53 protein-coding genes and 1 pseudogene (1 of these 54 running past the window's edge) are annotated in these 56324 nt (G+C 64.6%); 30 read left to right on the plus strand and 24 right to left on the minus strand.

From position 1 onward, the window contains the following. Positions 1 to 146, minus strand: a pseudogene (locus K359_RS61360) (IS5/IS1182 family transposase); the annotation flags it as partial. 1 nt (position 147) lies between these two features. Here K359_RS61360 and K359_RS52515 point away from each other — a divergent pair. Further along, on the plus strand, positions 148 to 762 hold the full coding sequence (locus K359_RS52515) for a hypothetical protein (protein ID WP_156928584.1): 615 nt from the start codon (positions 148 to 150) through the stop codon (positions 760 to 762). Between the two features lie 20 nt (positions 763 to 782). Here the strand turns inward: K359_RS52515 and K359_RS0120630 are convergent, their stop codons facing one another. Then, positions 783 to 2108, minus strand: coding sequence for an LLM class flavin-dependent oxidoreductase (locus K359_RS0120630; protein WP_029081042.1), 1326 nt, complete (start codon positions 2106 to 2108; stop codon positions 783 to 785). A 147-nt stretch (positions 2109 to 2255) separates the two neighbouring features. On the opposite strand from K359_RS0120630, the gene K359_RS0120635 reads away from it, so the two are divergent. Then, entirely contained in the window at positions 2256 to 2762 is a 507-nt protein-coding gene (locus K359_RS0120635) for a hypothetical protein (protein ID WP_035976837.1), read from the plus strand. Positions 2763 to 2790: 28 nt separating this feature from the next. On the opposite strand, the gene K359_RS0120640 is transcribed toward K359_RS0120635, so the two are convergent. From K359_RS0120640 to K359_RS0120660, 5 genes are all read right to left on the minus strand, one after another. Continuing rightward, positions 2791 to 3540, minus strand: a complete 750-nt coding sequence (locus tag K359_RS0120640; RefSeq protein WP_029081044.1) for an NUDIX domain-containing protein — start codon at positions 3538 to 3540, stop codon at positions 2791 to 2793. A 36-nt stretch (positions 3541 to 3576) separates the two neighbouring features. Beyond that, a complete protein-coding gene (locus tag K359_RS0120645; RefSeq protein ID WP_029081045.1) occupies positions 3577 to 4014 on the minus strand; it encodes a DUF983 domain-containing protein in 438 nt (145 codons plus the stop codon). After that, positions 4005 to 6380 carry a ribonuclease R gene (rnr, locus tag K359_RS0120650; protein ID WP_029081046.1) on the minus strand — a complete coding sequence of 792 codons (2376 nt, stop codon included), beginning with the start codon at positions 6378 to 6380 and terminating at the stop codon, positions 4005 to 4007. Before rnr ends, K359_RS0120645 begins: the two co-directional genes overlap by 10 nt. After that, positions 6381 to 9140 (minus strand): type I DNA topoisomerase, encoded by a 2760-nt coding sequence (gene topA, locus K359_RS0120655; protein ID WP_029081047.1) that lies wholly within the window; start codon positions 9138 to 9140, stop codon positions 6381 to 6383. It lies immediately after the preceding gene. Positions 9141 to 10070: 930 nt separating this feature from the next. Further along, complete coding sequence (locus K359_RS0120660; RefSeq protein WP_029081048.1) at positions 10071 to 10544, minus strand: helix-turn-helix domain-containing protein; 474 nt, start codon at positions 10542 to 10544, stop codon at positions 10071 to 10073. 109 nt (positions 10545 to 10653) lie between these two features. Here K359_RS0120660 and K359_RS0120665 point away from each other — a divergent pair, with 109 nt between their 5' ends. Further along, a complete protein-coding gene (locus tag K359_RS0120665) occupies positions 10654 to 11427 on the plus strand; it encodes an SDR family NAD(P)-dependent oxidoreductase (protein WP_029081049.1) in 774 nt (257 codons plus the stop codon). Positions 11428 to 11585: 158 nt separating this feature from the next. Then, entirely contained in the window at positions 11586 to 11744 is a 159-nt protein-coding gene (locus K359_RS63340) for a hypothetical protein (RefSeq protein WP_165123978.1), read from the plus strand. 180 nt (positions 11745 to 11924) lie between these two features. On the opposite strand, the gene K359_RS0120675 is transcribed toward K359_RS63340, so the two are convergent. Then, the gene (locus tag K359_RS0120675) at positions 11925 to 12533 is read right to left on the minus strand and encodes an FMN-dependent NADH-azoreductase (RefSeq protein WP_029081050.1); all 609 of its coding nucleotides are present in this window, start codon (positions 12531 to 12533) and stop codon (positions 11925 to 11927) included. Positions 12534 to 12632: 99 nt separating this feature from the next. Between K359_RS0120675 and K359_RS0120680 the strand changes: the two genes are divergently transcribed. Beyond that, positions 12633 to 13031, plus strand: coding sequence for a helix-turn-helix domain-containing protein (locus K359_RS0120680; protein WP_029081051.1), 399 nt, complete (start codon positions 12633 to 12635; stop codon positions 13029 to 13031). A 144-nt stretch (positions 13032 to 13175) separates the two neighbouring features. On the opposite strand, the gene dprA is transcribed toward K359_RS0120680, so the two are convergent. Then, positions 13176 to 14291 carry a DNA-processing protein DprA gene (dprA, locus tag K359_RS0120685; RefSeq protein ID WP_029081052.1) on the minus strand — a complete coding sequence of 372 codons (1116 nt, stop codon included), beginning with the start codon at positions 14289 to 14291 and terminating at the stop codon, positions 13176 to 13178. Positions 14292 to 14393: 102 nt separating this feature from the next. On the opposite strand from dprA, the gene K359_RS0120690 reads away from it, so the two are divergent. Beyond that, positions 14394 to 15632, plus strand: coding sequence for an amidase (locus K359_RS0120690; RefSeq protein WP_029081053.1), 1239 nt, complete (start codon positions 14394 to 14396; stop codon positions 15630 to 15632). 13 nt (positions 15633 to 15645) lie between these two features. Here K359_RS0120690 and plsY read toward each other — a convergent pair whose 3' ends face one another. From plsY to K359_RS0120710, 3 genes are all read right to left on the minus strand, one after another. Beyond that, positions 15646 to 16242, minus strand: coding sequence for a glycerol-3-phosphate 1-O-acyltransferase PlsY (gene plsY / locus K359_RS0120695; RefSeq protein WP_029081054.1), 597 nt, complete (start codon positions 16240 to 16242; stop codon positions 15646 to 15648). 335 nt (positions 16243 to 16577) lie between these two features. Further along, positions 16578 to 17879, minus strand: a complete 1302-nt coding sequence (locus tag K359_RS0120705) for a dihydroorotase (RefSeq protein WP_029081055.1) — start codon at positions 17877 to 17879, stop codon at positions 16578 to 16580. A gap of 4 nt (positions 17880 to 17883) precedes the next feature. Then, on the minus strand, positions 17884 to 18837 hold the full coding sequence (locus K359_RS0120710) for an aspartate carbamoyltransferase catalytic subunit (protein ID WP_029081056.1): 954 nt from the start codon (positions 18835 to 18837) through the stop codon (positions 17884 to 17886). Positions 18838 to 19050: 213 nt separating this feature from the next. Between K359_RS0120710 and K359_RS0120715 the strand changes: the two genes are divergently transcribed. The 11 genes from K359_RS0120715 to K359_RS52540 all read left to right on the plus strand — a co-directional run bounded on the left by K359_RS0120715 (position 19051) and on the right by K359_RS52540 (position 30218). Continuing rightward, positions 19051 to 19803, plus strand: coding sequence for a M15 family metallopeptidase (locus K359_RS0120715; RefSeq protein WP_029081057.1), 753 nt, complete (start codon positions 19051 to 19053; stop codon positions 19801 to 19803). A 117-nt stretch (positions 19804 to 19920) separates the two neighbouring features. Further along, complete coding sequence (locus K359_RS52520) at positions 19921 to 20412, plus strand: cupin domain-containing protein (protein ID WP_198031161.1); 492 nt, start codon at positions 19921 to 19923, stop codon at positions 20410 to 20412. A gap of 207 nt (positions 20413 to 20619) precedes the next feature. Further along, complete coding sequence (locus K359_RS52525) at positions 20620 to 22620, plus strand: serine hydrolase (protein ID WP_035976839.1); 2001 nt, start codon at positions 20620 to 20622, stop codon at positions 22618 to 22620. A 239-nt stretch (positions 22621 to 22859) separates the two neighbouring features. Continuing rightward, positions 22860 to 23177, plus strand: a complete 318-nt coding sequence (locus K359_RS52530; RefSeq protein ID WP_051346237.1) for a hypothetical protein — start codon at positions 22860 to 22862, stop codon at positions 23175 to 23177. A gap of 35 nt (positions 23178 to 23212) precedes the next feature. Then, positions 23213 to 23665 carry a hypothetical protein gene (locus K359_RS0120735; protein ID WP_029081058.1) on the plus strand — a complete coding sequence of 151 codons (453 nt, stop codon included), beginning with the start codon at positions 23213 to 23215 and terminating at the stop codon, positions 23663 to 23665. A 185-nt stretch (positions 23666 to 23850) separates the two neighbouring features. Continuing rightward, entirely contained in the window at positions 23851 to 24813 is a 963-nt protein-coding gene (locus K359_RS58920; RefSeq protein ID WP_198031162.1) for an outer membrane protein, read from the plus strand. 267 nt (positions 24814 to 25080) lie between these two features. After that, the gene (locus K359_RS0120745; RefSeq protein WP_029081060.1) at positions 25081 to 26724 is read left to right on the plus strand and encodes an isovaleryl-CoA dehydrogenase; all 1644 of its coding nucleotides are present in this window, start codon (positions 25081 to 25083) and stop codon (positions 26722 to 26724) included. Between the two features lie 10 nt (positions 26725 to 26734). Beyond that, positions 26735 to 27505 (plus strand): CPBP family intramembrane glutamic endopeptidase, encoded by a 771-nt coding sequence (locus tag K359_RS0120750; RefSeq protein WP_029081061.1) that lies wholly within the window; start codon positions 26735 to 26737, stop codon positions 27503 to 27505. Positions 27506 to 27639: 134 nt separating this feature from the next. Next, entirely contained in the window at positions 27640 to 29049 is a 1410-nt protein-coding gene (locus K359_RS0120755) for a DUF4403 family protein (protein ID WP_084518462.1), read from the plus strand. Positions 29050 to 29052: 3 nt separating this feature from the next. Continuing rightward, positions 29053 to 29523 carry a hypothetical protein gene (locus tag K359_RS63345; RefSeq protein WP_198031163.1) on the plus strand — a complete coding sequence of 157 codons (471 nt, stop codon included), beginning with the start codon at positions 29053 to 29055 and terminating at the stop codon, positions 29521 to 29523. Further along, positions 29520 to 30218: a lipase family protein gene (locus K359_RS52540; RefSeq protein ID WP_198031164.1), complete on the plus strand. Its 699-nt coding sequence runs from the start codon at positions 29520 to 29522 to the stop codon at positions 30216 to 30218. The genes K359_RS63345 and K359_RS52540 overlap by 4 nt, the downstream gene beginning before the upstream one ends. Before the next feature lie 105 nt (positions 30219 to 30323). Here the strand turns inward: K359_RS52540 and K359_RS52545 are convergent, their stop codons facing one another. The 5 genes from K359_RS52545 to ruvX form a co-directional block, all read right to left on the minus strand. Then, positions 30324 to 32255: a TRAP transporter large permease subunit gene (locus K359_RS52545; protein WP_245284675.1), complete on the minus strand. Its 1932-nt coding sequence runs from the start codon at positions 32253 to 32255 to the stop codon at positions 30324 to 30326. Continuing rightward, positions 32248 to 33045, minus strand: coding sequence for a TRAP transporter substrate-binding protein (locus tag K359_RS52550; RefSeq protein ID WP_245284676.1), 798 nt, complete (start codon positions 33043 to 33045; stop codon positions 32248 to 32250). Before K359_RS52550 ends, K359_RS52545 begins: the two co-directional genes overlap by 8 nt. A gap of 6 nt (positions 33046 to 33051) precedes the next feature. Next, positions 33052 to 33261 (minus strand): hypothetical protein, encoded by a 210-nt coding sequence (locus tag K359_RS64490; RefSeq protein ID WP_245284677.1) that lies wholly within the window; start codon positions 33259 to 33261, stop codon positions 33052 to 33054. A 167-nt stretch (positions 33262 to 33428) separates the two neighbouring features. Further along, positions 33429 to 34355, minus strand: a complete 927-nt coding sequence (locus K359_RS0120775) for an AEC family transporter (RefSeq protein WP_029081063.1) — start codon at positions 34353 to 34355, stop codon at positions 33429 to 33431. 2 nt (positions 34356 to 34357) lie between these two features. Continuing rightward, entirely contained in the window at positions 34358 to 34840 is a 483-nt protein-coding gene (gene ruvX / locus K359_RS0120780; protein ID WP_029081064.1) for a Holliday junction resolvase RuvX, read from the minus strand. 229 nt (positions 34841 to 35069) lie between these two features. Between ruvX and K359_RS0120785 the strand changes: the two genes are divergently transcribed. After that, a complete protein-coding gene (locus tag K359_RS0120785; RefSeq protein WP_029081065.1) occupies positions 35070 to 37241 on the plus strand; it encodes a DNA/RNA non-specific endonuclease in 2172 nt (723 codons plus the stop codon). Between the two features lie 49 nt (positions 37242 to 37290). Here the strand turns inward: K359_RS0120785 and K359_RS0120790 are convergent, their stop codons facing one another. Further along, positions 37291 to 38181: a LysR family transcriptional regulator gene (locus K359_RS0120790; protein ID WP_029081066.1), complete on the minus strand. Its 891-nt coding sequence runs from the start codon at positions 38179 to 38181 to the stop codon at positions 37291 to 37293. 118 nt (positions 38182 to 38299) lie between these two features. Here K359_RS0120790 and K359_RS0120795 point away from each other — a divergent pair, with 118 nt between their 5' ends. Further along, positions 38300 to 39280 carry a nitronate monooxygenase family protein gene (locus tag K359_RS0120795; RefSeq protein WP_029081067.1) on the plus strand — a complete coding sequence of 327 codons (981 nt, stop codon included), beginning with the start codon at positions 38300 to 38302 and terminating at the stop codon, positions 39278 to 39280. Between the two features lie 18 nt (positions 39281 to 39298). After that, positions 39299 to 40378 carry a nitronate monooxygenase family protein gene (locus tag K359_RS0120800; RefSeq protein WP_029081068.1) on the plus strand — a complete coding sequence of 360 codons (1080 nt, stop codon included), beginning with the start codon at positions 39299 to 39301 and terminating at the stop codon, positions 40376 to 40378. On the opposite strand, the gene K359_RS61365 is transcribed toward K359_RS0120800, so the two are convergent. Then, positions 40369 to 40539 carry a hypothetical protein gene (locus K359_RS61365; RefSeq protein WP_156928589.1) on the minus strand — a complete coding sequence of 57 codons (171 nt, stop codon included), beginning with the start codon at positions 40537 to 40539 and terminating at the stop codon, positions 40369 to 40371. The genes K359_RS0120800 and K359_RS61365 overlap by 10 nt on opposite strands. Before the next feature lie 367 nt (positions 40540 to 40906). Between K359_RS61365 and gatC the strand changes: the two genes are divergently transcribed. The 7 genes from gatC to K359_RS0120845 all read left to right on the plus strand — a co-directional run bounded on the left by gatC (position 40907) and on the right by K359_RS0120845 (position 48205). Beyond that, a complete protein-coding gene (gene gatC, locus K359_RS0120810; protein ID WP_029081069.1) occupies positions 40907 to 41194 on the plus strand; it encodes an Asp-tRNA(Asn)/Glu-tRNA(Gln) amidotransferase subunit GatC in 288 nt (95 codons plus the stop codon). A gap of 78 nt (positions 41195 to 41272) precedes the next feature. After that, positions 41273 to 41503 (plus strand): hypothetical protein, encoded by a 231-nt coding sequence (locus K359_RS0120815; protein ID WP_029081070.1) that lies wholly within the window; start codon positions 41273 to 41275, stop codon positions 41501 to 41503. Beyond that, positions 41500 to 42975, plus strand: coding sequence for an Asp-tRNA(Asn)/Glu-tRNA(Gln) amidotransferase subunit GatA (gene gatA / locus K359_RS0120820; protein ID WP_029081071.1), 1476 nt, complete (start codon positions 41500 to 41502; stop codon positions 42973 to 42975). The genes K359_RS0120815 and gatA overlap by 4 nt, the downstream gene beginning before the upstream one ends. A 3-nt stretch (positions 42976 to 42978) precedes the next feature. Further along, positions 42979 to 43260: a hypothetical protein gene (locus tag K359_RS0120825; RefSeq protein ID WP_029081072.1), complete on the plus strand. Its 282-nt coding sequence runs from the start codon at positions 42979 to 42981 to the stop codon at positions 43258 to 43260. Between the two features lie 162 nt (positions 43261 to 43422). Continuing rightward, a complete protein-coding gene (locus K359_RS0120830) occupies positions 43423 to 44784 on the plus strand; it encodes a patatin-like phospholipase family protein (RefSeq protein WP_029081073.1) in 1362 nt (453 codons plus the stop codon). A gap of 130 nt (positions 44785 to 44914) precedes the next feature. After that, a complete protein-coding gene (gatB, locus tag K359_RS0120835) occupies positions 44915 to 46402 on the plus strand; it encodes an Asp-tRNA(Asn)/Glu-tRNA(Gln) amidotransferase subunit GatB (protein ID WP_029081074.1) in 1488 nt (495 codons plus the stop codon). A 1536-nt stretch (positions 46403 to 47938) separates the two neighbouring features. After that, positions 47939 to 48205, plus strand: coding sequence for a hypothetical protein (locus K359_RS0120845; protein ID WP_029081075.1), 267 nt, complete (start codon positions 47939 to 47941; stop codon positions 48203 to 48205). A 47-nt stretch (positions 48206 to 48252) separates the two neighbouring features. Here K359_RS0120845 and K359_RS0120850 read toward each other — a convergent pair whose 3' ends face one another. The 4 genes from K359_RS0120850 to K359_RS0120865 form a co-directional block, all read right to left on the minus strand. After that, complete coding sequence (locus tag K359_RS0120850; protein WP_029081076.1) at positions 48253 to 49017, minus strand: sulfite exporter TauE/SafE family protein; 765 nt, start codon at positions 49015 to 49017, stop codon at positions 48253 to 48255. Positions 49018 to 49089: 72 nt separating this feature from the next. Beyond that, complete coding sequence (locus tag K359_RS57315; RefSeq protein ID WP_029081077.1) at positions 49090 to 49845, minus strand: AraC family transcriptional regulator; 756 nt, start codon at positions 49843 to 49845, stop codon at positions 49090 to 49092. Positions 49846 to 49851: 6 nt separating this feature from the next. Further along, entirely contained in the window at positions 49852 to 51099 is a 1248-nt protein-coding gene (locus tag K359_RS0120860) for an MFS transporter (RefSeq protein ID WP_029081078.1), read from the minus strand. Positions 51100 to 51110: 11 nt separating this feature from the next. Beyond that, positions 51111 to 51617, minus strand: a complete 507-nt coding sequence (locus K359_RS0120865; protein ID WP_029081079.1) for a PaaI family thioesterase — start codon at positions 51615 to 51617, stop codon at positions 51111 to 51113. Between the two features lie 189 nt (positions 51618 to 51806). Here K359_RS0120865 and gcvA point away from each other — a divergent pair, with 189 nt between their 5' ends. Then, a complete protein-coding gene (gcvA, locus tag K359_RS52560) occupies positions 51807 to 52709 on the plus strand; it encodes a transcriptional regulator GcvA (protein WP_035976841.1) in 903 nt (300 codons plus the stop codon). A gap of 249 nt (positions 52710 to 52958) precedes the next feature. After that, a complete protein-coding gene (locus K359_RS0120880; protein ID WP_029081080.1) occupies positions 52959 to 53171 on the plus strand; it encodes a hypothetical protein in 213 nt (70 codons plus the stop codon). A 93-nt stretch (positions 53172 to 53264) separates the two neighbouring features. Here the strand turns inward: K359_RS0120880 and K359_RS57320 are convergent, their stop codons facing one another. Beyond that, positions 53265 to 54629 carry a matrixin family metalloprotease gene (locus K359_RS57320; RefSeq protein ID WP_084518463.1) on the minus strand — a complete coding sequence of 455 codons (1365 nt, stop codon included), beginning with the start codon at positions 54627 to 54629 and terminating at the stop codon, positions 53265 to 53267. 461 nt (positions 54630 to 55090) lie between these two features. Here K359_RS57320 and K359_RS0120895 point away from each other — a divergent pair, with 461 nt between their 5' ends. Next, a protein-coding gene (locus K359_RS0120895; protein WP_029081081.1) for a site-specific integrase crosses the window boundary here: on the plus strand, positions 55091 to 56324 show its 5' portion. The gene runs 23 nt beyond the window's last position; the window shows 1234 of its 1257 coding nt (coding positions 1-1234); its start codon is at positions 55091 to 55093; its stop codon lies beyond the right edge, outside the window.

Raw genomic sequence — 56324 nt, forward strand, 5'->3', positions numbered from 1 at the left:
TAGAGCGGCGCGATCTCGCCGTCGATCCAGTCCCAATCGATCTTGCCGGTGAGCCGGACCAGCTCGTGCTTCAGATTGATGATCTGGTCGAGCCGCGCCCGGAAAAAATCGTTCGCTCCCGTCGTTTTGTGCTTCTTCGGCCGCATCGTGCCCTCCGATGCGGACAGGGAATCATGCTTCGCCCGTCGAGGGAATCTCGAAAACGAAATTGCAAGCTTCCGATGCACAAAACACCAAAACCTTGCAATCTCAGAACGTCATTCCAGCCAAATTACGATTCCAGATCAGTCGCCTGGAAGCTTCTTAACGGGCGACTACTTCGCTTACAACATCGGCCTGATCCTCAAGGTCGATCTGACGGGATCGGGCTACTGGAGCGAGGACTGGGTCGGGCTGCTGTTTCTGACCGGCTTTGCGCTGGTGATCGGCGTGCCCGGACTGATCCTGGCGACGCTGCGCTACTTCATCGAGGTCGACCCGATTTCGCGGCGGCTGATCGTCACCAGGCAATTCGGTCCGCTGAAGTTTCGCAGCCTGCGCCAACTCAGCGAGTTCAAGTTCATCAGTATCATCGATCACTCCGATCCCGATTGCAGCTTCACCGCGTATCACGTGAGCCTGTGCGGAGGCCGCGGCACGAGGCCAGTCATAGTGTCCTCCTTCAGCCGCCGCGACGAGGCGAACGAGTTTGCGCAGACGCTCGGTGCCGAGCTGAAGCTGCGGCCGAAGGACTATGTCGGCACCGAGCCCGACGCCGACTAGCATCGATCGTCTGCGCCCGATCAGGCCTCGAAAAACTGGTTCTTCGGCCGCGGCAGGCCCAGATTCTCGCGCAGGGTCTTGCCTTCGTACTCCTTGCGGAAGATCCCGCGCTTCTGCAATTCGGGGACGACCTTGTCGACGAACTCGAACAGGCCCTGCGGCAGATAGGGGAACATGATGTTGAAGCCGTCGCTGCCGTGGCCGGTCAGCCATTCCTCCATCTGATCGGCGATGGTCTGCGGCGTGCCGACGAAGGCGAGCCCGCCATAGCCGCCGACGCGTTGGGCGAGCTGGCGCACGGTGAGCTTGTCGCGCGCGGCGACGTCGACGAGGCGCTGCCGGCCGCTCTTGCTGGCATTGGTTTCCGGGATCGACGGCAACGGCCCGTCGGGATCGAAGCCGGACGCGTCGGTGCCGAGGATCACCGAGAGCGAGGCGATCGCGCTCTCGTAATGCACGCGGCTGTCGAGCAACGCGCGCTTCTCCTTGGCTTCCTCGACGCTGTCGCCGACCACCACGAAGGCGCCGGGCAGGATCCTCAGATGCTCGGGATCGCGGCCGATCTTCTCCATCCGGCCCTTGATGTCGGCATAGAGTTTTTGTCCGTCCGCAAGGCTGCCGCCGCCGGTGAACACGGCTTCCGCGGTCTCGGCCGCAAGCTGCCTGCCGTCGTCGGATGCGCCGGCCTGCACGATGACAGGCCAGCCCTGCACGGGGCGGGCGATGTTCAGCGGACCGCGGACCGAGAGATATTTGCCCTTGTGGTTGAGCACATGCATCTTGTCGGGATCGACGAACAGCCCGGACTCGACGTCACGAACAAACGCATCATCGGCGAAGGAATCCCACAGGCCGGTGACGACGTCGTAGAACTCGCGGGCGCGCTTATAGCGCTCGGCGTGCTCCATGTGATCGTCGAGGCCGAAATTCAGCGCCGCGTCCGGATTGGAGGTGGTGACGATATTCCAGCCGGCGCGGCCGCCGGAGATGTGGTCGAGCGAGGCGAAGCGCCGGGCGACGTGATAGGGCTCGTCGAAGGTGGTCGAGCCGGTCGCGATCAGGCCGATATGCTCGGTGACGGCCGACAGTGCCGAGAGCAGGGTGAACGGCTCGAACGAGGTCACGGTGTGGCTGCGCTTCAGCGCGGTGATCGGCATGTTGAGCACGGCCAGGTGGTCGGCCATGAAAAACGCGTCGAACTTGCCGGCCTCGAGCTTCCGGATCAGCTGCTTGATATGGTCGAAGTTGAAATTGGCGTCAGGCCAGGCCCCGGGATAGCGCCAGGCGCCGGTGTGGATGCTGATCGGCCGCATGAACGCGCCGAGCTTGAGTTGACGCTTCGCCATTGCCCCGTTCCGTTCTTGGTGTCGTTAGCGGAACAGATAGGGAGCGCCGCGGACAACGCCATGAGGGTCCTTAAGAAGAATCTTGCAATCTGGGCGACGAGCAGAGGATATTTTCAACCCGACGCCTTTGTCATCGTGGAGGGGGACATGATCTATCCGGCAAGGCCATGGCTGATCGGGGGCTTCCTGGTCGCGATCGCGCTCTGTCTTGGCAGCCCGGCGCGGGCGCAGATCGTTGCGATCGGCGCAAGCAATGTCGCGGGCCGGGGCGTCAGCAGTTCGGACGCCTGGCCGGCACAACTGGAAGGCATGCTGGCGGCGAAGGGCCGTCACGTTCAAGTCACCAACGCCGGCATCAACGGCGATACCAACGCGGGCATGCTGGCCCGGCTCGATTCCGCGGTCCCCGCAGGAACGAAGATCGTGCTGCTCGACCGGGTCGGGGGCGGCTGGAACGCCAGGCGATTGCATCAAGGGGATCAAGCTGCCGAGCTCGCGGCGCGGCTTCGCAGCCGGGGCATCCGCGTGATCCCGATGTGGTGGAATGCAGTCCTGCGCAATTATCTGCAACCGGACCACATTCACTTCACGCCGGAGGGACACAGGGTGGTCGCCGCGCACATGCTGCCCTCGGTGATGTCAGCCGTGCACTGACCTGACATTGCGTCCGGCGCAGCAGGGGTCATGCCCCCAGCACGTCCTTGTGCATCTTGCCGCCGTAGAAATGGAAGAACGGCACCGGCGCGTCGTGGCGGAGCGGGCCGGTGGCGAGACGGCGGTCGAGTTCGGCGAGCACGTTCTTGGTCATGGCGTGCGCATCGGCGAGCGGCTCGGAGCCGATCTCGACCCAGACCAGTTCGACGAGCTCGGCGTCGGCATGCACGACGCCTTCGACGCGATGCGCGATCGCTGAGGCATCGGCGGTGAAGAAGCGGGTGTCGAAGCGGCGGACGCGGCCGGGCGGGGTGATCGCGCGCGCAATCAGGAACAGGCCGGACGGATCGGGCAGCAGGCCGGCGGCGGCGAACGGCGCCCAGGGACCGTCCACCTTCGGTGTCTTCTCAACCTTGCGGCCGAGGCAGAGCCCGGTCTCTTCGCAGGCTTCGCGGATCGCGGCATTGGCCAGCGCACGCGCGCGGCCGGGCGTGATCTTCGGGCTACCCTTGAGCAGATTGGCTTCGAGCTCCGGCGTGATCGGGGCTGCGACCGGCACGCGGTTGTCGGCCTTGTCGACGCGGCCGCCGGGGAAGACGAATTTGCCCGGCATGAACACCACCTTGTCGTGGCGCTTGCCGACCAGCACCTTTGGCTTGGCACCGGAGCGATCGATCAGGATCAGCGTCGCCGCATCCTTCGGCCGGAAGTACGCATGATGATCGGCTTCTTTTTCGCCCTGGTGGACGACGGCGGCGGGTGCGGCAGCTTGAGTCATTTCATCCCTTTCATTCCTTCTTGGGGTCCGGTTTAGCTAGACCGGTGGGATGTCGCTAGGGGCATTTTCGTCAAAGCCATGCATGCGCAGGGCCCATTGCAATCCGATCACGGCTCCCTTCACCGGCTGCAACAGCGCCAGCGATGCGAACAGCGTGAACGGCAGATAGATCGCAAGTTGCAGCCACACCGGCGGCGAATAATCGGTCTCGATCCACAGCGCGGTCGGTACCACGATATGGCCGACAATGACGATGACGAGATAGGCGGGCAGGTCGTCGGCGCGATGCGGTGAGAAATCGAGGTCGCAGACCGGGCAATGGCCGTCGCATTTGAGAAACTTGCGAAACAGCTTGCCTCTTCCGCAGCGCGGGCAGCGGCTGAGGAACCCGCGCTTCATCGCGGTCCACACGTCGCGCTTCTCGGGCTCGGCTCCGTCGCGAGTCCAGACCACTGTCGGCGGTGTCACTTCCATGACGTGCCTCGCTTCGATTTGCCGGGCTTGGACTTCGCCGGCTTGCGGTCCTTCTTGTTGCGCGCCTTCCGCTCCTTGTGCGCCTTCTTGCCAGTTCCTTTGCCAGTTCCTTTGCCTGGTCCCTTGCCAAATCCCGCAGCGCTGCGCTCGGGCCTTGCGCCGTCGCGTTTTCTGCCGCGCGGAATTGCCTGACCGCCGGATAATAGCTCAAAGCGCAGCGCGCCCGCTACCGGCGCGGCTTCGACCAGCCGCACGTCGACGACATCGCCAAGCCGATACATGGTTCCACTGCGCGAGCCGATCAGCGCGTGGCGGGTTTCGTCGTAGTTGAAATATTCGCTCCCGATGGTGCGGATCGGGATCAGGCCATCGGCGCCGGTGTCATCGAGCTTCACAAACAGGCCGGATCGCGTCACGCCGGAAATCCGGCCCTGGAACGAGGCGCCGACCTTGTCAGCAAGGAAATGCGCGACCAGCCGGTCGGTGGTCTCGCGCTCCGCCTTCATCGCGCGGCGCTCGGTGACGGAAATCTGCGCGGCGATTTCGGCCAGCGTCTCCACGGTCTCATCCGTCGGCAAGGCGCCTTCGCCGAGGCCAAGCGCGCGGATCAGCGCGCGATGCACGATCAGATCGGCATAGCGCCGGATCGGCGAGGTGAAATGCGCGTAGCGGCGCAGGTTCAAGCCGAAATGGCCGTAGTTCTCGGCGGAATATTCGGCCTGCGCCTGCGAGCGCAGCACCACCTCGTTGACCAGCGGCTCGTAGTCCTCGCCCGAGACCTGCGCCAGCACGCGGTTGAATTGCGCGGGCCGTAGCGCGCCCTGCTTGGTGAAGGGCAGGTCGAGCGTCTTCAGGAATTCCTGGAGGTTGTGCACCTTCTCCTGGCTCGGCTCGTCGTGCACACGGTAGATCAGCGGCAGCGCCTTCTTCTCCAGCATCTCCGCCGCGGCGACGTTGGCGAGGATCATGAACTCCTCGATCAGCCGGTGTGCATCAAGCCGCTGCGGCACGATCACCCGGTCGACGGTGCCGTCGGGCTTCAACAGGATCTTGCGCTCGGGCAGATCGAGATCGAGCGGGTCGCGCTCGTTGCGCGCGAGCTTGACCAACTCATAGGCCGACCACAGCGGCTTCAGGATCGGATCGACCAGGGGGCCGGTGATGTCGTCGGGCCTGCCGTCCATCGCGGCCTGCGCCTGCGCGTAGGCAAGCTTCGCGGCCGAGCGCATCAGCACGCGATGGAAGGTGTGCGAGCGCTTGCGGCCGTCGGCGCCGATCACCATCCGCACCGCGACCGCGCCGCGCGGTTCGCCCGGTACCAGCGAGCAGAGATTGTTGGATATCCGCTCGGGCAGCATCGGCACCACGCGATCGGGGAAATACACCGAGTTGCCGCGCTGCAGTGCGTCGCGGTCGAGCGCAGAGCCCGCCCGCACATAGAAGGCGACGTCGGCGATCGCGACATGGACGATGAAGCCGCCCTTGTTGTTCGGATCGGGATCGGCCTCGGCATGAACCGCGTCGTCGTGATCCTTGGCGTCCGGCGGATCGATGGTGACGAGCGGCACGTCGCGCCAGTCCTCGCGGCCCTGCAGCGTCGCGGGCTTTGCGTCTTCGGCTTCGCGCAGTGCAGAAGCCGAAAACACCTGCGGGATGTCGTGGGTGTTGATCGCGATCAGGCTGATGGCCTTCTCGCTTGCGATCGAGCCGAGCCGTTCCTTGACCCGGGCGGAGGCGAGCCCGTAGCCGCGGGTGCGGATCAAATCGACGCTGATGAGGTCGCCGTCCTCGGCGCCGCCACTGTCGGCCTGGGCGATGTTGAGCTCGCGGCCGGCCTGTTTCTTGTCGACCGGGATCAGGCGGCCGCCGCCATCAGGGTTCTTGCGGAAGATGCCGAGGATACGGGTTCGCCCGTGATCGATCACCTTGATGACGCGACCGCGATAGGGCGTGCCGTCGCGCTCGTTGGTCACCTCGACCCGCAACAGCGCGCGGTCGCCGACGCCGGCGACGGTGCCGGGCTTCGGCCGCCGCGGCGTCTCGATGCGGATTTTCGGGGCGGTGCCGTTTTCTTCGGAGTCCCACTCGGCGGGTGTGGCGATCAACTCGCCGTCGCTGTCACGGCCGGTGATGTCGGCGAGCACGGTCGGCGGCAGCGCCGCCGGCTCGTGAATCTTGCGGCCGCGCTTGGCGACCGTGCCGTCGTCGGCGAGCTCGCGGAGGATCCGCTTCAACTCGATGCGGTCGGCGTTCTTCAGGCCGAACGCGCGCGCGATCTCGCGGGTGCCGATCTTGCCTGGATTGGCGCGGATGAAGGCGACGATGGCGTCCCGGCCCGGAAAGCCATGGTCGGGTTTTGGTTTCACTTATCCTCGTGCCTTGCCGGCGCTCTTCTTCGCGGGCGCTTTCGCGGGTGCCGATGACTTTGCAGGCGACGTCTTGGCACTGGAGGCGACCGGCGCGCGCGCCTTGCTGGTCGCATCCGTTTTTGGTTTCGCCGCGGCCTTCTTGGACGCCGCCTTCTTGGCGGGCTTGGCCTCGGCATCGCCGTCGGCCGTTTCGGCCTTGGCTTTTGCGGGCTTTGCCGCCTTCGCCTTCTTGCCCTTTGCCTTGCCGCCGCCCTTGGCCGCGCGCTCGTCGATCAGCGCGATCGCCTCCGCAAGCGTGACCTCATCGGGCGTCTTGTCGCTCGGGATCGTCGCGTTAACGCCGCCGGCCGCGACATAGGCGCCGTAACGGCCGTTCTTGAGCGCGACAGCGCCCAGCGTCGGGTGGTCGCCGAGCGGCTTGCCCGGGTCGGCGCCGAAGCGGCGGCCGCTCGGACCCTTGGCGATCTTCTCCGCGATCAGCGTGACAGCGCGGTTCAATCCGATGTCGAACACCTCGTCGCCGGCCTCGAGGCTGGCATAGGTCTTCTCGTGCTTGACGAACGGCCCGAACCGGCCGAGGCCGGCCGTGATCGGCTGCCCGGTTTCCGGATGCTTGCCGATCTCGCGCGGCAGCGACAGCAGCTTCAGCGCCAGTTCGAGATCGACATCGGCAGGCGAGGTACCTTTCGGAATCCCCGCGCGCTTCGGCTTCTCGCCTTCGGCGTAATCCTTCTGCTCGCCAAGCTGGATGTAGGGGCCGAAACGGCCGGCCTTCACCGTGACATCGAACCCGGTGTCGGGATCGGTGCCGAGCACGCGGTCGGCGCTCTCGGCGCTGTCGGCCGCGAGCGGCCGCGTGTAGCGGCATTCCGGATAGTTCGAGCAGCCGACGAAGGCGCCGAACTTGCCGGCCTTCAGGTTGAGCCGCCCGGTGCCGCAGGTCGGACACTGCCTAACGTCACCGCCATCCGCGCGCGGCGGATAGATGTGCGGGCCCAGCATCTCGTCGAGCGCATCGAGCACCTCGGCGACGCGCAGATCCTTGATGTCGTTCACCGCGCCGATGAAGCCGCTCCAGAAATCCTTCAGCACCTGCTGCCAGGAGATCTCGTTGTTGGAGACGCGATCGAGCTGTTCCTCGAGATCGGCCGTGAAGTCGTATTCGACGTATCGCGAGAAGAAGTTTTCCAGGAACGCGACCACGACGCGGCCCTTGTCCTCGCCGTGCAGCCGCTTCTTCTCGAGCTTGACGTAGCCGCGGTCCTTCAGGACCTGCAGGATCGAGGCGTAGGTCGAGGGCCGGCCGATGCCGAGCTCTTCCATCCGCTTCACCAGCGAGGCTTCCGAGAAGCGCGGCGGCGGCTCGGTGAAATGCTGGGTGACGGCAAGGCTCTGGCGCTTCACCGCTTCGCCCTGGCTCATCGCGGGCAGGCGGCGCGAATCCTCGTCCTCCTCGTCGTCACGGCTTTCCTGATAGAGCGCGAGGAAGCCGTCGAACTTGATGACCTGGCCGGAGGCGCGCAGCTCGAGTGTGCGGGCGCCGGACTTGGCTTCGATGTCGACAGTGGTGCGCTCGAGTTCGGCCGACTCCATCTGGCTCGCAATGGTGCGCTTCCAGATCAGCTCATAGAGCTTGGCCTGGTCGGTATCGAGCCGGCGGCCGATGCTGGCCGGGCGACGCGACAGATCGGTCGGGCGGATCGCTTCGTGCGCTTCCTGGGCGTTCTTGGCCTTGGCCTGGTACTGGCGCGGCGCGTCCGGCACATAGGCGTTGCCATAGTCCTCGCCGATCACCTTGCGGGCCTGGGTGATCGCGGACGGATCGATCTGGACGCCGTCGGTTCGCATATAGGTGATCAGACCGGTGGTCTCGCCGCCGATGTCGATGCCTTCATACAGCCGCTGCGCAATGCGCATGGTGTGCGCCGGCGCGAAGCCGAGCTTGCGGCTCGCTTCCTGCTGCAGGGTCGAGGTGGTGAAGGGGGCCTGCGGATTGCGCCGGGCCGGCTTGGCCTCGACGGCCGCGACCTTGAACAGCGCGGCCTCGATCGCCTTCTTGAAGTCCTCGGCTTCGGCGCCGGAGCCGATGTCGAGCCGCGCGATCTTTTTGCCGTCGGCGCCGACCAGCCGCGCCTCGAAGGCGTCGCCGCGCGGCGTCAGCAGCGTCGCGACCAGCGACCAGTACTCCCTCGGCACGAACTTCTCGATCTCGAGCTCGCGGTCGCAGACCAGCCGCAGCGCGACCGACTGCACGCGGCCGGCGGAGCGGGCGCCGGGCAACTTGCGCCACAGCACCGGCGAGAGCGTGAAGCCGACAAGATAGTCCAGCGCACGGCGCGCCATATAGGCGTCGACCAGCGCGCCGTCGATCTGGCGTGGCGCCTTCATGGCGTCGGTGACGGCCTGCTTGGTGATGGCGTTGAACACCACGCGCTCGACCTTCTGGTCCTTCAGCGCGCGCTTCTCCTTCATCACCTCCAGCACGTGCCAGGAGATCGCCTCGCCCTCGCGATCAGGGTCGGTTGCGAGAATCAGACGGTCGGCGCCCTTCAGCGCCTTGGCGATGTCGTTGAGCCGGCCCGCGGCCTTGGCATCGACCTCCCAGATCATCTGGAAATTGGCGTCCGGATCGACCGAACCATTCTTGGCCGGGAGGTCGCGGACATGGCCAAACGACGCCAGGACCTCATAGGAGGATCCCAGATATTTGTTGATCGTCTTGGCCTTGGCAGGCGACTCAACAATGACGATATTCATGTCATTCCAATAGCTTACGGGAAAACTTGAAGGTGGGTTCCGCTAGACTCGCGGCCCGCCGTGTCGGGGCGAACATGGGTGTTGAGGCGGTCCCTGTCAAATCGCCAGATATTGAAGGGAGGGTCTAGGCTGTGGAGTTCCTATCCCAAGAGTTGAAAAATACGTCCTAGAGTTGCGGCCGGAAACGGCGTATCTCTTTATATATAGGGTGGGAATCGGACTAGGCCTTTTGAGCAGCACAGGGGGCGGCCGGAAGCGCAAGGCATCCGGCGGGCGACGAGACAGGTGGGGACGGCGGTCCGGATGACGCTCTGGTCCCGATCGCAGCCGCCGCGACCGAACTCGCCAAACTCGCCCAGCGCCACAAATTCGAGGTCCTCGACCGGCTGTTCGCGATGGCCCGCCTGGAAGCCGATGAGCAGTTGCGTGTCCGCAGCCGAAGGAAGTTGTCGTGACAACGGGTGTCATCACCCGCGCATGCGGTGATCCAGTATTCCAGAGACGCCGCTGCTTGAGCCGAGAGGCCGCGGCGTACCGGATGCCCACACGCGCGGGCATGACAGCGGAGAGAGCCCACGGCTCCTTCCCTGGCGTCGTCCCGGCGCAGGCCGGGACCCATACGCCGCGGCGGTTGTTGTGACCGGGACTCGTCGTTCCAGCGTTGCGCGACAAGCAGCATCGGTGGTTATGGATCCCGGCTTTCGCCGGGACGACACTGAGCGTGTTGCGCGGTCCCTGAGACAAACATCTATGTTCTCGCGGCATGAATCGTCCGAGCTTTGCATTTCGTTTCGCCCTCACTTGAACAGAGGGCGCAGGGAGTTACATTTCTGATAAAGCGAAATATTTTCACGCGCGAGGATTGACAGCTTTTGCTGAGTTGCCCGTCGTGTCGAATGGGCAACACCGTTGACATCTTGATGAATGGAGTTAGGCCGATACACGCCGCGCGCGCTTCGCAGGAGGCCGCGGCTTCAGCGCCGTGTCGGCGGCATCAAGCACGCGGCCGTCCTGCGAAAACAGCGCGAGCTTCTTCACCGGCTTGCCCTTGTCGCGGTCGACCAGGATGGTCGCGATCTCGTCCGGGTGCTCGTCGAACTCCTCGGTCCATTGCCGGAGCGCGACGAGGATCGGAAAGATGCCGTGGCCCTTCGGCGTCAGCAGATATTCCTGATAGGCGCTGCTGTCGGAGGCGGGGACCATCTTCAGGATGCCGCGCTCGACCAGCGTGCGCAGCCGCGTGGTGAGGATGTTCTTGGCGAGGCCGAGGCTCGCCTGAAATTCGCCGAAGCGGCGCCGGCCGAGGCTGGCGTCGCGGATGATCAGCAACGACCACCAGTCGCCGAACACGTCGAGCGCGCGGGCCACCGGGCAAGAATCGCCTGCGAGGCTGGTTCGTTTCACGGCGCGGTCTCCAGAAGTTGGGCCATCACGGTCTTGTGTGGTTGCAATATTAAACCTGATGCCCTAGGTAGGCAATGAAGTTTAATAATGCAACCAACTGGAGGCGGACATGAGACTGGCAAACAAGACGGCGTTGATCACCGGCGGCAACAGCGGCATCGGGCTTGCGACGGCAAAACTGTTCGTGGCCGAGGGCGCCAAGGTCGTCATCACCGGGCGCAACAAGGAGACGCTTGCGGCGGCGGCCAGGGAACTCGGGCCGAACGCGCTGGCGGTGGTGGCTGACGCCACCGATGTCGCGGCGCTGGAAGCCGCGGTAAAGCAGGGCGCCGAGAAGTTCGGCAAATACGACGTGCTGTTTGCCAATGCCGGCATTCCCGGCCAGACGCCGGTCGGCGGCACCACGCTGGCTGCTTTCGAAAATGTGATCCGCACCAATCTCACCGGCGTGTTCTTCACGGTGCAGGCGGTCGCGCCGTATCTCAACGACGGCGCGTCGATCATCCTCAACGGCTCGGTGATTTCGGTGCTCGGCAATCCCGGCTACTCGGCCTATGCCGCGAGCAAGGCCGGCGTGCGCGCGATGGCGCGGGTGATGGCGTCAGAACTGTCGCCGCGCAACATCCGCGTCAACGTGGTGGCGCCGGGCGCGGTGCGGACACCGATCTGGGGCGCGGCGATCGCAACGCCTGAGGCCGAGAAGGTGTTCGAGGCGCGGATCAGCAAGACCACGCCGCTCGGGCGCATCGGCGAGCCCGATCATATCTCGAAGACCGTGCTGTTCCTGGCGTCCGACGACGCGGCGCATGTGCAAGGGCAGGAACTGTTCATCGATGGCGGCGCAACGGCTTCGCCCGCCGGCGCGCCGATCTATCGCGGCTAAATTGTTTCTCATTGTAACGAACCGGCCGGTGTGAAGCGCTTCATACCGGCCGATTGCGTGCGCGACTATCATTGCGTGAATTGAACCTTTGACGTACTCCCGGGACTCCTGAAAAGGGCGGGGAATTTTTTCACCACGGAATCATTTGGAGTGCCGTCATGCCCAAAGCAGCTCGTATTGCGACTCCGATCAGAGTTTCGTCCGCGTCCGAGAATTCAGACACGGCACAGTTCGTGACGGTCGCGCTGTTTTCCGGCATCGGCTTGTTGATCTCCCTCGTCGCCGTCATCGCCGGCATTCAGGGCGTCTGGTTCTGAGGCATCCGGCGAGTCGCCCGCGCATCACGCTTGCCGCTTGGCCAAGACCTCGTCCCGCCCACAACTGTCATACCCCGCGCATGCGGGGTATCCAGTACGTCGCGGCCTCTCGGTTCAATAACGGCCGTCTCTGGGATACTGGGTCACCTGCTTTCGCAGGTGACGACAGTGGTTCTGGGGTTAAGCGGCGTTCAGGCTGCCGGCGGCCTGCAGCGCGCCTGCAACCGCCTTTTCGCGATGCTCGGGACCGACCTGGATGCCGTCGGCCGGGATGAATTCAAGATTCCTGACACCGATGAAGCCGAACACCCCGCGCAGATAGGTCTCGAGATGCTCAAGGGCTGCCATCGGCGTGTCGGCGCCGTAATAGCCGCCGCGCGAGATCGCGATGATGACCCGCTTGTTGCCAGCCAGTCCCTGAACGCCGGTGGCGTCGTATTTGAAGGTCTTGCCCGCAACCAGGACGCGGTCGATCCAGGCCTTGAGCTGGGAGGGAATGGTGAAATTGTACATCGGCGCGCCGATCACCACGATGTCGGCGGCGAGGAACTCGTCCAGCACAGCCTGGCCGGTCGCGATATCGTCGCGCACCGACGGGTCCGGCGCGGCGCCTTGGCTCGCGGCCAAATGCAGGCCGGAGAGGTGGGCGAGCGGGGTTTTGGTGAGATCGCGGTAGCTCACGACGAGGCCGGGATTGGCCTGGCGCAGCCGCTCGACGGCGGCGGCCGAGACCTGTCGGCTGACGGAGTGGGGGCCGAGGACCGAGGAGTCGATGTGCAGAAGTTTCATGGCAGGGGTCACCTTTGGTATAGGTTTGTAACTGGCGCTATATGAGTGACCGCCCTAAATGTCCGCAAGAACGCACATTTTTGAAACCCGAGCACAGCGATGAGACCTGAGAACATCCATGTGACTGCCCCGCCGCCGCGGCCCAGTCCCGATCACAGCGATTGCCGCGCGGTCGCCTCCGTGCTGGCGCGGGTCGGCGACAAATGGAGCGTGTTCGTGATCATGATGCTGATCGACGGGCCGAAGCGCTTCAACGAATTGAAGCGCATGATCAGCGGCATTTCGCAGCGGATGCTGACACTCACGCTGCGCGGCCTGGAGCGCGACGGCCTGGTGACCCGCACGGTGTTTCCGACCATCCCGCCGCGGGTCGACTACGAGCTGACCGATCTCGGCCGCGGGTTGGCGGAGCCCGTGAAGGCGCTCGGCGAATGGGCGTTCGCGCATCTGCCGGAGATCGAAGGTGCGCGGACGCGGTTTGACGGACGTAACGAGTGATCCGTCACCCTGAGGAGCGCGCTCTTGCGCGCGTCTCGAAGGGTCAACGGCCCGGTTCTCTCAACTCGGCGACATCGGGGCCGTGCATCCTTCGAGACGCCGCTGCGCGGCTCCTCAGGATGACGGTGCGGGCGGCGTAGCAAGCTAAATCATCGACACCAGCCCGCCGCCGTGCCGCTCGAGCCGGCCGGCGAGTTCGAGCTCCAGCAGCACCGCGCGGACGACGGCGGGCGAGACATCGGCCATCCGGATCAGATCGTCGAGGCTGATCGGGCTCGGCCCGAGCAGATTGATGATGCGGGCGCGATCGGACGCATCGGTGGCGAAGTCCAGCGGCTCGTCCTCCTCGCGCGCGCCAAGCATGACGGGGCGTTCCATGATCGGCGTCACCGCGCTGATGACATCGGCGGCTTCGGTGACCAGCGTGGCGCCCTGCTTGATCAAATCGTTGGCGCCGGCGTCGCGCGGATCGATCGGCGAGCCCGGCACCGCGAACACCTCGCGGCCCTGTTCGGCGGCCATCCGCGCCGTGATCAGCGAGCCCGAGCGATGTGCGGCCTCCACCACCACGACGCCGAGCGAGGCGCCCGAGATCAGCCGGTTGCGGCGGGGGAAGTCGCGCGCCCGCGGTACGTGGCCGAGCGGCATCTCCGAGATCGCCGCACCGCGCTCGAGCAGGGCAGCCAGCAGATCCTCATGCTCCGGCGGGTAGATCCTGTCGTGGCCGCCGGCGAGCACGGCGATCGTGCCGCTCGCAACGGTCGCGCGATGCGCCGCCTGATCGATGCCGCGGGCGAGGCCGGAGATCACGACAAAGCCGGCGTCGCCGAGATCGCGCGCGAGAGTGCCTGCAAATTTCAGCCCGGCGCCGGAGGCATTTCGGGAGCCGACGATCGCGATCATCGGGCGCATCAGGGTGTCGCGCGCGCCGCGCACGGCAAGCAGCGGCGGCGCGTCGTCGATGGTGGCAAGCCGCGCCGGATAATGCGCTTCCTCCGGCGCGATGAGGTCGATGCCATGCCTCGCGCAGGCCGCGAGCTCAGCAACCGCGTCGGCCTCGCTCGTGATGCGCCCGGGGCCCGACGCGCCGCCGCGGCGCGCGAGATCGGGCAGGCGCTCCAGCGCGTGTGCCGCATCGCCAAAATGGCGCAGCAGCGATGCAAAGGTGCGCGGGCCGACATTGTCGGAGCGGATCAGCCGCAGGCGGTTGAGCCGCTCGGTGTCGGTGAGTTTTACAGCGCTGGGCGTCCGGTCATGCATGTGGAGCGTAGCTTCGCCCAACCTGGGATTGTGATCAACCACGACATTGGCGCAGTGGGCGTGACGCGCTACAAGCGGTCGCCAATTCCGGGGAAGCCGACCATGATCTCACTTGCCGACGTCAAAGCGCGTATCGAGCAGGGCGCGCTGTCGCCCGAGGCCGCCATCGGCCAGTCGCTGGAGGCGATCGGCGCGTTGGAAAAGACCATTGGCGCCTTCGTCCGCCATGACGACAAGGCGCGGGGGCAGACTGCCGGGCCGCTGCGCGGTATTGCGGTCGGCATCAAGGACATCATCGATACCGCTGACTTCCCGACCGAGATGGGGGCTGCGATCTATCGCGCCCATCAGCCGCGCGCCGATGCGCCTGTCGTGATGGCGCTGAAGCAGGCCGGCGCCACTATCATCGGCAAGACCACGACGACGGCATTCGCGGCGAACGATCCGACCGCAACCCTCAATCCGCACAATCACGCGCACACACCGGGTGGATCGTCGTCGGGCTCGGCCGCCGCGGTTGCCGCCGGGATGATCCCGCTGGCCTTGGGCACGCAGACCGGCGGCTCGGTGATCCGGCCGGCCTCGTTCTGCGGCGTCGCCGCGATCAAGCCGAGCTACCGGCTGCTGCCGACCGTCGGCGTGAAGTGTTTTTCCTGGACGCTCGATACCGTCGGGCTGTTCGGCGCCGGCGTGCGCGATGTCGCGCTGGGGCTGGCTGCGATGACCAAGCGGCCGGAACTGATCGTGCCGTCTTCGGTCGCGGCGCCGCGCATCGTCGTGGTGACGCAGGCTTTTGCCGGCGCACCTGAAACGTCCGGCGCGGAGGCGTTGCAGAAGGCGGCGCGGGCGGCGGAGCAGGCGGGTGCGACCGTTCGCGAACTCGCGATGCCTGAGATCGTCGCCGAGGCGTGGCGGATCCATCCGGTGGTGCAAGAGTTCGAGGCGCATCAATCGTTCGCCTGGGAGTATGGCCAGCACTACGATGCGATGCCGCCGCTGCTGCGCGGCCGGCTCGACGAGAGCAAGGGCGGCACGCCGGCCGAATACGACGCGGCGATGGACATCACGCTGCGCGCGCGGCAGGCGCTGGCCGCGATCTTCGCCGAGGTCGACGTGCTGCTGACACTGTCGGCGCCGGGCGCCGCTCCCGCGGGTTTGGCATCGACCGGCGACCCCCGTTACAACCGGCTCTGGACCTTGATGGGCGTGCCCTGCGTCAACGTCCCGACGCTGATCGCCGAGGGCGGATTGCCGGTCGGCGTGACCGTGATCGCGGGGTTTGGCGGCGATGCCAAGGCGCTGGCGGCGGCGAGCTTTGTCGAGGATGCGCTGAAGCGGTAGCGGTGCGATTGCGCTACTTCTTCTCGCCGATCTTGCCTTCAGTGCCGGCCTGCAGGCGCTGGATGTTTTCGCGGTGCGTGTAGAACAACAGCAGCGTCAGCACGGCGAACAGCGAGGCGAGGGCGTTGTGGCCGAACCACCACAGGAACAGCGGCGTCACGAATGCGGCGATCAGCGCCGAGAGCGACGAGTAGCGCGTGGTGTAGGCGGTGCCGAGCCAGATCACGGCGAAGATCAGCGCCGCCGGCCAGAACAGGCCGAGCAGCACGCCGAGGTAGGTGGCGACGCCCTTGCCGCCGCGAAACCTGAGCCAGACCGGGAAAAGGTGGCCGAGGAACGCGCCGAGCGCCGCCAGCATCGCGGCGTTCGGGCCGTCGATCGTGCCCGCGATGATGACGGCGACAGTGCCCTTCAGCATGTCGCCGATCAGCGTCGCCGCGGCGAGGCCCTTGCGGCCGGTGCGCAGCACGTTGGTGGCGCCGATATTGCCTGAGCCGATGGTTCGCAGATCTTGGGTGCCGGCGAGCCTGGTCAGGACCATGCCGAACGGGATCGAGCCTAGGAGATAGCCGATCAGGAAGGCGGGCAGCAGCATCGCGTCAGCAGACATCGCGGCGGTTCCCTGGACGGCCGGTCCGGTCGATTTCGGCCAATTCCGTCAATGAAATATTAACCATCAACCCGCAACCATGGCGTTGGAAATGAGGGAGCTTATCATGGCTTCTGTTCGCAGGCGGTTGGAGCAGCTGTTCTTTGTCGTTTACGTCGCAGCTATCGTCGTCGGAACGACGATGGAAGCGATGTTGCAGCTCGCGGCGCGTTGAGTTCCACTCAGATTTAGAGCCTTTTCCGTTCCGATTGCATCGGAACGGGGCTCCAATTTTTTGTTTTGACGCGTTTTCTTCACGCGAACCGGTATCCACTTCGCCCGAAAACGCTTTAGCTTTAGACGTGCTCGTACACGGTCCGTCCGCCGACGATCGTCCGCGTCACGCGGCCGGAGAAGCGGGCGTCGTCGAACGGCGTATTCTTGCACAGCGATTTGAGATCGTCGCGGTCGAGCACCCAGGGCGTGTCGGCGTCGATCACGATGATGTCGGCAGGGGCGCCTGCGCGCAGCGTGCCGCCGGGTAGGCCGAGCAGTTCCGCCGGCCGGGTCGACATCGCCCGGATCAGCGTCTTGAAATCCATCTCGCCATTGTGGATCAGCCGCAGCGCTGCCGGCAGCATGGTCTGCAAGCCGACCGCGCCGCTCGCCGCTTCCGCGAACGGCAGCCGCTTGACCTCGACGTCCTGCGGATTGTGATCGCTCATCACGACGTCGATCAACCCGGAGGCCAAAGCTGCGACCAGCGCCCTGCGATCGTCCTCGGTGCGCAGCGGCGGCGCCAGCTTGAGGAAGGTGCGGTAGGGGCCGATGTCGTTCTCGTTCAGCGTGACGTGGTTGATCGAGACCGAGGCCGAAACGTTGTAGCCGGAGTCGCGGGCGCGCTTGAGGATCTCCAGCGACTCGGTCGAGGTCAGCGAGGCCGCGTGATAGCGCCCGCCGGTCAGCCCCGCCAGCCGCATGTCGCGCTCGAGCATGATTGACTCGGCGGCGGTGGGAATTCCGGCAAGCCCGAGCCGGGTCGCGAATTCGCCCTCGTTCATGACGCCTTCGCCCACCAGGTTCGGGTCCTCGGTGTGATGCACGATCAGCGCGTCGAAATCGCGGGCATAGGTCAGCGCGCGCCGCATCACCTGGGCGTTGGTGACGCTGCGGTCGCCGTCGGTGAAGGCGACCGCGCCGGCGGCCTTCAGAAGGCCGATCTCGGTCATCTCCTGGCCCTGCATGCCCTTGGTCAGGGCCGCCATCGGATGGATGTTGACGATCGCGGTGTCGCGGGCGCGCCGCAGCACGAAGTCGACGGTCGCGGAATTGTCGATCACCGGCGAGGTGTCGGGCTGGCAGATGATGGTGGTGATGCCGCCGGCGGCCGCGGCTTGGCTGGCGGAGGCAAAGGTCTCGCGATGGCTCGCGCCGGGTTCGCCGACGAAGGCGCGCATGTCGATCAGGCCGGGGGCCACGATCTTGCCGGCGCAATTGACGATGTCGGTGCCTTCGGGGACGCCGGCGGCGCCGATGCCGCGCTTGGCGTCACGGATCACGCCGTCGGCGATCAGGACGTCGCCCGGACCGTCGAAGTCGCGGGACGGATCGATGACGCGGGCGTTGGCGAGCAGGATGGGGCGGCGGTCAGTCAGCATGGCGTCACGCGTTCGGCAGGTTGCGGGCGAGCGCTTCGAGCACCGCCATGCGCACTGCCACACCCATTTCAACTTGTTCACGGATCAGCGACTGCGCGCCGTCGGCGACGAAAGTGTCGATCTCGACACCACGGTTCATCGGGCCCGGATGCATCACCAGCGCGTCCGGCTTGGCGTAACCGAGCTTCTTCTGGTCGAGGCCGAAATAGTGGAAGTACTCCTGGCTCGACGGCACGAAGGAGCCGTTCATGCGCTCGCGCTGCAGCCGCAGCATCATGACAATGTCGGCGCCGTTCAGCCCCTCGCGCATGTCGCGCGCGACCTCGACACCCATCCGCTCGATGCCGGACGGCAGCAGCGTGGAGGGCGCCACCACGCGGACGCGGGCGCCCATCGTGTTGAGCAGGAAGATATTGGAACGCGCGACGCGCGAATGCAGCACGTCGCCGCAGATCGCGATCGTCAGCCCCTCGAGCCGGCCCTTGTTGCGGCGGATGGTCAGCGCGTCCAGCAGCGCCTGGGTCGGGTGCTCGTGGGCGCCGTCGCCGGCATTGATCACGGAACCGTCAACCTTGCGCGCCAACAGCTCGACCGCGCCGGAGGCGTGGTGGCGCACCACCAGGATGTCGGGGTGCATCGCGTTCAGCGTCACCGCGGTGTCCATTAAGGTCTCGCCCTTGCGGGTCGACATCGATGACACCGACATGTTCATGACGTCGGCGCCCAGGCGTTTTCCGGCGATCTCGAACGAGGACTGGGTCCGGGTCGAGGCCTCGAAGAACAGATTGACCTGGGTGCGGCCGCGCAGGCTGGCGCGCTTCTTGTCGACTTGGCGGTTGAGCTCGACATACTCCTCGGAGAGGTCGAGCAGGCCCGTGATGTCGTCAGCGGAAAGGCCCTCGATGCCCAGCAGATGCCGGTGACCGAGGACAAATGTCGATTTCAATGATGGGGTCATTAAAGCGAGAGCTATAGGCGCGGATGGCCGGTGGGGCAAGCGCGAAGAGGGCTAGGGGGAGTTTTCCCCGAGTAAGATGTGGCCCGGTTTCTCCGCCGTCGTGCCCTGGCTTGTCGCAGGCCATCCACGCCTTGCTTTTGCTGGCTTTTCCGGAACAAGACGTGGATCGCTGGGACGAGCCCGGCGACTGCGCCGGAGCGAGAGCTGGTGAAAATTGTCGTGATCCTCGTCGCTGTTGTGGGCCTGGTCTCACCGGCCCTTGCCCAAGGCGTGGCCCAGGGCCTGCCCGGCGGCTTCGCGTTTCTGCGCGACATCGATCCGACCATCATCCAGGACATCCGCTACGCCAGTTCGAACAATTTCATGGGCCGGCCGCTCGCGGGCTATGGCGCGGCGGAATGCGTGGTGAAGCGCGAGGTCGGGCTGCGGCTCAAGGCCGTGCAGCAGGAACTGGCGCGGCAGAAATTGTCGCTGAAGATGTTCGATTGCTACCGGCCGGCCCGTGCCGTCGCCGACATGGTGGCGTGGTCGAAGAACGGCAGGGAGACCGCCGCCGAGCGGCGCTACAACCCGGCGTTCTCGAAAGCCGATCTGTTCCGCCTCGGCTACATCGCCACCCATTCCGGTCATTCGACCGGAGCTGCACTCGATCTGACGCTGGTCGATCTGACCGCGGACAATTCGCCGACGTTCGATCCAGCGCGCGCTTACGCCGACTGCACCGCGCCGGCCGCGGCGCGGGCGCCCGAAGGCAGCGTCGACATGGGCACCGGCTATGACTGCTCCGACGTGAAGGGTCATACCGCTGCCAGCTCCATCACGCCGGCGCAGCGGAGCTGGCGGACCAGGCTGGTCGCGGCGATGGCCCGCCAGGGTTTTGTGAATTATTCGAAGGAATGGTGGCACTTCTCGCTGCCGGGCGCGGGCGCAGCCGCCTATGATTTCCCGATCACGCGGGCGCGCTAGGACCACAGCTGCCGCTGTAGAAAATGACCCAAAGCCGCCTTGGCCACGGGCGTCGCTCGCGCTGCATTTTGCTATTGTGGCCTTTTCATTGTTGCGTATCGGCCGATGGAGCACGCGATGCCAGACAGCAAGCCAATCGAGGCGAAGTCGCACAGCCCGGTGCCGCAGGGCTATGTGCTTGGCGCCGGAGAGGGTGAACACCTGATCCATTTTCGTGATGGCGGCAACATCTTCATCAAGGCCGATCCCATAACGGGGTCCAATCATCTCGGCCTGGGTATTCAGCAGCTACCCAAGGGCTCGGGCATTCCCCTTCACCGACACTTCGACAGGGACGAAGCCTTCTACGTTCTGGAAGGCAGCGGCACGGTCACACTCAACGATGTGCGCCACCCCTGCGAGAGAGGCGGAACGATTTTCATACCCGGGAACACGTGGCATGGATTCAGTAGCCCAGATCAGGAACTGGTTCTGCTGTGGATCATGGTGCCCCCGGGCCTCGACGGTTTCTTTCGCGAAACCTGCAGCCGACCCGGCGAGCCGCGAAAGCAATTGATGCGGGACCAGATCAACGCGATCGCCCTCAAATACGGGACCGAATTCACCTAGGCGGGCTCAAACATTTGCCCACCCCAACAGCGCAAGGCGGACGTGGCATCGTCACGCCGTCAAATTCAGTCGCCGATTCCGAAGTAAATCTGGCCGTTTACAGAATTCGGCCAATCCCGCGCGGAAATCGGCGCGCCGCGGGGGTCTCATCCGTGCAATCGTCGATGCGGCGAGCAGCGACCCCGCGTTGATGTGGAGATGCCCCGGATGAAACTGATCGCGTCGATACGGACGATCTCGATCGCGCTTTGTTTGTTGGGGCCGGCGTCCGCCGACGAACTGACGACGCCGGGCGACGCCAAGAGCCTGGGCTTCTCCGCCGCGCGGCTGGCGCGGATCGCGCCTTGGTACCAGGGCCGCTTCGATGCCTTCTCGCCGTCGGACGGCCTTTTGCCCGGCGCCGTCGTCGCGATCGCCAAGGGCGGCAAGCTCGCCTATTTGCAGGCGATCGGATTTCAGGACCGCGCCAAAACCGTTCCGATGAAGACGGATTCGATCTTCTGGATCGCGTCGATGTCGAAGCCGGTGACCAGCGTCGCCGCCATGATGCTGGTCGACGAGGGCAAGCTCGACCTCGATGCACCGGTTGCGCGGTATCTGCCCGAGCTTGCGGAGATGCGAGTCGCGTTCCGAAAGACCGACCCGGCCACCGGCAAGACGGAATACGGGCTCGATCCGCCGAAGCGGCCGATGACGGTTCGCGATCTGCTGCGGCATACCTCCGGCCTGATCTATCCGGAACTGGACTTTGCCTATCCGGAACGTGGTCTCTCGGACGCGAACGCCGATGTGGCAATTCAGGCGATTCATATGCTCTACGGCTCGGTGGTCGTATGGCGACGCGACAGGACACTGGCGGACTTCGTGTCCAGCCTGGCCCGCGTGCCGCTCGTCCATCAGCCGGGCGAGGTTCATGAATATGGCTGGAGCGTCGACGTGCTCGGCCGCATTGTCGAGGTCGTGTCCGGCCAGTCTTTCGACCAATTCCTGCAGAGCCGCATCTTTGCGCCGTTGCATATGGTCGACACCGGATTCTATGTGCCGAAAGAGAAGCTCGACCGTCTGGTCGACTCTCCCATGCCGGAACGGCCACCGATCTGGGATGTCACGAAGCCGACGAAGCTGTTTTCCGGCGGCGGCGGACTGGTGTCGACCGCGCCCGACTATCTGCGCTTTTGCCAGATGCTTCTCAACGAGGGGGAGCTCGATGGCGTGCGCCTGCTCAGTCCGCAGGCGGTGAAGCAGATGACGACGAACGCGCTATCCCCGGATGTTCACATCTTTGGCGGTGACGAAGTCGGTGGCCGTGCTGGGACGACCTTTGGACTTGGCTTCGGGATACGCACCAATCCCGTCTACAGCTGGATACCGGGCGCCGTCGGAAGCTATTCCTGGGCCGGACATTGGGGCACCTATTTCTGGATCGATCCGGCGGAGAAACTGATCGGCTTGCAGATGATCCAGGCGACGCCCGGCAGCAAGGGGCGCGCAGCGCTGCGCTACGCCGGGATCAACCATCTCGCCTATGGCGCATTGACGGTTGCCGGGCCGTCCTTGTCTGCCCCGCCGGCGGGATCAGCGATGGCGAGCCCTGAGGCGCTCGCGGATTTTGCCGGGATGTATGATTTCGGCGCCTCGGTGAGTTCGCGCGACCGGCAGGGCCTGGCCGACGGCAAAACTGGTTGGCTCGGCATCGAGGCGTTCGTCACGATGGAGCCGGAGGGCCTGAGGATCAATCGGCCGCTTCCTAACAGCCCCGCAGCCAAGGCCGGCGTCATGGCGGGCGATCTGATCACCGAGCTCGACGGCACGCCGCTCATGGGACGTTCGCTCGGCGACGTGATGGCCCGGCTGCGAGGGCAGGCCGACACGGCAATCAGGATCAAGACCGCCCGCAAGGGGCAGGACGGTGGAAGCGAGCTCAGCGTTGTGCGGGCCGCGCGGAGTGTCGATACGGTTCAGCTTCAGCTTCGCGTCGAGCAGGGCAAGCTCGTCGCGGAAGCTGCGGGGGCCTGGCCGCTCCTCGCGTTTGAGAAAGGCAAGGCGACGCCGCTCGTCGCCACATCGAACAACGAATTCACGCTGGACGACAAGGATCACACCAGGATCGCGTTCGTCCGCGACGCGGCGGGCAAAGTCTCCGGGCTCATCCTCAATCCCGGGCCCTGGGAGCAGAAGGCAGCGATCATCGCGCCGGCGACGAAATAGCCGATGCCAAAAGCCGGATCGGATTTCCTTCAAATCCGAGGCATTTTCGCAAGACAAAGCTTGCCATCGCTGAAGTAGCTGAGCGCGCGTTCAACACTCCTTAATTGCAGTCGCATCATGTGCGGGCATTACGGGAGCACGAAGCATGCGTTTCGGAGCCATTGCAATCATTGTCGTCGGCGCTGCCGGCATCGCGATCTACGACCAGTACGACAAGGGCGCGAACTACCAGCGCGTCGATGCGCATCAGCGGCGTCAACGAGCAGTGCTATCTCGAAAAGGTCGAGCGCGGGGTCATCACCAAGACGACGTTTACGTCCGACCTGACTCGCTGCGAAACTGCCGAGCTGCTGCGCAAGGAGCATCCGAAGTGGCAGGGCTATGACGTGAAGCACAAGATCGAGGTGCGCGTCGTCTATGTCTCACCGGTCGATGGAGCCACGCACCAGTCGAGCCTGCAGATGTCCTACTTCCCTAACGGCAAGCCGCTGCGCGCCGGTGACGTGTTGCCGGTGCTGGCCTCCAAGAGCAAGGCGGAGAAGACGCGTTCGATCTGACCGTCAGGGCGGTCGGGCAGGATGGGAGTTCGACGATGCGTCTGGGGCTCTACGGGATCATCGCTATCGGCGTCGCGGGCTTCTATGCCTATGGCGAGCTCGACAAGCGGGTGAACTTCCGGCCGATCGACGCGCGCGTCAGCAGCGTCAAGGAGCAATGCTACATGGAGAAGACCGAGGGGTCGCGGAGCTCGACCTCCGATCTGTTGCCTTGCGAGCTTGTCGAGCTGCTGTCGCGCCACCATCCCAAATGGCAAGGCGCCGACATCAAGCACAAGATCGAGATCCGGTTTGCCTACATCTCTCCGGTGGATGGCGCCGCGCATGAGTCGAACCTGCAGCTGGTGGCCTATCCCGATAACCGGCAACTGAGCAGCGGCGACATTTTTCCTGTCCAGGCGTCCAGGAAGGAGGCGAGCCGCACTCGCGCGAGCGACTGGGTCGACCGCTGGCTCGGCCGCCATGCGCCCAGGCATGGAAGCATCTAGGGCAGGCACTGATAAATCCGGGATTGTCAGCGTCTAGCGGTAGAGCGGACATGGCTTGACCGGCCGTGAACGTCTGCAAACGACCCATTTCGGACTTCGTCACTGCAAAAATGTTTCATCGTGATGAACGGGTAACAGCCCGGCCCGTAGGAGCGTGTTAGCCTTGACGATTGTTGGAGGCCGTAGTGAACAAGCTGGCAAATGCGGTTGCAGCCATTGCGCTGGTCGGAACGCCCGTTTTCGCGGCAGAAATCCCGGTCAAGGCTCCGCCGCCCGCACCCGCGCCGGTCTATAGCTGGACCGGATTGTATGTGGGCGGCAACGTCGGTTACAGCTGGGGCAATGCCGATGCCGATGTCGTAGGCAACGCGACCACCGTTGTGTTTCCAACCTTCTTAGGTGGCTTTCCAAACAATAGCGTTGCGGTTGCGGGCTCGAATACAGCAAAGCTAAATGGCGCCAGCGGCGGTGGTCAGGTCGGCTACAACTATCAATTCAGCCCGAGATGGGTGTTGGGCTTCGAGGCCGATATTCAAGATTCGGGCGAGCGAGGGGGCAATACGTTTACCGCTCCATTCTCAACGACAGTTTGCACGCTGGCGGCCGCGGGCCCACCGGGAGTGCCTGTAGTATTTCCTCATAACGGCCCTCCGACCTGTCTTCTGACTGGCACGCTCAACGGCACCGCAGCGACCACGTATGATGCCAAGATTAACTGGTTTGGGACAGTTCGTGGGCGTGTTGGAGGTTTGATAACCGATCAGATTTTAGTCTATGGGACCGGCGGCTTGGCTTTTGGCCGCGTCGAAGTGTCGGGCGTTACTGGTGTTAGTGGGTCAATAAACACCAACGCTGCCCTTACACCCAGCGCGAACGCTTTCAGCGACTCCAGGACGAAGGTTGGCTTTGCGGTTGGCGGAGGGGTCGAGGGTAAAATCTCGTATGGGATGGGCTGGACGTGGAAATTGGAATACCTCTACGTCGACTTGGGATCGCTCGACACGATCGGCCCGTTTCCTGGCGCGTCCGTCAACCCGCCCGGTTTCGGGGTTAATCACATCGCCCTTCAGCGGCACTATCACCACGCACACCCATTTCACCGACAACATCTTGCGCGTCGGGCTGAACTATCAATTCCACTGATCTGATTGCGGCGACTTCCGGTTCTGGCCCTTAGCGGACATGCCTTCATCATCTCTCACCGATGCCCGACTTCGGGGCCAGAACGGAAGTCACCTGCCTGCACCGCGCGGGCCCATTTTTGAGTACACGTCCTGGCTGAAGCGCATTTTTTCGCTGCCCGGCGCCGGCGCGCAGGCTTATGATCCATCGATTCCATTGCGCCACGGCTGGCCCGTGATCCACCCCGGCGGAGACCGGTTGTCCGCGCAGTGAGACCGATCTTCGAGGAGACCATGACGCAGGCTCCGTTCGCCACCCACGACGTCTTCAACCAGTCGCCGCCGTTTTGGGATGTCGACCTGTTCACGGCGGACGCGCCGCTGGTCGCGGCCGTCGCCGCCAATGGCGGCGCGGCGGCGAGGGCTGAGCTGTCCGATTTCGGCAAGCATTGGGGATCTGCCGTGATGGCGGAGCGCGGCCGCGTCGCCAATGAGAACACGCCGAAACTGCGGACGTTCGATGCCAGGGGCAACCGCCGCGACGAGGTCGAGTTTCATCCGGCCTATCACGAGTTGATGGCGCACTCCGCGCATGCCGGGGTGCACAACTCGACCTGGACCGCGGACGGCAGGCCGGCCGGCGGGGCGGCCGAAGTGGTGCGCGCCGCAAAATTCTATATCGCGGCGCAGGTCGAGACCGGCCATCTCTGCCCGATCACGATGACGCGCGCCTCGGTCGCGGCGCTGGCCTCACAGCCGGACATTCTGGCGAGGACGATGCCTGTGATCGGCACGCGCGCCTACGACCCGAGCTTTGCGCCGTGGTGGACCAAGCGCGGCATGACGCTCGGCATGGGCATGACCGAAAAGCAGGGCGGCACCGATGTGCGCGCCAACATGACGCGCGCCGAGCGCGACGGCGATGCCTGGCGCATCACCGGGCATAAATGGTTCATGTCGGCGCCGATGTGCGACGCGTTCCTGGTGCTGGCGCAGGCCGAGCAGGGGCTGAGCTGCTTCTTCATGCCGCGCTTTGCGCCCGACGGCACGGTCAATGCGATCCACTTCCAGCGGCTGAAGGACAAGCTCGGCAACCGCTCCAACGCCTCGTCGGAGGTCGAATTCCACGACGCCCATGCCGAATTGATCGGCGAGGAGGGCAAGGGCATCCGCACCATTATCCAGATGGTGCAGCTGACGCGGCAGGATTGCGCGATCGCCTCCGCCGGGCTGATGCGCTCGGGGCTGGCGCATGCGCTCAATCACGCGCGCCATCGCAGCGTGTTCCAGAAACATCTGGCCGACCAGCCGCTGATGCAGGCGGTGCTCTCGGACATGGCGCTGCATGTCGAGGCGCAGGCCGCGCTGGTGATGCGGCTCTGCCGCGCCTTCGATCGTGCGCCCACCGACGCAGGCGAGGCCGCCTATGTGCGGCTGCTGACCCCGGCGATCAAATACTGGATCTGCAAGAGCGCGCCGGCCTTCCTCTATGAGGCGATGGAATGCCTCGGCGGCAACGGCTATGTCGAGGAGGGCATTCTGGCGCGGCATTACCGGGAGTCGCCGGTCAACGCGATCTGGGAAGGCTCCGGCAACGTGATGTGCCTCGACGTGCTGCGTGCGCTCGGCCGCGAGGCCGATGCCGCGCTCGCCGTGCTGCGCGCGCTCGCTGACGAGACCAAGGGCCTGCCGGGTGCCGCGGAGACCGTCGCGTCGATCGGACAATCGTTCCGCCGCCCCGACAGCGAGCGCATCGCACGGCTGGCGGTCGAGAAGCTTGCGCTGCTGGCGGCCGCCGCGGCGCTCAACCAGGTCTCGCCTGAGAATGCCGAGCTGTTTGCGGCGACACGGCTTGCCGAACGCCACGCCGGCATGTACGGCGCGGTGGACCTATCCGATGCCGATCAGCGCGCGCTGCTGGCGCGGGCGCTGCCATGAAGGTTTGCTGATGGACGCACTCAATCCCGATACTCCGCCGGCGGCGGTTACACCGCCACCACGTCCCCCGCGGGTCTGGAAGTTCTGGGGCACCGCGCTGTGGGGCCTCGTCATCTTCGCGGCGATGTTCCTCGGCCAGGTCGCCGTCATCGTCTACCGCATCATGGCACAAGGCGCAGAGCTGTCGGTGGCCGGCATCACCCATGTGGTTGCCGACGGCCTGACGATCTCGCTCTCGGTGCTCGCCGGCCTGCCGATGGTGGTGCTGGCGCTGTGGCTGGCGATCCGCGGGACCCGGATATCGTTCGCCGATTATCTCGGGCTGCGCGGCACGTCGTGGAAGAACGTCATCATCGGAATCGTCGCGCTGGTCGTGCTGGTCGGCGCCTGGGACATGGTGTCCCGTGCCGCCGGCCGCGAGGTGACGCCGGGCTTCATGGGCGATGTGCTGAAATCGGCGCAGGAGCACAGCGCGCTGTGGCTCCTGGTGATCGCCTTCGCTGTCGCCGCGCCGCTCTGGGAGGAGCTGTTCGCGCGCGGCTGGCTGTATCGCGGCTGGTCGGAAAGCTCGCTCGGCCCTTACGGCGCGATCCTGCTGTCGTCGATCGTCTGGACCGTCATGCACCTCCAGTACGACTGGTTCTTCCTCTGCGAGGTGCTCTCGATCGGCCTGCTGTTCGGCTACCTCCGTTATCGCACCGGCTCCACCTGGCTGACCATCCTGCTGCACGGGCTGAACAACCTCGCGGCCACGATCCAGACCTGGTGGCTGGCGGGCTGATCGGTTGATCCGTTCCGCACTCAACGCATGGCTCATAATTGATTTGCAGCCATGCGAGCGAGGTATGCGAACCCCTGCTAGGCTGCGCGCAAAGAACCATGCGCGGATTATCAGTTCGATCAGGGAAAGCGAAAATGGATCGCTACCAGCGCGGGCCGCGGAATTGTCTCGGTCATTTCGTTCTGTTGTGCGGCATATGCCTCGCCGGACGGGCGGTCGCGGCCGAAAAGCCACCTGTCATGCCCGATCAGCCGTCAACCCTGTCGACCACTTCGAGAATTTCAGCGGTTGTTGAGTTCGGATTGCCGTCGATCGCTTCCGCGATCGAACGCGATATTCCAAAACGGCTGGCGACTATTGACGAACGCATCGGCTGCGTTAATCGGCGCGTTCTGGTGTTCAGGGTCAGAGCAAACTGTGACGTAGACGGCTTTGTCGATCGAGGACCTGTTTCTCTGCGTGGCTACGATGATCGCATCGTCGGCTCGGTTCCGATCTTTGGGAGCATCGAAGGTCAGGGTGCCAACCGGTTTACCTCCCGCATTCACGGCGATGCTCAAGGACGGGCCGTGGTAGACATCGAATCCAGACCGACGCTGAACAAGGACTGGTCGATCAACCTGAATTTTGCCGATTCCTTTCATTGGAGTGAACCGCCGGTCCTGCATGTTCTCGGGCGTGATATCGCGCTGACAAAATACGCTGAACCCAGCATCCGAAAACAGCTCGGCCGGATACGGCAGCATGCGAGGGAGGCGGCGCGACGCCTCGACCTGCGCGACAAGGCAGCCAAGGCCTGGGAGCTGGCATTTCAGCCGATTCAGGTTTCGCAGGATCCTCCAGTCTGGCTGCAAATGACGCCGGCAAGTGCCGCCTTCGCTGGCGTGCATGCCAATGCAAGAAGCCTTTCGGGTGTGCTTGAATTGAGTGGCGCGGCACAAACGCTGGTCGGCCAGGCACCATCCGCCTTGACACCGACGCCGCTGCCGCCGCTCGGTAACGGCATCAGCCAACCCGGCAGGTTCGATATCCTGCTTCCCGTGCGTGTCGACTACGGCACGTTGCGTGACAAGATCATGCAGGTTCTGTCCGCCAGCAAGGTCGGCTCAGCCGTGAAGGAAGTGCAGGTCTATCCGTCGTCCGGCAAGCTCGTGATCGGCGCTCGCATCGTCAGACCCGGTGCTAGCGATAGCGCCGCGGGCGAATGGATCTACCTGTCGGGCGCGCTAAACGTCGACTCCGGTCAGCAATCGATGAGGATTTCCAATCTGGCGGCCAGCAGTTCGCCCGATCGGTCCGAGGCGGCCCAATTGCAGAATCAGAATCTCGATCAGCTGAAGGAAATTCCGGGTATCGGCTACGGCCTCGCGTATCAAAACCTCCTCAACGCCGCCAATGAGCGGCTGAATCGGCCGTTGAAGAACGGCTTCCGCATGGAGGGAAAACTCAGCGGTGTTACGCTGGACAGTATCCAGTTCTTGTCTGATGGCGTCAGCATTGCGCTCCGCGTCAGCGGAGAACTCAAGTTCATCTATGGATCATGAGCCATGCCGACGAGTTTCAGGTTCGCGCTTGTACTCTTGTGCATGCTCACCGGTGCCGAGGCAGCAGGCGCACAAACCGCATTCTACCGTGCACCGGCATCCGCGGTTGCGGGAGCGCCCGGCACGCTCGTTCGGCAGGAGGTGATCGACGGCGCTCCCCTCGGCGCCACAGCTTACCGTGTGCTTTATCGCTCGACCGGATTTGACAACAAGCCGATCCTCGTGTCGGGCGTCGTGATTGTGCCGTCGGGTGATCCGCCGCAGGCTGGCAGGCCGATCGTGGCCTGGGCCCATCCAACGTCGGGAATCGTACCGCGCTGTGCGCCGTCGCTGGCTATCTTCTTATTTCAGCAGATCCAGGGGCTGCGGTCGTTCGTACGCGACGGCTACGTGGTTGCCGCAACCGACTATCCTGGACTAGGGACCGAGGGTCCGCTCCCTATCTGGTCGGCATCAGCGAGGCCCGTGCAGTGATCGACTCCGCCCGGGTTGCCGCCCAGTTGCCAGGTGCCGGAGGCGGCCGCAGATTTGTGGTCTGGGGCCATTCGCAGGGTGGCCATGCCGCGCTGTTCACAGGCATCATTGCAAAAGCCTACGCGCCCGAACTGGCGCTGCTCGGTGTCGCGGCGGCGGCCCCCGCCACCGACCTCGTGAAGCTAATGAACGAAGACATCGATTCTGTCGGTGGGAAAAACATTACGGCGATGACGTTGTGGTCCTGGCAAAGAGTCTTTGATGCCAAGATGGATAGGGTGGTTGACCGGAGGGCCATGCCGGCCATCGACGAACTTGCCAAGGAATGCATCGAAGGACCGTTCGACATATGGATCCGTCAACGCACCGAGCGGCCGCTGCAACAGTATTTCCTGACGACCAAGCATCCGTCCGACGTTGAGCCCTGGCACACGCTGTTGACCGAGAATTCGCCCGGCGCCCTGCCTGCCGAGGTTCCGGTCTTTCTGGCCCAAGGATTGGATGACGTGATCATTCGACCTCAGGTGACGGAGAACTATGCCGCGGCGCTGTGTAGCGCTGGCAGCAAAGTGCGCATCCTTTCGATGCCAAATATCGGACACGGAAGGGCAGCTCAGGCCAGCACCGAAGCCGTGCTCGACTGGACGAGTGCACGGTTCGCAGGAAAGGCTGCGCCCGACGACTGTCCCCGATAGGCAGCGAGGACGCGGATGTCGGCCAAGCAGACGGGCATGGCCGGTGCTCCGATCCACCGAGTGATGGATCATTCTGAAAGCCGCTCCCACAGCCGTCTCTCGCGATCAGCGTCCCTGGATCAGGTGCGGCACGGCGAGCGTGAACCAGGGGACGAAAGCCACGATCAGGACGCCCAGGAGCAGGACGGCGAGATAGGGCAGCATGGCGCGTCCGGTCGCCTCCAGCCGGCTGTTCGACACCGAACAGGACACATAGAAACCGATGCCGATCGGGGGGACGAAGATGCCGACGCCCATCGCGAGAATGATGATCATGCTGTAGTGGATGATGTCGATGCCGTAGCCGGTCGCGATCGGCATCAGCAGCGGGCCGAGAATGATCAGCGCCGGAAGACCTTCCAGAAGCGAGCCGACGACGATCAGGAGCACGATCGTTCCGAGGATGAAGACCGTTTGGTTGTCGCCGGCGGAATGCAGCAACATGGCCAGGTTCGCCGGCAGGTTCGCGGCCGTCAAAGTCCATCCAAACGAGAACGCCGCTGCGATGATGAACAGCACCATCCCCGCAAGGAGGCAGGATTCCACGGCAATTTCGTACAGTGCCGCCAGGCCTACGGCGCGGTAGATGCCGAATGCGAGCACCAGGCCATAGAGCACGGCGACGCTCGAAACCTCGGTCGGGGTAGCGACACCGAAGCGAATGCCGATCACCATGATCACGGGCATGACCAGCGGCAGAATGGCCCCGCCTGTCGCGCTCAGCAATTCGGATGCGGTCGCGCGCGGGGCGGATGGCGTGTTGGCGCGTCGCGACAACGCATAGTTCAACAGCATCAGCAACAACGCGATAACCGCTGCGGGCATCAATCCGGCGATGAACAGGGTTCCGATCGAGATCGGAGCGACCGAACCCAGGACCAGCATCGCGAGGCTTGGAGGGATCGTCTCCGACATGGCCGCGGAGGCCGCCAGCACCGCGGCGCCCTGTTCGGGCTTGTAGCCCTGGCGCTGGAGCTCTCGCCGCAGCACGGAGCCGACCGCGACGACGTCGGCGATCTTGGAGCCGGAGATACCCGAAACCATGTAGATGGTCAGAACGACCACCTGGAGCAGGCCGCCGCGCATGTGACCCACGAGCGTCATGGCGAAGCGGACCAGCCGGAGGCTGATGCCTCCCTTCTCCATGATCAGGCCCGCCCAGATGAAGAACGGCAGGGTGAGCAGAATATAGTTGCTGGTGCCGTCAAAGGCGTTCTGGGCGACGGCGATCAGCGGCGCGACGCCGCTGACCATGAGAAAGGTCACCGATCCAAGGAGCATCGCGTAGCTGACCGGGAGGCCGAGCAGAATCGCAAGCAGGAAAGCAACGAGCATGACGGCGAGCGCCGTTCCGTTGGGCAGGTGCAGCGATGGCGGCATCGCGCTCGCCGCGTAGATCAGCCCGACAAGCAGCGCGACAACGACGGCTGCGGGAATCAGATCGCTGGCCCGACTTTCAAACGCCAGACGCTCGAGCGCGAACAGGGCGGTCAGCCCGAGCCCGACAGCGAGCGGGAGCACCAGCCAGGCCTGGTTGATCTGGAGGATGGGCGTATCCGACGTGGCGGAAATCGAGATCAGGTCGAGCGAGACATCGCCCACCACGACCGCGGCGATCAGGACCAGCAGGTCCATGCCGATCGCGAGCGAATTGCGCCAGCGGGGCGAGAACTTCGCCGTCAGGAATTCGACGGTCGTGTGATGGCGGGCCCGGAACGCCAGCGCCCCGCCGACGAATGCCGTCAGCGACAGGAACAGCTTCGCAGCCTCGTCGGCCCACAAGATGGACTCGTCGAACCAGAACCGAGAGACGATGCCGACAAGCACGATCACGAGCTGGATCACCAGCGCGATCACAAGGATCGCCCTGAACGCCATGTCTATCCCGTTGAGCGCTGCGCGGACCCCATTGGCCACCGGCCCGCGCGCTGACTCCTGTCGTTCAGGATGAGGTCTCGCGAGCTCGCCGTCAGCCACCGGCGAGAGCGCTTCATGCATGTCCGACTTCCTTCAGAACCGCATCGTAGAGATCGGCGCCGATGATATCCTTGAACTGCGGATAGACGCTTGCGGTGGCCTTGCGGTAATCGTCGCGGTTCGGTTCCACGATGGTCAGGCCTTTGGCCTTGTAGCCGGCTGCTCGTTGCTCGCTCGCCGTGGCGATCGTCGAACGCCAATCCTTGGTGAGATTTGCGCTGGCGGCGCGGATTGCCTCCTGTGCGTCCTTCGGCAGCGCGTCGAACTTCGACTTGCTCGCCATCATGACACCGACGTTGTAAACCTGATTGGTCAGATTGATCGTTTTGACGATCTCATCGTGCTTGGTGGCAGCGAGCGAGATCATCGGCGTCTCGACGGCATCGATGACGCGCTGCGACAGGGCGAGGTAGACTTCGGTCAGGTCGATGGCGACCGGGCTTGCGCCGAGCGCCTTGAACGTCGCGGCGAAGATAGCGCCGGGCTGGACACGGATCTTCAATCCCTTCATGTCGGAAGGCTCCGGAGCCTTGCGATCGATGGTCGAAACGACGCGCCACCCCCAGTGCCCCCAGCCCAGACCATAGATTCCCTTGGTCGGGAGCATATCCATGAATTTGGAGCCGACGGGCCCGTCGAGCAGCTTTTCTGCCGAAGCCGAATCGGGGAACAGGAACGGAAGGTCGAGCACCTGAAACTTGGGAAAGATGGTGTCGATGAAGCCGGATGTGTGAGCGCAAAAATCGACGATGCCGGTCTGCAGGCCGGTGAGGATGTTGGTCCCGCTGCCAAGCTGACCGATGCTGAACACCTGAATTTAGACCGCACCGGAGGTCCGCTTCGAGACGTCCTCCGAGAAGCGCTTCAGGACCTCGTAGAGAGGATGCGCTTGAGTATCGGCAAACGTCAGCTTCAAGGTATGAGCCGGGGCCGCAGCCCATCCGGGGCGGCCGACAAAGGGCGCACCCAGTGACGCGGCGATTCCGCACGCTCCCGCTTTGAGCAGATTTCGTCGCGCGATCGTCATCAAATTCTCTCCCTGAATATTCTTGGCTCTTTCGGAGCACTTCTTACGGCGAGGCGGAGTAAAGCATGGGGCAGGATCGATGGCGAATGCGCGGGCCGCGTGGCGCCATTCTTCGAGCGACGGGCTACCTGTCAGCAGAAGCGGACGTGATGATCTTATGAGGAGGTCTAAAGCCCGACCGCGGCAATCACGACCGGCATCGTGACCGCCGCCAGAATCGTCTGCAGCGTGATGATCTGGGCGAGCAGCGGGGCGTCGCCGCCCAACTGGCGCGCCAGCACATAGGCTGACGGCGAGGTCGGCACCGCGGCGCAGGCCGCGACGATGGCGAGATTGGCGCCGCTGACGCCGAACCACACGGCGAGTGCGACGGTCAGGACGGGCATTGCGACCAGCTTCAGGACCAGCGCGGCGCTGGCGGCGAGGCCGGGGCGGAAGATGCCTTCCAGATGCAGGCCGGCGCCGGTGACGAGCAGGCCGATCGCGAGCGACGAGCCGCCCAGCGCGTCGGCGACATCGTGCCAGATCTGCGGCAGCGCGATGTGCGCGACGTTGATGGCGAGTCCGATCACGCAGGCCCAGATCAGCGGGTTCTTCACGACCGTCATCACGATCGCGCCCACAGTGCGCTTCTCGGACGAGGCATATTTCGCCAGTACGGCGACGCTGAAGACGTTGACCAGCGGGATGATCGCGACCATCGCGACGGAGGCCAGCGCCAGCCCGACGCTGCCATAGAGATTGCGCGACACCGACAGCGCGACATAGGTCTGCCAGCGGGTCGCGCCCTGGAAGATCGAGCTGAAAGCCGGGCCATCGACCCCGGCGCGGGCGAGCGGGCCACGCAGCGCGAGACACAGCAGGCTCATCACGAGCGCGGCGAGCAGCAGCGCGCCGCCGACGCCTGCGACCGGCACTTTGGTCAGATCGGCCCTCACCAGCGTCTGCACCAAAAGCACCGGGAACAGCACGTAATAGGTCAGCTGTTCCAGCCCGTGCCATTCGGTGTCGAGCCGCATCAGCGTGCGCCTCAGGACGAAGCCGAGCACGATCAGGAGGAACACCGGCAGCAGCGCCGCGATCACCACGGCCATCCTCAGCGGTCCCCGCGCAGCTTCGCGAGCCGGTCGAGTGCACCCTGCAGGATGAAGATCGCGGCGTGCTCGTCGATCACCTCGGCGCGGCGCGCGCGGCTGACGTCCATCCCGATCAGCTCGCGCTCGACCGCCGCGGTCGACAGCCGCTCGTCCCACAGCCCGATCGCCAGCGCGGTGAGGCCCGCGAGATTGCGGGCGAACGCCCGGGTCGATTGCGCGCGCGGGCCCTCGCTGCCGTCCATGTTGATCGGCAGGCCCAGCACGAAGCCGACGGCGTTGCGCTCGGCCGCGATCGCGAGCAGCCGGGCCGCGTCGGCCTTGAATTGCTTGCGCTTGATGGTCTCGACGCCGGTGGCAAGCCGCCGGTCCGGATCGGAGACGGCAACGCCGATGGTCTTGGTGCCGAGGTCGAGGCCGACAAGCGCGCCGCGGTCGGGCCAGTGCGGCGCGGCTTCGATCAAGGGAAGGATGGGGGCGGGCATGGCGCTAGCGCTTACCATGCGCGTGGCCGGTGCGGCAAATTGTCGTTCCGGATGTCGCGCTTCCTTCACGAACATCTGTTCTCCATATACGGGAATGTAAAGTATAGTATCATTTTAGGTTGCGATCCCGGCGACCGCCGATTCGTTTCGATGATGCGACTTTTGCGGATGCGCGCTCCGCCGGTCTCGCGCGCGGAAATTTCCTTTTTCATTTTGAGCGGAGACCATCATGCTGATCAAGCCGAGTCTCATCGCCGCCTCGGAGCAACGCCTCAAGCAAGCCGATTTTTCACCGACCGAGCTCAACCGCAAGCTCGGCGACGGTCCGATCAAGATGTCGGTCGAGCGGAAGCAGCTGCGCCAGCGCCAGCTCCTGGAGCAGACCGACGATCCGACCATGGTCCAGATCGGGCTCGAGCGGATTATCCAGGGCAACGACCTCGACAGCATCAACTACCTGGCCAAGGGGACGCTGGCGTCGCGCTCGATCTGCCGCATTCAGCTGAAGGATGCACGCGCCAACCTGGTCGGCTACGCGACCGGCTTCTTGATCGGTCCAGGTCTTTTGATGACCAACCATCATGTCTTCGGCAAGCCCGCCGACGCCGCCAACTCGATCGCGGATTTCGACTATGAGTTCGACATTGCCGGGATGGAGCGCACGCCGGTCCGGTTCGGCTTTCTGCCCGAGAGATTTTTCTACACCAATGACCGGCTGGATTTTTCGATTGTCGCGGTGGCGCCAACCTCACAGGCGGGGGGACGCGAGCTTGCCGAGTGGGGATGGTTGCCACTCAACGGCGAGCCCGGCAAGGGCGATCCCGGCGAATATCTCACCATCATCCAGCATCCCGGCGGCGAGCTCAAGCAGGTCTGTGTGCGCGAGAACAAGCTGCTCAAATATGTCGGCGACTTCGTCTGGTACATGACCGACACCACTGCCGGATCCTCGGGCTCTCCGGCCTTCAACCGGTTCTGGCAGGTGATCGCGCTGCATCACAGCGGCGTGCCGAGGAAGGATTCGCAAGGGCGTACCCTGACTAAGGACGGCAAGGTCTGGGATGCCTCGATGGACGAGACGCTGATCGACTGGATCGCCAATGAGGGGGGCCGCGTCAGCGCCATCGTCGCCGACCTCAAGGTCGCAGTCGCCGCAAATCCGGTGATCAAGCCGGTGCTCGATCAGCAGGCGCCGCCTCCGCCTCGGCCGCCGTCACAGCCGCCAGGATCCGAGAGCCTCAGCATGCTTCCGCCCATCGCCGGCGCCAATCTGTGGCTGGAGCAGACCGGCGATGCGACCACCCTCGTGGTGCCGATCCGCGTTCCGATGCCTGTCATCAAGCGGCTGGTCATGCCGCTTGCAGCGCCGCCCGCCGCGCCGCCGGCGGTCACAGCGCCGCCGATCGTCCCTGCCGGACCGCAGATCGGACCCGCAACCGGCATGGCGATGGAGGCGGTCCACATCGACCAGACCACGCTCGGCTCGCGGCCGGGATACAAGGCCAACTTCATCGGCAGCGGCAAGCTGTCGGTGCCGCTGCCGAAGATTCCGGCCGGGCTGAAATCGAAGGTGACGACGCTCAAGGGCAGTTCGGGGAAGTCCGAGCTGAAATATTTCAACTACAGCGTGGTGATGAACAAGGAGCGGAAGCTCGCCTTCTTCAGTTGCGTCAACATCGACGGCGGCAAGCAGCAGGATGTCGGCAAGCGCGAGGGCGACTCCTGGCTCAAGGATACCCGCATCGACCCCGAGTTCCAGATCGGCGACGAGTTCTACAAGAAGCAATCGACCTTCGAAGCTGACCGCAGCGCCAATCCGTTCGATCGCGGCCACCTGGTCCGCCGCCTCGACGCCACGTGGGGCGATACGGTCAAGCAGGCCAAGCAGCATGGCGACGATTCCTTCCACTTCACCAACTGCTCGCCGCAGTTCTTCTCGTTCAACCAGGGCAAGCAATTGTGGGCCGGATTGGAGGACTATACGCGCGACGTGCTGCTAAACGACGAGAAGAAGGGCATCGTCATGAACGGGCCGGTGTTCGACGGGCCCGACGCCGACGGCGGAGATCTGCCCAATCCGGCCGGCAAGGCGCACAAGGACCCGAGCTTCGGCGGCGTGCAGATCCCAAAATATTTCTGGAAGATCCTGCTCACCAAGGACGACGACAATGGCGGACTGAAGGCTGCTGCGTTCCTGATGAGCCAGCGCGACCTCATCATGGATATCGACCGGATCGAGGAGAAGCTGTCCGAGGCGGACGTCAAGGTCTTCCAGGTCTCGATCGCGGACCTGACGAAATTGACCAAGCTCGATTTCGGCGAGCTCGATTCCGTCGACACCCACGAGGCGACCGCCGTCGGCCCGCGCCGGATAGAGACGGTCGACGATATCAGGCTCTAGATGCGGACGAGGCGGCGATCGATGCGGTGCTGGGCGGACATGGATTGCCTCAGGCGGCAATCACCCGCTCGTCGCCGCCAAGGCATGCGGCGAGACCCTGCAATGGACTGTACTGGTGCGCGGTGCGGCGCTGGATGAACAACGTCTCGACAAGCGCGTGCTGCGGGTTGAGCTTGTGGATATGGACGTCGCGCTGCACATGATCGCGCTCGACGACGGCGCGCGGCAGCAGGGTGACGCCCATGTCGGCGGCGACGCAGCCGATCATGCCGTCGAGCGTGCCGAACTCGAAGCGGACCGCCGACGGCCAGCCGAATTCGGTGAAGACCTGTTCGAGCCGCTGCCGGTAGGTGCAGCCGGTGCGGAACACCAGCGCGGTAGGGCCCGACTCCGGCGTGCCGGCGCGCAACGCGGCGAGCGACGTCCAGCGCTGCGCGGTGACCAGCACCAGTTCCTCCGCGAATGCGGGCGTTGCGGTGAGTTCGGCGTGCTCGATCGGGCCGGCGACAAAGGCGCCGTCGAGCGAGCCATCGAGCACGGCGGCCACGAGGTCGGCCGTCGGCGCGGTGCGCAAGGTCAGGCGCACCGCCGGATAGCGGCGATGAAATTCGGCAAGCAGCGCCGGCAGCCGCACCGCGGCGGTGGTCTCCATCGAGCCGATCGACAGCGGACCCTTCGGCTCGCCATCGTCACGCGCGGCGAGCACGGCTTCGCGCGACAGCGCCGCCATGCGCTGCGCATATGGCAACAGGCGGCGGCCGGCGCCGGTCAGCGACATGCCCCGGCTGTGACGCTCGAACAGCGCGGTGCCGATCTCGGCCTCCAGCGCCTTGATGCGCTGGGTGACATTGGACTGCACGGTGTTGAGCTCTTCTGCAGCCCGGGTGATGCCGCCGAGCCGGGCAACCGTGGAAAAGGTGAGGAGGTCGGTCAATTCCATGGGAGACCACCGTTCTGAATTAGAGATGGTAGCGTTCTATAGTATTCATTTTCCGAGAATGTTAGGCCCGCTTAGGCTTCGAGTCCAGAAGAGCAAGTCCAGAACAGGGAGCGAGCGCATGCCGATCAGCACCGAATTGACGGCACGTCTGGGCATCACACATCCGATCCTGCTGGCGCCGATGGCCATGATCACGGGGAGCCGGCTGGTCAGGGCGGTGAGCAACGCGGGCGGCTTCGGCATTTTGGGCGGCGGCTACGGGGACCGCGCCTGGCTCGAGGCGGAGGCCGCGACGCTCAGGGGATTTGGCCGTCCGTTCGGCATCGGCTTCATCACCTGGAGCCTCGCCAAGCAGCCCGAGCTGATCGATATCGCGCTCGACGCGAAGCCGCGCGCGGTGATGCTGTCGTTCGGCGATCCCGCTCCGTTCGCACCCAAGATCAAGGCGGCCGGCGCGCTGCTGATCTGCCAGGTGCAGAGCGAGGAGATGGCGCAAGCGGCGCTCGATTGCGGCGCCGACATCCTGATCGCGCAGGGCACCGAGGCGGGCGGTCACGGCGCCTCGCGCACCACGCTCGACATCGTGCCTGCGATCATCGACTTCGCGGCGGGGCGCGTGCCGGTCGTTGCGGCCGGCGGCATCGCGGACGGGCGCGGCCTCGCGGCGATGATGATGCTCGGCGCCTCCGGCGTGCTGATGGGAACGCGGTTCTATGCCAGCGTCGAGGCCGACGCGCCGGAGCAGGCGAAGCAGCTGATCTGCGCGGCGAAGAGCGGTGAGACGGTGCGCGGCGTGGTGTTCGACTGGTCGCGCAAGCTGATGTGGCCGGCGCCGTTCACCGCGCGATCGCTTGCCAACGACCATCTGCAGCGCTGGAGCGGCCGCGAGATCGAGCTGATGCAGCGCGCGGACGAGATCGCGGCGGAATACGCCGCTGCGCGCGCTGCGGGCAATTTCGACATCGCCGCGGTGTTTGCCGGCGAGTCCGTCGGGCTGATCCATGATATCGTTCCGGCGGCCGAGATCGTCGGCCGCATCGTCACCGAAGCCGAGCAAAGCCTGCTCGGCCGGCGCAATTCTCTTTCCTCTCTGACCTGAACACGCGCGAGACACACCATGTGGCCAGACCGTCGATTGATCGATCGTTTCAAGACCGAGTTCCCGATCGTGCTGGCGCCGATGGCCGGCGTGATGGATGCGGAGCTGGTGATCGCGGTGGCACAGGGCGGCGGGCTCGGCTCGCTGCCATGTGCGATGCTGTCGGCCGAGAAGGCGCGTGAGCAGGTCAACATCATCCGCCAGCGCGTGTCAGCGCCGATCAACCTCAACTTCTTCTGCCACAAGGCGGTCGACGCCGATCCGGCGCGCGAGGCGCAATGGCGACAGCGGCTCGCGCCTTACTATCGCGAACACGGCCTCGATCCGGATGCGCCGATCAACGCCGCGAACCGTGCGCCGTTCGATGCGGCATTCTGTGCGGTGGTCGAGGAGCTGAAGCCCGAAATCGTCAGCTTCCATTTCGGCCTGCCGGAGGCAAAACTGCTGCAGCGGGTGAAGGCGGCGGGTGCGACCGTGATGTCATCGGCCACCACCGTGAAGGAGGCGATCTGGCTCGAGGAGAACGGCGTCGACGTGATCATCGCGCAAGGCGCCGATGCCGGCGGCCATCGCGCCATGTTCCTGACCGGGACCATCGCCGAGCAGCCCGGCACGTTCTCGCTGCTGCCGCAGGTCGTCGATGCGGTGAAGCTGCCGGTCGTCGCGGCCGGCGGCATCGCGGATGGACGCGGGATCGCGGCCGCGTTCGCGCTCGGGGCCTCCGCCGTGCAGATCGGCACCGCCTATCTGCGCTGCCCGGAGTCCAAGGTGACCGCGGCAGGCCGGATCGCGCTGGCGCAGGCCAGCGACGAATCGACCGTCATCACCAATGTGATGACCGGCCGTCCGGCGCGCGGCGTCGCCAACCGCGTGATGCGTGAGGTCGGCCCGATCTCACCGGACGCGCCGGCATTCCCGCATGCGGCGACCGCGCTCGGCCCGCTGAAGGCGGCTGCCGAGAAACAGGGCAAGGTCGATTTCACCAATCTGTGGGCCGGGCAGGCGGTGCGGATGGGCAAGGAAATGCCCGCAGCCGAGCTGACCCGGGCGCTGGCCGGCGCCGCGCTGGCGCGGATGGGGGCACTATCTCAGGCCTGACGCGCGGGCTCGCTCTGGTTGATCTCCAGATGCTCGGTCGCAAGCCTGCGATAATGCGCGGCCATTTCCTTGTAGTGCTGCCGGGAGATCGGATCCGTGGCGCTTTCGGCGCGGCGCTCGAACATCTCGGCCTTGTCCTGCAGAATTTTTGCTTGGGACATGGCTATTTCTCGTCTCGTTCAGACCAGACAGGCCACGTAAAGGATCGCGACACCGATCGCGGTACCGATCGACCAGAGGGCAGGGTCCCAGCCTCCCGGCTGGGGGGTGGTCTCACGCATCGACATGACGGACTCCCGTACTTTTCTATTTGAGGCGAGTAGGCGCCGCGAATGTTTCAGGACGACTGCGCCGGGTCCGCAAAGTGGTTTCGTCGCGGGTTTTGCCGCCGGAATCGTCGGCTGCCGGGCGCCTGACCGGCCGTCCGACAGGGGGGCTGAGGCCAGCCGCGCGCCCGGCGCGGTTGCGGCGCAAAACCGGCCTCTGCTATACGGCGGGCTGACCTTTTCAGCCTTGGGGCCCTATATAATGTCCGTAGACGCCACGACCGTCCGCCGCATCGCCCATCTGGCACGGATCGCGGTCAGCGACGCCGAAGTTCCCCATCTCCAGGGGGAATTGAACGCGATGCTGGCCTTTGTCGAGCAGCTGTCGGAAGTGAATATCGACGGCGTGGAGCCGATGACCTCGGTGACGCCGATGGAGATGAAAAAGCGCGCCGATTTGGTCAATGACGGCGAGATCGCCGACGACATCGTCCGCAATGCGCCCGATACCGTGAACCACTTCTTCCTGGTGCCGAAGGTGGTCGAGTAACTCTAGCATCGCGTTTTCGAGCGAAGTGAATACCGGTTCGCGTGAAGAAAACGCGTCAAACAAAAGCGACAAAGTCCGATGTGTCTGCTCTGCGACGATGAGAAGGCCTACAAGGCCTATTTGGACTTCCTCGATGTGATGGAGCGCAAGGGGAAGGTCGCCGATCCCAACGAGGCGATCGACGCCGTGCTCGACCACCTCGAGGCGCTCGACGCTGCGCGCGCCAAGGAAAACGCCAAGGCGCGGCAGGACGACCCCGCCAACGACAAGACCCTTTCTCCCTTCTTCTGCAGCCCGATCAATAAATGACCGATTTGACATCGCTGACGATCGCCGAGGCCCGCGAGGGCCTGGCGGGCAAGTCTTTCACCGCCGTTGAGCTGACCGATGCGCATCTCGCCGCCATCGAAGCCGCGCGCGTGCTCAATGCCTATGTGCTGGAGACGCCGGACCGCGCCCGCGAGATGGCCAAGGCTGTCGACGAGAAAATTGCAAAAGGCGAGGGCGGACCGCTCGCCGGCATTCCGCTCGGCATCAAGGATCTGTTCGCGACCCGCGATATCAGGACCACGGCGTGCTCAAAAATCCTCGGCAACTTCACCCCGCCCTACGAGTCGACGGTGACCTCGCAGCTGTGGCGCGACGGCGCGGTGCTGCTCGGCAAGCTCAACAATGACGAGTTCGCGATGGGCTCGTCGAACGAGACCTCTTGCTTCGGCCCGGTCACCAACCCGTGGCGCCGCGAGGGCTCAAACACCACGCTGGTGCCGGGCGGCTCGTCAGGCGGCTCGGCCTCGGCGGTGGCGGCGTCGCTCTGCATGGGCGCAACCGCGACCGACACCGGCGGCTCGATCCGCCAGCCGGCCGCGTTCACCGCGACCGTCGGCATCAAGCCGACCTATGGCCGCTGTTCGCGCTGGGGCATCGTCGCCTTTGCGTCCTCGCTCGACCAGGCCGGTCCGATCGCGCGTACGACGCGCGATGCCGCGATCCTGATGCGCTCGATGGCGGGGCACGATCCGAAGGACACCACATCGGTCGACATCGCCGTGCCTGATTACGAGGCCGCGATCGGCAAGTCCGTGAAGGGCATGAAGATCGGCATTCCCAGGGAGTATCGGCTCGACGGCATGCCGGCCGAGATCGAAAAGCTCTGGAGCGAGGGCGCGCAATGGCTGAAGGCTGCCGGCGCCGAGCTCGTCGAGGTGTCGCTGCCGCACACCAAATACGCGCTGCCGGCCTATTACATCGTGGCGCCGGCGGAGGCCTCGTCGAACCTCGCGCGTTATGACGGCGTGCGCTACGGACTGCGCGAGCCGGGCAAGAACATCATCGAGATGTACGAGAACACCCGCGCCGACGGTTTTGGCGACGAGGTGCGCCGCCGCGTCTTGATCGGCACCTACGTGCTCTCCGCCGGCTACTACGATGCCTATTATCTGCGGGCGCAGAAGGTGCGGACGCTGATCAAGAAGGATTTCGAGGACTGCTTCGCCAAGGGCGTGAATGCGATCCTGACGCCGGCGACGCCGTCGGCGGCGTTCGGCATCGGCGAGAAGGGCGGTGCCGATCCGGTCGAGATGTATCTCAACGACATCTTCACGGTGACCGTGAACATGGCGGGCCTGCCCGGCATCGCCGTGCCCGCGGGCAAGGACGCGCAGGGTCTGCCGCTCGGCCTGCAGCTGATCGGTCGACCGTTCGACGAAGAGACGCTATTCTCACTCGGCGAAGTGATCGAACAGGCGGCCGGCCGCTTCACGCCGCCGAAATGGTGGTGAGCGATGACGGATTTCCGCGCCAGTCTCGCGGACGCTGCGCCTGATGCGGCGCTGTCGCCGCAACTTGCGGCAATGTGGTGGGCGAAGAAGGGCGACTGGCACAAGGCGCACGACTTCGTGAAGGACGGCAGCGACGCCAGCTCGGCCTGGGTTCATGCCCATCTGCATCGCGTCGAGGGCGATCTCGGCAATGCCGACTACTGGTATCGCCACGCCAATCAGCCGGTTGCCAAGGACTCGCTCGAGGCGGAGTGGGAGCGGATCGTTTCCACGCTTTTGACGTAGAGCGCCTGAGTTTGCCGGTGCCGAGGCACCGCGATCATTAACCCTGTTTCGGCCGCCATGCCGCCGCCCAGATTGGCCGTGATAGGCTAACGGAACCGGGCGGGGGCCAGCGGCAAGAGAGTATTCGTGCGTGGGTCGGGGATAGGGGGATGGCTGTCAGCGCTGCTGGTGGCCGTGACGGCGGCGGGCCTTGCCGGCTGCGCGTCCGTCTACAATCTGCCCGGCAATGTGCCGCTCGGCGCCGTGGCTGCCGACACCAACGGCATCAGCGACATGCCAAGCTATGAAGACGACCTGCTGCTTGCGCTGTCGTTCTCCGGCGGCGGCACGCGCGCCGCGGCGTTTTCCTTCGGCGTGCTGGAAGAGCTCGACCGCACGCGCTCCAGCGCTGTAGGCACCAAGACGCTGCTCGACCGCGTCGACTTTGTCTCCGGTGTGTCCGGCGGCTCCATCACCGCCGCCTATTTCGGGTTGAAGCGGCGCGCCGCGCTCGACGAGTTCCGCGAGCGCTTCCTGCTGCGCAACGCCGAGGAGGGACTGAAGACCCGGATCTCGCTCGGCAATATCGGGCGCGCGCTGGGCGGCGGCGTCAACGACAGCCAGTTCACCGACTGGCTCGATCGCAATCTGTTCAATGGCGCGCGGTTCGAGGCATTGCCCGACGACCGCCGCCCGCGGGTCTGGATCAACGCGTCAGACATCTACAACCGCACGCCGTTCGTGTTCGGCAAGACGGCGTTCGATGCGCTGTGCAGCGACATCCGCTCCTATCGTATCGCCGAAGCGGTCGCCGCATCCGCCGCGGTGCCGCTGGCATTTGCGCCGATCGTGCTGGAAACCTTTCCCGGCGGCTGCGCGGCGCCGCTGCCGCCGTGGCTCGAGCGGGTGCGCAACGATCCGAACGCGCAGCCGCTGCTGCGCTCCTACGCCGAGGCCCAGGCGCGCTACCGCGACGGCTCGATGCGCTACGTCAAACTGCTCGACGGCGGCCTCGTCGACAATTACGGCCTGTCGGGGCTGAGCATCGGGCTGCTCGCAGCCCAGCGTCCGTACGAGCCTTTGAACGAACGGCAGGCAGCCAAGCTCAGGCGCATCCTGTTCCTGGTGGTCGACGCCGGCCGCGGCATCTCCGGCGACTTCGTGCAGACGCTGGAAGGGCCGAACGGCGTCGAGCTGGTGTCGGCCGCCGCCGACACCGCGATCGATGCCAGCGTGCGCTCGAGCTACGCGGCGTTCACAGCGCTCGCCAACGACTGGTCGGGCAAGCTGAAGCGCTGGCGCTGCGGCCTGTCGGCGGCGGATCGCACGAGGCTCGGCGTCGGCGCCGGCTGGAAGTGCGGCGACGTCGCGATCTATGTCGAGCGGCTCGGCTTCGACCGGCTCGGACCGGAGCGTGCCGGCATCCTGAACGCTATTCCGACGCGGCTTTCGCTGCCGCCCGAGCAGGTCGACCAGCTGGTTGTGGGCGGCGCCGACGCGCTGCGGGCAAGCAAGGCCTATCAGCAGTTCCGGCGAGGGCTTTAATCTGCGCCTCACGTGCCGGCGCGGGCTGCAAGGGGGCTGCAATGGGGGCCGCAAGGCGGCTTGACTGGCGCGATCGGTTGCGCGAAGCCCAATGCTTCCCAGATATCACCTTATCCGGACAACGAGACCCATGACCGCACCTGCCGCCCCGCACAGACTGATCAAGAGCGCCACCGGCGATTGGGAAGTCGTGATCGGCATGGAGATCCATGCCCAGGTCACCTCGAACTCAAAGCTGTTCTCCGGCGCATCCACCGCATTCGGCGGCGAACCCAATACCCATGTCTCGCTGGTCGACGCCGCGATGCCGGGCATGCTGCCCGTGATTAACGAGGAGTGCGTCCGCCAGGCGGTGCTCACCGGTCTCGGGCTGAACGCGAAGATCAATTTGCGCTCGGTGTTCGACCGCAAGAACTATTTCTATCCGGACCTGCCGCAGGGCTACCAGATCAGCCAGTACAAGTCGCCGATCGTGGGCGAGGGCGAGGTGTCGCTCGAGCTCGACGGCGGCCGTAGCGTCACCATCGGGATCGAGCGGCTGCATCTGGAACAGGATGCCGGCAAGTTGCTGCACGATCAGTCGCCGACGATGTCCTATGTCGACCTCAACCGTTCCGGCGTCGCACTGATGGAGATCGTCTCCAAGCCCGACATCCGCGACGCCGAGCAGGCCAAGGCCTACGTCACCAAGCTGCGCTCGATCCTGCGCTACCTCGGGACCTGCGACGGCGACATGGAGAAGGGCAGCCTGCGCGCCGACGTCAACGTCTCGGTGCGCCGTTACGGCGAGGCCGCGCTCGGCACCCGCTGCGAAATCAAGAACATGAACTCGGTCAACTTCATCGGCCAGGCGATCGAGTACGAGGCGCGGCGCCAGATCGAGATCATCGAGGACGGCGGCTCGATCGACCAGGAAACCCGGCTGTTCGACCCGAACAAGGGCGAGACGCGCTCGATGCGCTCCAAGGAAGAGGCGCACGACTACCGGTACTTCCCCGATCCCGATCTGCTGCCGCTCGAGTTCAGCCAGGCCTTCGTCGACGATCTCAAGGCGCATCTGCCGGAACTGCCGGACCAGAAGAAGTCCCGGTTTATTACGGGCTTCGGTCTGTCGCCCTACGATGCGAGCGTGCTGGTGGCCGAGCGCGAGAGCGCGGAGTTCTACGAGACGGTGCTGTCAGGTCTTGCGGACAAGGCACGCGACGGCAAGCTTGCCGCCAACTGGGTGATCAACGAACTGTTCGGCCGTCTCAACAAGGAAGGCGTCGAGATCGCCGCCTCGCCGGTGTCGGCCGAGCAACTCGCTGCGATCGTCGATCTGATCGGCGAGGGAGCGATTTCCGGCAAGATCGCCAAGGACTTGTTCGAGATCGTGTGGCAAGAGGGCGGCGATCCGCGCGCGCTCGTCGAGGCGCGCGGCATGAAGCAGGTCACCGACCTCGGCGCGATCGAGAAGGTGGTCGACGACATCATCGCGGCCAACCCCGACAAGGTCGAGCAAGCAAAGGCGAAGCCCGCTGCCCTTCAGTGGTTCGTCGGTCAGGTGATGAAGTCGTCGGGCGGCAAGGCGAACCCGAAGGCGGTCAACGAGCTATTGAAGTCCAAGCTCGGCATCTGAACGAACAGGACAATGATGTTGTCCTTGGCGCATGATCCAACCGGATCATGCTCTCATCCCGTCACCTTTGGTGTCGTCGCGCGCGCGTGAACGCGGCGTGATCTTGGCTCACACCCTCCGTCCGCGGTGGTGACGACGCTCCTCGGCGCCGAATCGTCGGAGCCACGATTCGTCCGGAATCGGGTCTGGATGACCTCAAACGAGGCGAAAGCCATCTTTCCCACGAAATATTTTTCGTTGCCAAAAGTTGCGACTCGGCGCCCGCGCCGCGCCGCTTTTCGTCACAGCTCGCGACTCAACGCAACGACGATCGCGCGTTGATTGACTGAATGCGAATTCAAAAAGAGCCTGCAATAAAGGCGTTTCCTGTAACGTTGACAAATGCCGATGTCGGCCGCTGCTGCGTTTCTTGCATCGTCGCGCGAATGCATCGTCGATTTGGTCGGCGACGCGCGCTGCGCGTACGACCATCGCTGCGTCAACACTTCCTTAAGCGGGACACTGTTTTTTTTAATCCGTTGGTGTATTCGGGAAGTAGTGCATATCGATTCCCGAGTGCACGCAGCGAAGTAGAGAGCCATCTCACATACCGGAGGGCAACATGGCTAAGAAGGCAAAGAAGGCGAAGAAGGCGAAGAAGGCGAAGAGCGCAGTGAAGAAGACTGCGAAGAAGACCCGCAAGGTCGCCAAGAAGAAGTAACCCTCTCGCCTTGAGAGGATTGCCGGCGGCCTTATGCCGGCACGTCGCGAGAGCCACCGGACGGACTGCTGAGAGGCACATCCCACCCCCAGGCTCTGGCTGACGAAAGAGGGTGTCGGCGAGACATCAGGTCAAACGGCTGGATCGAATTTCGGAGAGGGCAACCTTCCCAAAACCGGTCCGGCAGAAGAAACAGAGATTTCTTCGTTCGGTGCGGAGCCTGCTTGGTTCCGCAATTTCACCGGCGAGAATGCCGAGTTGAAATCTGGTCCTGACGTGTTCGCCGACCCCCTCGTTCCGGCGGCCTGCGCAGTTCGCGCCCCGGCACCCATTTCCCCATTCCAGTTCTGGATTGACGTTCGGTCGCACGGCCTCGCGTTCGTTTGCGCCCGCGCCGATCGCGCTCAACGTCCCGCGGATCGTCGGCCGGGATCTGCGCCCCCCTGCGGCCCCTCCGTAAAAGTTTGAAACGGATGGCCGCTGCGAGCGGCCGGCGGCGTCGGCCATTGGCCGCGATGGTTATCGTTGTCCAAAACACCAGGGTAAACCGGCGTTCACGAATGCATGGAAATGCCTGCGGCACAGGCACTTCTACGATTCCGGGAAACCCGCTTGGCGGCGCCGATTTACATCCCGTTCATCGCGATACTTAAACCGCTCTTCAAATTTGATGGGCCATGATCATCCCAACAAGCCGGCAAACGGTGAGCGGTGATCCCAGGGATCAGCGCGGGGCATGATCCATAGATCAGCCCTGACATAACAGGGTGTTTCAACAGTGGACGGGGGCCGCGCTCGGGGGAGGGCGGCCAACAACAAAAAGGGGAATGACGACAATGTTTCAGGGGGTCATCGATCAGGACAGTGCCATCCCGGTAGCTGCGACTGCGATCCAGGACGTGCTGTTCGAACGTGGCATGTACTGGGCGAGCGGCCGCTCCGGCGTGGTCAACCTCGTCGCGGCGCACAAATGGTTCAACCTGGCGGCGCTCAAGGGACGCACCGACGCGATCGCGCACCGCCGCGAAGTCGCCGAGCAGATGTCCGATGTCGAGATCGCGGCCGCCCAGCGCGAAGCCCGCGCCTGGATGACGACGCACTAACTCGACCAAAATCGAGCCGGGAGCCAGCCTTGGCTCCCTCGCTCCATCTAGAACCAGTAGCGCGCGGCGTAGACCACGGTCATCACGGCTCCGGCCACGAGCACGAACTGCCGGACGATGGCCGCGGGAAGGATCCGGATCAAATAGCCACCGGCATAGCCGCCGATCATGGCGCCGACCAGCATCACCAACGTTTCCGGCCAGCGCACCGCTCCCTGCACGATGAAGATCAATGTGGCGGCGAGCGACACGCAGGTCGCGAGCAGGTTCTTCAACGCCTTGATCGCCCGGATGTCGTTGGGCTCCGTGATCGACGGCACCGCGGTCAGGATGACGCCGAGTCCGGCGCCGAAGAAACCTCCATAGACACACGCCAACCCGAGAACAGCACTGCTCGCGCCGGTCGAGGGCAAGGCCGCGCTCGTCTGCCGCCCGACGGTCCAGCTCTGGATCTGCGGCGCGAAGGCAAACAGCAGCGTTGCAAACGCGATCAGGCCCGGCACCGGCAGCACGAACAGCCGCTCGGGGAGCAGCAACAGGACCCCGGCGCCGATTGCGCCGCCAAGCGTGGAGGCGGCAACGAAGTTGATCGTGCGCAGTGTCGGCGGCGGCAGCCTGCCGCGGTCGGCGAGCGCGGCGATCAGATGCCCCGGCGAGATCGCCACCGCATTCGACGCATTGGCGATCACAGCGGGCAGGCCTGCCGCCAGCATCGCCGGAAACGTGATGAGCGTCGCGCCGCCCGCCAGCGCATTGATGATGCCTCCCGCGACACCGGCCGCGAGCAGCAGAAGACTTGTCTCGATGTCCATCCTTCACCCCTTGCAGGGTGAACAGGCTAGCGGGTGTGGCGCCGGACGGTCTGGAACGTCTGCGACGCCGCTTCAATCGCGCCAGTAGACGCCCGGTGTGGTTCCAAAGGTGCGGCGGAACAGGCGGGTGAGGTGGCTCTGGTCGGAAAACCCCGTATCGGCCGCAACTGCTGCGATCGGTTCGCCCGCGCGCAGCAATTGCCGCGCAAGATTGAGCCGGCTCAGCACCCGGAAGGCGTGCGGTGAGACGCCGAGCTCGCGCCTCACCATGCGGCTGAAGCCTTCGCGGCTTCGCCCGAAGCCTGCGGCGATGGCGCCGATCGGCCCGGCACTTTCTGTCAGGGTGACGCCGAGCGTCGTCCTGTCGGCGAGGCCGGCCGAGTGGGACGGTTCGCGGGACAGGATGTCGTCGGCGATCTCGAGGATCTGTTCGGGCAATATCTGGTCGACGCGTTGCCAGCGAGCCCCGACGCTGATGACCCGCAGCGATGAGGAGGTGCGGCCCGCCGGAACATACGCGTTCAGGCAGACCGTTTCCTCGTCCGGTGTCGCGATCGGTGCATGCAGCAGTCCCGCCGGAATGAGCGCGGCATGGCCCGCAGGCACCGTCACGGTCGTGCCGTCGATGCGGAAGGCGCGCGACCCCGACAGCACCAGCACGATTTGGCTCTCGTCATGGAAATGCGGCCTGAGGCCAAGCGAGCCGGCACCGCGCCACGATGCCAGCTCGACGATGCCGGCATCGTCAGCTGGCCGGTAATTCCAGGCATTGGGCGAGGCGAAGTGCATGATCGCGAGCGTAGCATGGTCGAGCGGCGACCGTCTCATGAGGCGTCAATGCTGCGCGACTGACGCGATCGGCGAGGAGGTCCGAATCGTCGCCATCGCGATCAGCGCTGCGACCACATTGGCGGCCGCGCTGATCGCCACCGGAATGAAGTAGCTGTGGCTGACGTCGTAGGCGAAGCCCGCGGCGCTCGGTCCCAGCAGCGTTCCGACCGCGACGCTGGTGTAGAGGATGCCGATGACGCCGCCGACATTGCGGCCGCCGAAATGGTCGGTGACCACGGCAGGCAGGATCGCAACCCAGCCGCCATAGAATACGCCGAACAGCAGCGCGAACACGGTGAGCAACCAGAAGCTGCCGGCGATCGCCCAGATCGCCAGCGAGACGGCCATGCCGATGTACATCGCAATCAGGAACGCATCGCGGCCGACCCGGTCGGCGATGCCGCCGAGGAAGAAGCGGCCGGCGGTGCTGCCGACGCCGATCATCCCGAGCAGCAGCACGGCGAGCGCCGGCGCCACCTGATGGTCGACGGCGAAGGGCACCAGATGCACAAAGGGCACGAACACCCCGAACGCGCTGATCAGGCAGGCCGCATAAAGCCCGGCGAAGCGGGCGGTCTTGACCGCGCCGCGGATCGAGACGCCCTGGCGCAGCGGCGCGCCGGAAACCGCTTCAAGCGGATCGCCATCCGGTCCTGTGCCGTAGCGGCGCGGATCGTCGGCGATCAGGAGCGATGCTCCGATGCCGGCGACGGCGGCGACAACGCCCAGCATGACATAGGCATCACGCCAGCCGAGGCTTGTGATCAGCCAGGTCGCGAGCGGCGGCATCACCAGCGTCCCGACCCCGATCCCGCTGACGGCGAGGCCCGATGCAAAACCGCGCCGCCTGACGAACCAGCGTTGCACCGCGCCCAGCGTCGGGACATAGGCGCAGCCGACGCCGGCGCCGATGCCGATGCTGTAGGCGGCATAGACCTGAAGGATGGTCGCCGCCTGTCCCGCCAGTACCAAGCCGACACCAACCAGCGCCATTCCGAGGCCAGCAAGCCTGCGCGCGCCCCAGCGATCGGCGAGCGGGCCGGAGACGACGCCGAGGCCGAAATACAGGAAGCCCGCAAAGGAGAACACCAGCGACACCGAGCCGCGCGAGGCGCCGAACTCCCGCTGCAATGACTCGACGAAGGACGAGAAAGTGTAGGCGCTGCCGAAGCCGATGAAGGTCACGACGAAGGCTGCGGCGACGACATACCAGCCGTAGAACGGTTTTGCTTTTTGATAACCGGCGTGCATGGCGGCATTGCTCACGATCGTTCTCCCGGTGCCGCGTGACCGCCAGTCTTTCCCGGCGGGTAGAGCAGCATCTGCGTGCAGCGAAACAGCGCGATGGTCTTGCCCGTCGCTTCGCTCTTGATCTCGGCATCCCACACCTGGGTCGTGCGGCCACCATGAACGAGACGGGCCTCGCAGCTCACGCCGCCTTCGCGCGCGGCGCCGATGAAGTTGGTCTTCAACTCCGAGGTGGCGAAGCCGATGGCGCCGTCCGGCAAGGACGCAAGGCAGCCGAACCCGCACGCGGTGTCGGCCAATGCGACGAGGCTTGCGCCGTGCAGCAGCCCGTGCGGCGAGAAGTGTTTTGCGGCGATGTCGAAGCGACCGCGGATCTGGCCGCGTCCTGCTTCGAGCCATTGAAACTCCAATGTGCCGGGCAGGCTGCCGACCTGCGACGCGTTGATGCGATCGACCAGTCTGCCGGCGTGGCCACCCGGGTCGATCTCATGCAGGGCGAGCTTGTGTGGAACCTCAGTCATGTCGCTGCTCCATGGGGGCCGAATGCCGCGTCGGACGCCGTAGCTAAGGATCAGAAAATCTAATTCTTATGGTCCGGGTTTCCCTGCGTTGACGCGGCTTTCAGCCATAGGATAGGCTGATAGAGCGCCCGGAAGCCCCGAGTTGGCAAACCAGATTTGCTGGGGGATTGAGATTAGAAAATCTAAATCATGGAGAGCCGGCTCCCACCCCTGAACGCGCTCAAGGCGTTCGAGTCCGCCGCCCGCCATCTCTCGGTGAAGCTCGCGGCCGAGGAACTGTGCGTGACGCCGGGCGCGGTCAGCCAGATGCTCAAGACGCTCGAAGCCCATCTCGGCGTCAAACTGTTCGAACGGGTGCCGCGCGGCATCTATCTCACCGACGCCGGGCGCGACTATCTGCCGTCGATCCGCAATGCGTTTCGCCAGATCGTGGATGCGTCGCGTCGCGTCGCTGCATCGACCGATGTCGGCACCCTGACGGTCAGCGTCACGCCGTTCTTCGCGTCGGCCTGGCTGGTGTCGCGCATGGCGTCGTTTCGGGATGCGCATCCCGAGATCGATCTGCAGATCGTCACCAGCAACACGCTGGTCGATTTCTCGCGCAGCGGCGTCGACGTCGCGGTGCGCCACGGCCTCGGCCGCTATCCGGGGCTGCGCAGCGACCGCGTCGTCACGGTCGAGATGGTGGTGGTGGCCTCGTCGTCGCTGGTTGCGCGTCTCGGGCGGCCGACATCTTCAGGCGAGCTCGCCGGCTGGCCGCAGGTGCATGACGCCGATCGCAAGGGGTGGAGCCTGTGGTTTCAGGCCAATGGCATTGCGGAGGTGCGCACGCCGCGCGGACCCTCGTTCGATGACAGCGGTCTGCTGCTGAAGGCGGTGCTGACCGGGCAGGGCGCGGGCCTGTTGCCGGCGGCGATGGTCGCAAACGAGATCGAGAGCGGCGAACTGATCCAGCTGCTCGAGACCGTGCATCTGGAGGAGTTCGCGTATTATCTCGTCTGCCCCGACAACAGGCAGGGGCTTCCGAAGATCGCGGCGTTTAGGGAGTGGATCCTGGGGCCGATGGCCCAGTCGGCGGCTGCGGAGCGATAGCCGTCTCGCTGCGGCCGCGATCGTGATGCTGGGCGAGCCGGTCCGATCCTTCCACGTCATCGGCGGCGGCCTCGCGCTGCTCGGCGTCGCCGGCGCGCAGGCCTTTCCGCGGCCGCTGCTGAGGATGCGGCGCGCCTGAGCGCGACGCAGATCGTGGCTCAATCCCGTCGATGTGACCGATCGTGAGGCCGCCAACGCTGGCGGCCTTGCGGTCGGCGCATCATATTACGGAGAACCGGAGCCAAGGCGATGCGTGCTGCTTTGATGGTGGGACTATTGGCAATGCTGTGGAGCGCCGCCGCCGACGCCGCAACGGCACATCACCGCCGCGTGCGACAGCACGTCACCACCGGTCCAAGCGAGCAGGTGGCTCCTCCGGGCCACTACGTCTATCCGGGCTACGGGCCGATCCCGCCGGGCGAGAACCGAAATCTCGATCCGTCCACCCGCGGCGGCGGCTGACGTCGGTGGGGTTCAATTCATGCTTTCGACGGCGTTGCCTTGACCGCGGCGCACCGTGCATCGCGGCCTGACAAACATCGGCGATCGAGCTTCCTAAGCGAAGCTGAACATGCTGGCGTTGAGTTGTCCGGGGGCGAGGCCGATCAACCAGGCAGCGTTGCCCGCCGCGTCGGTGATGATGGTCGTGTTGATCCCTGGCGAATAGAACTCGGCGGCCTGCACATCGGCAAAGGAATGCAGGGAGGTCCCGGTGAAGCTCAAGATGTCGTGGACACCGCCTGTGTTGAAGTCCTGTATCACCATGATCTCTGAGTTGGCATCGCTGATGTTGAACGTATCCGAGCCGCCGCCGCCCCACGCATAATCAACGCCACCGCCGCCGCTGATTACATCTGCGCCTGATCCCATAAGGAAAACGTCGACGCCGCTGCCGCCGGTCACCGTGTCCCCGCCGTTCGAACCATAAACGTAGTTCTGGCCCGAACCCCCATAGATGAGGTTTCCATCACTCTCGCCTGACGAGATGAAGATGTTGAGACCGGAGCCACCGAACATGGTGTCGGCGCCAGCGCCGCCGTAAAAATAGTTGGTGCCGGTTCCCCCATAGAGGAAGTCATTGCCGGCTTCGCCGTACATCACGTTGACATCGGACGGCGAGGCTCCCCCCGAGCCAGAAAGGGTATCGTTGCCGTCGCCGCCAAAAAGGTAATTGAAGCCCGTGCCGCCATAAAGCGCGTCGTCTCCAATCCCACCAAGCAACACGTCAAGGCCATCGCCACCGAACAGAAGGTCGTTGCCTCCGTAGGCATAAATATAATCGTTACCGGCGAGCGCGTAGATCGCATCGGCCGCGCTTCCTCCAAGCAAAACATCATTCGCCGCCGTGCCGTTGGTGACAATGTCACCTGCAGGAACCTGCGGTTGGTTCGAGGGCGGTCCATAGAGCGCTTGAATGCCATCGATGTCCGACTGCGTCAGGTTGGTTATATCAGCGCTGGCGTAGGGGTTCATGATCGCCGGGCCGCCGGTGTAATGATCGAGGCCCAATGCGTGGCCGATTTCGTGCGTTGCAACGGCCTCGAAACTTATTCCTCCCGAAAGCGTCAAACCGCTGGAGGACGACGTGTAGTTTTCAGCCTGGTCAAAGCTGACTGTGACATCAGGCAGAAAGTCGCCGTTGGAGTAGTAGTACGATGTCTCAGCCAGAATCCCGTAAGGGCCGTCAAAAGTCCCGAGTCCGAAACGGATGTCGACGCTCGCAGAATCCGCCACCTCGACGAACGTCACATCGGCAACGGCGGACCATCGCTTCAAGGCATCGATGATTTCCCGTTCATACTCACCGGGCTGGAAGAACGTTGAGAATGTGTCAGGCTGCCCGGAGAAATTGACCGTCGCGAAGCTCCACGTGATGGTCTTCGACGACCAGACGGGACCTTCCAAGTTATAATCAGTCATGGAGCTTCCTGCCTGTTGCGTCGCGCCCGGAAACGAGTATCGCGGTACTTCGCTTCCGGAGTTTTATTTCGACCGATTTGTGGTGCCGAAAGGGTAAATAAATTCCTGTGAGATCAACCGTCCTGGCTGGCGAGAAACTCGGCATCAAGGAGGACGACGAGGGCACTTGACTCGTCAGCTTCACGCACTGCGATCTCGGATATTTCGACCTGGAGCAGAAATCCTTGCAACCCACCGACAACCCGTTCGGCACGAGGTCGTCACCCATGTCTCCGGGCTGGACAACCAAGTCGATGGCGGAGACGGAGGGATTCGAGATAGCGTCCGCCACCATCCACTGACATCCGCTTAGCCTTGTTTTTCAAGTGCTTTTCATGCCATCGCAGTCTGTACACGTCCGAAGGTTTCCGGTACGTTCCACGCACGATTTGTGCGTAGCATTGTTCAGCGAAAGGTTCCCTATGGGACGCGTTGCTAACAAGCTTTCCGTCAATTTCACTAAAAAGAACGACTTGGAACCCGGTCTCTACGGTGACGGCAACGGGCTCTATTTGCAAGTCAGCAAGTCGCTGACCAAGGCGTGGGTGTTCCGGTTTATGATAGCCGGCTTCGCTCGCAAGATGGGGCTCGGCGATTATGACCGTGTATCACTGGCAGATGCCCGCAAAAAGGCCGCCGCGGCGCATCTGCTGGTGGTTGATGGCATCGACCCCATTGCAGACCGGGACGCCAGAAAGGCCGCCCAGGCGGCTGAGAAGGCCAAAGCACTCACGTTCAAGGAATGTGCCGAAGGGTACATAGCGGCACACAGGTCGGGCTGGAAGAACGCGAAACATGCGGCCCAGTGGACATCCACGCTCGAGACCTACGCCTATCCCGTTATAGGGAACCTTCCGGTTCAGATGGTCGAGACGGCGCACATCACGAAGGTCCTGCAGCCGATCTGGACCGAAAAGACGGAGACCGCCAATCGGGTCCGTGGTCGGATCGAGAAGGTACTCGACCGCGCTAAGGTTCTGGAACTTAGGACCGGCGAAAATCCCGCCCGATGGCGCGGCCACCTCGATCAGGTATTGCCTGCCAAGTCGCAGGTCGCGCCCGTCGAACATCACCCGGCGCTGCCTTATGCCGAGATCCCCGACTTCATGGCGAAGCTTCGGGCGCGCGACAGCGTCAGCGCCAAGGCCCTGGAATTCACGATCCTGACGGCGGCGCGCACGGGCGACACGATCGGCGGCAGGGTGGGCGAGATCGACAGGGCAGCGAAGCTCTGGACCGTCCCCAAGGAGCGGCTGAAGGGAAAGAGGGGAACCCGGAAGCGGGATCATGTCGTCCCACTCTCAAAGCAGGCCATGGCCGTTCTGGAGGCCACACCACGCGAGGGAGCGTTTCTTTTCCCAGGGGGCGAAGAGGGCGCCGGGCTGTCCAACGCAGCGATGTCCGAATTGCTGAAGGGGATGGGGTACAAGCCCGACTATGCCACCGTCCACGGCTTTCGATCGTCCTTCCGGGATTGGTGCGGCGACATGACCAGCTATCCGAATGAGATGGCGGAGATCGCGTTGTCGCATACGGTCAGCGACAAGGTTGAGGCGGCCTACAGGCGCTCCAATATGCTCGAGCGGCGACGGCGGCTCATGCAGGACTGGGCGAACTACTGCGCATCAGCGGGCCGCGCCAAGACTGGAAATGTCG

Source organism: Bradyrhizobium sp. th-b2 (assembly GCF_000426785.1).
In the GTDB taxonomy this organism is placed as follows: Bacteria; Pseudomonadota; Alphaproteobacteria; order Rhizobiales; family Xanthobacteraceae; genus Bradyrhizobium; species Bradyrhizobium septentrionale.

Bases quoted from the DNA above. Each gene is read 5' to 3' on its own strand.
- gatA (WP_029081071.1), top strand. From the start codon at position 41,500: ATGACCGATTTGACATCGCTGACGATCGCCGAGGCCCGCGAGGGCCTG.
- ruvX (WP_029081064.1), bottom strand. From the start codon at position 34,840: ATGCCCGCCCCCATCCTTCCCTTGATCGAAGCCGCGCCGCACTGGCCC.
- K359_RS0120705 (WP_029081055.1), bottom strand. From the start codon at position 17,879: ATGCTGACTGACCGCCGCCCCATCCTGCTCGCCAACGCCCGCGTCATC.
- K359_RS0120815 (WP_029081070.1), top strand. From the start codon at position 41,273: ATGTGTCTGCTCTGCGACGATGAGAAGGCCTACAAGGCCTATTTGGAC.
- K359_RS63340 (WP_165123978.1), top strand. From the start codon at position 11,586: ATGCCCAAAGCAGCTCGTATTGCGACTCCGATCAGAGTTTCGTCCGCG.
- K359_RS0120680 (WP_029081051.1), top strand. From the start codon at position 12,633: ATGAGACCTGAGAACATCCATGTGACTGCCCCGCCGCCGCGGCCCAGT.
- K359_RS0120800 (WP_029081068.1), top strand. From the start codon at position 39,299: ATGTGGCCAGACCGTCGATTGATCGATCGTTTCAAGACCGAGTTCCCG.
- plsY (WP_029081054.1), bottom strand. From the start codon at position 16,242: ATGTCTGCTGACGCGATGCTGCTGCCCGCCTTCCTGATCGGCTATCTC.
- K359_RS0120785 (WP_029081065.1), top strand. From the start codon at position 35,070: ATGCTGATCAAGCCGAGTCTCATCGCCGCCTCGGAGCAACGCCTCAAG.
- K359_RS0120860 (WP_029081078.1), bottom strand. From the start codon at position 51,099: ATGCACGCCGGTTATCAAAAAGCAAAACCGTTCTACGGCTGGTATGTC.
- K359_RS0120880 (WP_029081080.1), top strand. From the start codon at position 52,959: ATGCGTGCTGCTTTGATGGTGGGACTATTGGCAATGCTGTGGAGCGCC.
- K359_RS64490 (WP_245284677.1), bottom strand. From the start codon at position 33,261: ATGACGATCGCGCGACGAAATCTGCTCAAAGCGGGAGCGTGCGGAATC.
- K359_RS57320 (WP_084518463.1), bottom strand. From the start codon at position 54,629: ATGACTGATTATAACTTGGAAGGTCCCGTCTGGTCGTCGAAGACCATC.
- K359_RS52525 (WP_035976839.1), top strand. From the start codon at position 20,620: ATGAAACTGATCGCGTCGATACGGACGATCTCGATCGCGCTTTGTTTG.
- K359_RS0120850 (WP_029081076.1), bottom strand. From the start codon at position 49,017: ATGGACATCGAGACAAGTCTTCTGCTGCTCGCGGCCGGTGTCGCGGGA.
- K359_RS0120865 (WP_029081079.1), bottom strand. From the start codon at position 51,617: ATGACTGAGGTTCCACACAAGCTCGCCCTGCATGAGATCGACCCGGGT.
- K359_RS0120640 (WP_029081044.1), bottom strand. From the start codon at position 3,540: ATGACTCAAGCTGCCGCACCCGCCGCCGTCGTCCACCAGGGCGAAAAA.
- gcvA (WP_035976841.1), top strand. From the start codon at position 51,807: ATGGAGAGCCGGCTCCCACCCCTGAACGCGCTCAAGGCGTTCGAGTCC.
- K359_RS0120790 (WP_029081066.1), bottom strand. From the start codon at position 38,181: ATGGAATTGACCGACCTCCTCACCTTTTCCACGGTTGCCCGGCTCGGC.
- dprA (WP_029081052.1), bottom strand. From the start codon at position 14,291: ATGCATGACCGGACGCCCAGCGCTGTAAAACTCACCGACACCGAGCGG.
- K359_RS0120675 (WP_029081050.1), bottom strand. From the start codon at position 12,533: ATGAAACTTCTGCACATCGACTCCTCGGTCCTCGGCCCCCACTCCGTC.
- K359_RS0120845 (WP_029081075.1), top strand. From the start codon at position 47,939: ATGTTTCAGGGGGTCATCGATCAGGACAGTGCCATCCCGGTAGCTGCG.
- gatB (WP_029081074.1), top strand. From the start codon at position 44,915: ATGACCGCACCTGCCGCCCCGCACAGACTGATCAAGAGCGCCACCGGC.
- K359_RS61365 (WP_156928589.1), bottom strand. From the start codon at position 40,539: ATGTCCCAAGCAAAAATTCTGCAGGACAAGGCCGAGATGTTCGAGCGC.
- K359_RS0120665 (WP_029081049.1), top strand. From the start codon at position 10,654: ATGAGACTGGCAAACAAGACGGCGTTGATCACCGGCGGCAACAGCGGC.
- K359_RS52545 (WP_245284675.1), bottom strand. From the start codon at position 32,255: ATGCATGAAGCGCTCTCGCCGGTGGCTGACGGCGAGCTCGCGAGACCT.
- K359_RS0120825 (WP_029081072.1), top strand. From the start codon at position 42,979: ATGACGGATTTCCGCGCCAGTCTCGCGGACGCTGCGCCTGATGCGGCG.
- K359_RS0120750 (WP_029081061.1), top strand. From the start codon at position 26,735: ATGGACGCACTCAATCCCGATACTCCGCCGGCGGCGGTTACACCGCCA.
- K359_RS0120795 (WP_029081067.1), top strand. From the start codon at position 38,300: ATGCCGATCAGCACCGAATTGACGGCACGTCTGGGCATCACACATCCG.
- K359_RS0120755 (WP_084518462.1), top strand. From the start codon at position 27,640: ATGGATCGCTACCAGCGCGGGCCGCGGAATTGTCTCGGTCATTTCGTT.
- K359_RS0120710 (WP_029081056.1), bottom strand. From the start codon at position 18,837: ATGACCCCATCATTGAAATCGACATTTGTCCTCGGTCACCGGCATCTG.
- K359_RS0120635 (WP_035976837.1), top strand. From the start codon at position 2,256: ATGATCTATCCGGCAAGGCCATGGCTGATCGGGGGCTTCCTGGTCGCG.
- K359_RS0120690 (WP_029081053.1), top strand. From the start codon at position 14,394: ATGATCTCACTTGCCGACGTCAAAGCGCGTATCGAGCAGGGCGCGCTG.
- K359_RS52520 (WP_198031161.1), top strand. From the start codon at position 19,921: ATGCCAGACAGCAAGCCAATCGAGGCGAAGTCGCACAGCCCGGTGCCG.
- K359_RS0120745 (WP_029081060.1), top strand. From the start codon at position 25,081: ATGACGCAGGCTCCGTTCGCCACCCACGACGTCTTCAACCAGTCGCCG.
- K359_RS0120735 (WP_029081058.1), top strand. From the start codon at position 23,213: ATGCGTCTGGGGCTCTACGGGATCATCGCTATCGGCGTCGCGGGCTTC.
- K359_RS52530 (WP_051346237.1), top strand. From the start codon at position 22,860: ATGCGCATCAGCGGCGTCAACGAGCAGTGCTATCTCGAAAAGGTCGAG.
- topA (WP_029081047.1), bottom strand. From the start codon at position 9,140: ATGAATATCGTCATTGTTGAGTCGCCTGCCAAGGCCAAGACGATCAAC.
- K359_RS0120775 (WP_029081063.1), bottom strand. From the start codon at position 34,355: ATGGCCGTGGTGATCGCGGCGCTGCTGCCGGTGTTCCTCCTGATCGTG.
- K359_RS0120645 (WP_029081045.1), bottom strand. From the start codon at position 4,014: ATGGAAGTGACACCGCCGACAGTGGTCTGGACTCGCGACGGAGCCGAG.
- gatC (WP_029081069.1), top strand. From the start codon at position 40,907: ATGTCCGTAGACGCCACGACCGTCCGCCGCATCGCCCATCTGGCACGG.
- K359_RS57315 (WP_029081077.1), bottom strand. From the start codon at position 49,845: ATGAGACGGTCGCCGCTCGACCATGCTACGCTCGCGATCATGCACTTC.
- K359_RS0120630 (WP_029081042.1), bottom strand. From the start codon at position 2,108: ATGGCGAAGCGTCAACTCAAGCTCGGCGCGTTCATGCGGCCGATCAGC.
- K359_RS63345 (WP_198031163.1), top strand. From the start codon at position 29,053: ATGCCGACGAGTTTCAGGTTCGCGCTTGTACTCTTGTGCATGCTCACC.